Source organism: Pseudorhizobium marinum, assembly GCF_000705355.1.
Classification (GTDB): domain Bacteria; phylum Pseudomonadota; class Alphaproteobacteria; order Rhizobiales; family Rhizobiaceae; genus Neorhizobium; species Neorhizobium pelagicum.
Genome location: NZ_JMQK01000017.1, coordinates 1 through 56,335, shown reverse-complemented (window position 1 = coordinate 56,335; position 56,335 = coordinate 1). Strand labels below are relative to the sequence as shown.

The following is a 56,335-nucleotide window of genomic DNA, read 5'->3' as shown; positions in this document are numbered from 1 at the left end:
AATCGACCAGCCTCCAAGCCCGTCGTGGTGATAACAGGTGCATCAGCAGGTGTCGGCCGTGCCGTGGCGCAGGTCTTTGCTCGAAAAGGGTGGCGCGTGGCTCTGGTGGCGCGGGGCCTGGCGCGTCTGGAGGCTACGGCCGAGGACGTGCGCAGACTGGGCGGCGAGGCGCTCGTCTTCCCTGCGGATGTCGCGGATGCCGGCGCCGTCAATGACGTCTCCGACAAGGTGCAGGCCGCCTGGGGCGGTATCGATGTCTGGATCAACAACGCCATGGTGACGGTCTTCGGGCCGGTATCCTCGATCAACCCGGATGAGTTCAGGCGGGTGACGGATGTTACCTATCTCGGGCAGGTGCATGGCACGCAGGCTGCGTTGCGGCACATGCGGAGGCAAGGGCACGGCACGATCGTCTGCGTCGGTTCGGCTCTCAGCTACCGCTCGATCCCCTTGCAGTCTGCCTATTGCGGGGCGAAGGCGGCTGTCCGTGGCTTCGTGGATGCGCTCCGCTCCGAACTGATCCACGACGGTTCCCCGATCCGGCTGTCGATGGTCCACCTGCCGGCGGTCAACACGCCACAGTTCGACTGGGCGCGCTGCAAGGTCGAACGGCAACCGCGGCCCGTGGCGCCGGTGTTCGAGCCCGAAGCCGTAGCGGCACAGATCTACAAGGGCTGCTTGACCGCACCCCGCGAACTCTGGATCGGCAGGCCGACGGTGAAGACGATCATCGGTGGCCTTCTCGTGCCGGCACTGGCGGATCGTTTGGCCGCATCCCAGGCCTACGAGGGGCAGATGGACCGTATCCCGCACAATCCCTCTCGCAAGGATAACCTCTTCGAGCCGGTGGACCTCGACGTGGCCGCCCGCGGACGATTTGCCGGTGAGTCCCTGCCTGCGGTCGGCGCCATCTCGGGTACAGCGGCCCGCGTGCTGATCGCAGGAGTCGGCATCGCGGCAGTGACGGCCCTGGCTGTGGCGCGGCGGCAGTTGCGCCGATAGCACGGCCGGCGATCGAAACGGATCCAGTGGCGGTGATCGGCAGATAGTTGCACATTCTTAACCGCTTAAGCCGCTTTTTGGGTACGTTGTTTTGGCAATTGGCCCCTTGTAGGACGAATTTTCCATGGACATCGTAGTTCTCCTGGGTTAGGTAGACAACACAGTCGCTGCTGGCCGCCTCTGACCCATTCGTCGTGGCGGCAACAGTTTCGTGGCTTATACTCAGCCTCGTCGCTCTCGGGACATCTTTCGAGGGCGTCCTTGTTGTTGTTGCCTATGCCGCAAAACTCCGGGGAGCTGACCATCTTCTTGGTGCAATACTGCGCCAATGATCACCGTCGATGGAGGTTTGCCTTGCCGTGGCGCAAGGCAGAAAAAAATATGGAAGCCAATACTTCTGTTCCGGTGTCCGAAGAGGACCGCCGGCTCAAGATCAGCCTGAAGAATGTTTTCAAGGTCTTCGGCGAACGGCCCGACAAGGCGCTTGCCATGGTCAAATCCGGCAAGAGCAAGACCGAGATCCACGCCGAGACCGGCTGTGCGATCGGTGTCAACGATGCCAGCTTCGACGTCAAGGATGGCGAGATCTTCGTCATCATGGGACTCTCCGGCTCGGGCAAATCAACCCTCCTTCGCCTTCTCAACCGACTGATCGAGCCCACTGCCGGCTCGATCGAGATCGACGGTCGCGACATTACCAAGATGTCCCGCAAGGAACTCATCGACGTTCGCCGCCGCGATATCAGCATGGTGTTCCAGTCGTTTGCGCTGCTGCCGAACCGTACCGTCCTCAACAATGCCGCCTTCGGGCTGGAGGTTGCCGGTGTGGGCGAGGCGGAGCGGACGGAGAAGGCGATGGTTGCGCTGAGGGCCGTCGGGCTCGAAGGCTACGCCGACAGTCGCCCAAACCAGCTTTCGGGCGGCATGAAGCAGCGCGTCGGGCTTGCCCGGGCGCTTGCCAGCGAACCGACGATCCTGCTGATGGACGAAGCCTTCTCGGCGCTCGACCCCCTGATCCGTACCGAGATGCAGGATGAACTGGTGCGCCTGCAGGCGGAACACAGCCGCACGATCGTCTTCGTCAGCCACGACCTCGATGAGGCGATGCGGATCGGCGACCGGATCTGCATCATGCAGAACGGCAGCGTCATCCAGGTGGGTACGCCGGACGAGATCGTGACGCAGCCCGCCAATGATTATGTCCGATCCTTCTTCCGCAATGTCGATGTCACTCAGGTCTTCAAGGCCGGCGACATCGCGCGCCAGACGCAGGTGACGATCATCGACCGCCAGGGCGTTTCGGTCGCGGCGGCGCTTGAGCGGATGCAGAACTTCGACCGGGAGTACGCCATCGTTCTCGGCCGCGACAAGAAATACCACGGCATGGTCAGTCAGACGTCACTGGTGGAGAAAGTCCGGACCGGTTCCACCGATCCCTACCGCAACGCCTTCCTGGCCGACATCGAGCCGATTGCCGCGAGCGAGCCTCTCGCCACCGTCCTCGGGCGGGTTGCCGGGAGCACCTGGCCGCTGCCGGTCGTCGACGAGCAGGGTCGTTACGTCGGATCGATCAGCAAGTCGGTTCTTCTTGAGACGCTTGATCGCGCCAGCTGACATCAAAGATTGGATGCAATCATGAACTTCGACATTGGTGACGGCGTCGACACGATCGTCAACTACATTCTCGACAACTTTTCTCCCGCCCTCGAAGGCATCGCGGCCACCATCGGCTTCGTTACCGACGGTATTCAGGACACCTTGGCAGCAATGCCGATGCTGGTGGGACTGGCGATCTTCGTCCTCCTGTCGCTCTGGCGGGTCGGGACGGGGTTTGCCGTCTTCACGGGCGTTGCCCTCTGGCTGGTGGACACCATGGGCCTCTGGCCGGCGATGATGGAGACGCTGTCCCTCGTCATCGCCTCGACGGTCATCGCTATGCTCATCGGCCTGCCGCTCGGCATTGCCATGGCCGCCAAGGATTCCGTCGCCTCCAGCATTCGGCCTGTGCTCGACCTGATGCAGACGATGCCGGCCTTCGTCTATCTCATTCCGGCGGCGATGTTCTTCGGGCTCGGCGCCGTACCGGGGACGATTGCCACCGTGATTTTTTCCATGCCGCCGGTGGTGCGTCTTACCAATCTCGGTATCCGTCAGGTCGACGTCGAATTCGTCGAGGCGGGCCAGGCCTTCGGTTGCACCGCGTCGCAGTTGCTCTTCAAGGTCCAGCTGCCGAACGCCCTGCCGTCGATCATGGCCGGCATCAACCAGACGATCATGCTGTCGCTGTCCATGGTGGTGATCGCCTCCATGATCGGTGCCGGTGGTCTTGGAAACACCGTGCTGACGGGCATCCAGCGCTTGGATGTCGGTACCGGTTTCGAAGGCGGCCTTGCGGTCGTCATTCTCGCGGTCGTTCTCGACCGCATCACCCAGAGTTTTGGGAAGGAGCGGCCGGTCTTCTGGCGCACCTTCTTCCCGAAGGCAGCGCGGCAACAGACCGAACAGGCACCAGCCTGATCGTCGCGATGCGTCAAAGCGGGCAGAACGCCCGATGCGAACCTTCCAAAAAGGAGCAGATATGATCAAGAAAATTCTTTCCATGGGCCTCGCCGCAGCGATGGCAAGCAGTGTTGCAACGACCGCGCTGGCACAGGACGGCACACCCGTGAAGATCGGCTGGTCGGCATGGTCCGACGCTGAATTCGCAACGAAACTTGCCGCAAAGCTGATCGAGGATGAACTCGGCCAGGACGTCGAGCTGGTCCAGACCGATGTCGCGCCTCTCTATCAGGGCGTCAGCCGCGGTGATCTCGACCTCATGATGATGGCATGGCTGCCGCAGACGCATGCCGACTACTACGCCAGGGTCAAGGACGACGTCGAAACGATCGGTACCGTCTACGACGGCGCAAAGCTCGGCTGGATCGTCCCGAACTACATTCCGGAAGACATGATCAGCTCGATCGAGGACCTGTCCAAGGACGAGGTCAAGGAGAAGCTGGACAGCACCATCCAGGGCATCGATCCGGGCGCTGGCCTGACACGGCTTTCGCAGCAGGCCGTCAAGGATTACGGCCTCGACGACTACAACCTGCAGATCTCCAGTGAGGCCGGCATGCTGACGACCGTCGACCGTGCCATGCGCTCGGAAGACTGGTTCGTGGCCACGTCCTGGAGCCCGCACTGGATGTTCGGCAAATACGATGTCCGTTACATCGAGGACCCGAAGAAGTCACTCGGTGAAGCCGAGCATGTCGATATCCTGGCCCGCAAGGGTTTCCAGGAAGACCGTCCTGAAGTTGCTGCCTTCCTGTCGCGGATGAAGATGCCGATCGCCGATCTTGAGGCCGGGATGTTCAATGCCCAGGAAACCTCTTACGAGGAAGCCGTTGCACAATACATCGAAGACCATCCGGACCAGGTCGATGCCTGGGTAGGCAAGGACTGATTGACGACCGGCCGGTCGGGCTTTGCCCGGCCGGCCATTTCTTTTTCCAAGGCAGGTGGAGGCTCTGATGGACCACGCACAGACCGAACTCTCCGTTTGTGACGACGACACGTTGGGTGGACGCATTTCCCTTGCTCGCGACGCCGCGGCACTATCCGTGACGGAGACTGCTTTGATCCTAGGGGTCGAAACAGCAACCTGGTCCAACTGGGAAAACGACCGGGCCGAGCCCCGCGCCAACCGTCTGGGCATGCTCGCCGGCGTGCTGCAGGTCAGTGTCGGCTGGCTCCTGGCCGGCCAGGGTCGTGGACCCGGCTATAGCGCCTGAGCTTTGTCCGCAAATGCGGCTAACGCCTTGTCATCGCGGATGACGGGGCTACCTTATCTCCGAACCAGGCCAAATCGAAAGGATCTTCCCCATGAAGAGGCTGTTTCAACGGGCGGCTGTTGCAGCCGCATTTGCGCTGGTCGGTTTCACCGCTGCCGCGCAGACACCCCCGAATGTCCTGATCGTCGGTCAGATTGCCGAGCCGCAGTCGCTTGATCCGCATGCCGTGACCGCCACCAACGATTTCCGCATCCTCGTGAACCTGTACGACGGTCTGGTCCGGTACAAGGACGGGACCCTCGAAGTGGAGCCGGCGCTTGCGGAAAGCTGGACGATCTCCGACGACGGGAAGACCTATACCTTCACGCTTCGGCAGGGCGTCAAATTCCATGATGGCTCGGCCTTCGATGCGACGGCGGTCAAGTTCAACTTCGACCGGATGCTGAAGGAGGATCACCCCTTCCACGACACCGGCCCGTTTCCGCTGTCCTTCAACTTCGCCTCCATCGATGCGGTGAATGTCATCGACGACAACACGGTCGAATTCCAGCTGAAGGAAGCATTCGCGCCGTTCCTGTCCAATCTCGCCTATCCCACCGGCCTGATCGTCTCGCCCGCAGCGGTCGAGGAGCATGGCCAGGAATTCGGGCGCCATCCGTCCGGCACCGGCCCGTTCAAGTTCGCGGAATGGCAGTCCAACCAGCTGGTTGCCGCCGAGCGGAACGAAGACTATTGGGACGGGGCGCCCGCGCTCGAAGCCGTCGTCTTCCGTCCGATCACCGATTCCAACACACGCGTTGCCGAAATGCTCGCCGGCGGTATCGACGTCATGGTCGAAGTGCCGCCAGACAACCTCGCCTCCTTCAAGTCGGACGCCAACTTCTCCGTTGCAGAGCAGGCTGGCCCGCACGTCTGGTTCTCGATCCTCAACACGAAGGAAGGGCCGTTTGCCGACAAGCGGGTTCGCCAGGCGGCCAACTATGCCGTCAACAAGGAGACGCTGGTCAACGATGTGCTGCAGGGCACCGCGACCGTTGCCGCCGGCCCCATCCCGCCGGCGTTCAACTGGGTCGAAAGCTCGGTGGAGCCTTATCCATACGATCCGGAGAAGGCGAAGGCGCTGCTGGCCGAGGCCGGTGTCGAGAACCCGGAGCTGACTTTCTACGTGACCGAGGGTGGTTCGGGCATGCTCAATCCTGTCGTCATGGGAGCCGCGATCCAGGCGGATCTCCAGGCCGTCGGCTTCGACGTCTCCATCGAGAGCTACGAGTGGAATACCTTCCTCGGCCGCGTCAACGCCGGTCTCGAGGGGCAGGCCGATATGGCCGAGATGGCCTGGATGACCAATGATCCAGACACCGTGCCCTATCTGACGCTGCGCACCGATGCGCAGCCGGAGAACGGCGGCTTCAACTCCGGCTACTACTCGAACCCGGAGGTCGACAAGCTCCTCGACCAGGCGCGCACCTCCACGGATCAGGCGGAACGCGGCAGGCTCTACGGTGAAGTCCAGCAGATCGTGCACGACGACGCGCCGTGGCTCTTCGTGGCCAACTGGAAGCAGAACGCCGTGACGACCGCGGCCGTTCAGGGCTTCAAGCTGCAGCCGTCCTTCCTGCTGCATCTCAAAGACGTCAGCAAGTAACCCAACGCTGCCGGTCCGGCCGCTGCGGCGGCGGGCCGGCATGCGTCTGCGGAGGCAGTGCATGCCGTCCTACATCCTGAAGCGGCTCCTTTCGATGATTCCCGTCCTCTTCGGGCTGTCGGTCATCGTGTTTCTCGTCATGGCCATGATCCCGGGCGATCCGGCGATCGCCATCCTCGGCGCCTATGCGACGCCGGAGAATGTCGCGCGGATCAACAGCGATCTCGGCCTCGACAAGCCGCTCGTGCAGCAATACTTCATCTGGATCGGCAACGTCCTGCAGGGTGATTTCGGCCGCTCCTTTGCACTCAACCGCCCGGTTCTGGACGAGGTGCTGGAGCGCTTCCAGGCGACGCTGGTGCTGGCGGGCGTTGCGCTCGTGCTGTGCTCGGTGATCGGGTTGGTGGCCGGCGTGGTGTCCGCTGTCCGGCAGTTCGGCTGGGTCGACAAGGTGATCACCTTCGTCGTGCTTGCCGGCATCTCCGTTCCGTCCTTCTGGCTCGGCCTGATCCTGATCCTGCTCTTTGCCGTGAAGTGGCGGCTGCTGCCGGCAAGCGGCATGTATGCCGTCTACGGTGGCGGCGACCTGAAGGACCTCCTGCTTCATCTGATCCTGCCCGCCTCCACCCTTGCCGTGGTCGCAGCCGGCGTCATCGCCAGGCTGACACGCGCCGCCATGCTCGAGGTGCTGCGCCAGGACTTCATCCGCACGGCCAGAGCAAAAGGTCTGCCGGAACGCCGCGTCATCTACCGTCATGCCTTCCGGGCCGCGCTCGTCAGCGTCATTCCGGTGATCGGCATCCAGGCCGGTTTCGTTCTCGGAGGCGCCGTCTACATCGAGACCGTCTTCCAGTGGCCGGGCGTCGGCGCCATGCTGGTCAAGGCGATTTCCACCCGTGACATCCTCCTGGTGCAGGGCGGGGTGCTGGTCGTGGCGGGCAGCTATGTGCTTTTCAACCTCATCGCCGACGTGGTCCAGACGATGCTCGATCCGAGGATCCGCACATGAGCGATGCTCTCGCAACCCCATCGCTGCCGGCGGCAGGTTCCGGCCGCGTCTCCTCCTGGACGCTGCTTTTCAACAACCGGCTGGCGACTGTCGGCCTCTGCATGCTCTCAGGCCTGGTCCTGCTGACGCTGCTGGCGCCGATCCTGCCGCTGCCGGATCCGGATGCCACGGCGCCTGCGCAGCGTCTGCAGCCCGTGTTTTCGGCAGGCCATGTCCTCGGGACCGACCAGCTGGGCCGCGACATCCTCAGCCGGTTGATCTGGGGTAGCCGTGTCTCCATGATCGTCGGCTTCTCCGCCACCCTGGTTGCCGCTTTAATCGGGTCCACGATCGGCATCGTTTCGGGCTATGCCGGGGGCCGCACGGACAACCTGATGATGCGCGGCATCGACATGCTGATGGCCTTCCCCTACATCCTGCTGGCGCTCGCCATCGTCGCCGTGCTGGGGCCGGGGCTGATGAACGCCCTCTACGCCATTGCCGTCGTCAACATTCCCTTCTTCGCGCGCAACGTGCGCGGCGTGACGCTCGGGCTCTCGCATCGCGAGTTCGTCGATGCCGCACGGCTGTCGGGCAAGGGGCATCTGTCGATCGTGCTGACGGAGATCCTGCCCAATGTCCTGCCGGTCATCGTCATCACCATGTCGACGACCGCCGGATGGATGATCCTCGAAACGGCCGGTCTCAGCTTTCTCGGCCTCGGGGCGCAACCGCCGCAGGCCGACCTCGGCTCGATGCTGGGTGAGGGGCGGGCACAGCTCTTCACGGCACCGCATGTCTCGGTGGTGCCAGGGGTGATGATCTTCCTGATCGTCATCAGCCTGAACTTGCTCGGTGACGGCATCCGCGACGTGCTCGATCCGCGCCTCAGGTCCGGTGCACTCCTTCGTCCCGGTCCGGTGACGGCGGTCGATCCCGAACGCTCCCGGCCGAAGAACGGCAGGCCGAGTGCCATCCTCACCGTCGAGGGGCTGGAAACCGGCTTTACGCGCAATGGTCACTATTCTGCGGCCGTCAGGGATGTCTCCCTGCATCTCCATCCGGGCGAATGCCTGGGACTGATCGGCGAAAGCGGTTCGGGAAAGAGCGTGACCGCCTTGTCCATCATGGGACTGGTCAGTTCACCGCCGGGGATCATCCGCAACGGGGCGATCTACCTGCATGGCGAGGACGTGCTGTCGATGCCGCAGACCCAGCTGATCTCCGCCCGGGGAAGCCGTGTCGCCTATATCTTCCAGGACCCGCTGACGACCCTGCATCCGATGCATTCCATCGGTCGGCAGGTGGAGGAGGCGATCTCCGCGCACCAGACACTGAGCCGGCAGGCTCTGCGGGAGAGAAGCATCGCGCTGCTCGATCGCGTCGGGATCCCGGACGCTGAGAAGCGGGTAGGTCACTTCCCGCACCAGCTCTCCGGGGGGCAGCGGCAGCGGGTGGGGATTGCCATGGCGCTCGCCAACGATCCCGATGTCATCATTGCCGACGAGCCGACGACGGCGCTCGACGTCACCGTGCAGGCTCAGATCCTGGCGCTGCTGCGCGAGCTGCAACGGGAGCGCGGCATGGCCCTGCTCTTCATCACGCATGATTTCGGCGTGGTGACGGAGATCTGCGATCGCGTCGCGGTCATGAGGGACGGCCGCATTGTGGAGACAGGCAAGACGCAGGCCGTGCTCGGCGACCCCCAGCACGAATACACGAAACGCCTGATTGCCTGCGTGCCGGAGATCGGAACCGGCAAAAGCTTTCTCGACAGGGTGGCGCCGCTCTTTGCTGCCGATCCGGAGGAACGACCATGAGCGGCAGCGCCATCGAGGTCCGCAATCTGAGCAAGACGTTCGGCGGCGGGCGGTCACTGTTGGGAACAGAGCGGCATGCGGTGAAAGCCGTCGACCAGGTGTCGCTCGTGCTGCAGCGGGGCGAAACGCTGGCGGTGGTGGGAGAGAGCGGATCGGGCAAGAGCACGCTTGCGCGCATGCTGGTCGGGCTCGAAGAGCCGACGTCCGGGGACATGCAAATTGCCGGCCGCGATGCTGCTGCGCTTCGTCGCGACGGCCCAAGAGCCTTCGGGAAGATGGTTCAATATGTGTTTCAGGATCCGGTCGCCTCTCTCAATCCGCGCAAGACGATCCGGCAAGCCCTGGAGGCGCCGCTGAAACTGCTGAATGGCTATGACGCCGGGAAGCGGCGGGTGCGGATGACGGAACTGCTCGATGCGGTGCAGATGCCGAAGGACACGCTGGATCGCTACCCGCACGAGTTTTCCGGCGGCCAGGCGCAGCGTATCGCGATCGCACGGGCGCTGGCGGCCGAGGCCGAAATCCTCATTCTCGACGAGCCGGTGAGCGCGCTCGATGTGTCCGTCCAGGCTCAGGTGCTCCTGCTCCTGCGGGACCTGAAGCGGCAGTTCGGCCTCTCGTATCTGTTCATCAGCCACGATCTCGCCGTCGTCGAGGCGATCTCCGACCGTGTTGCGGTGATGCACTACGGTCGGCTCGTCGAAGAGGCGCCGACGGACCAGTTGTTCAAGGCCCCGCAAGATCCATATACCCGTCAACTGCTTGACAGCGCGCCGAGGCTGAGGACCAGCTGAGGCCGACCAGTTGCTTCGGCGCAGGATCACGATAAACAGGATCGAGATGACGATCTTTCGCCGATCCGGCATCAGGCGCCTTGCCGGCTGCGGCGAGCGCCCAATGTCACTCTAGGCGCAAGATCAGACGAGGAGAGGCCAGGTCGTGAACGCGTTCTATTCCCTTTACAGCCATGAGTTCCTGCGCGTGGCGACATGTGTCCCGGCCACCGAGGTGGCGGATCCCGACTTCGCCGTCACCGAAACGCTGCGGCTGGCGGAGCTCGGACACGCCGACGGCGCGGGCGTCATGCTGTTTCCGGAACTCGGCCTTTCGTCCTACGCCATCGACGACCTGCTGCTCCAGGATGCGCTGCTCGATGCCGTCGAGCGGGCGATCGGCAAGATCGTCGAGGCCAGCAAGGATCTCTACCCGGTGCTGGCGGTCGGCGCGCCGCTGCGGGGCGACGGGCGGCTGTACAACACTGGCGTGATCATCCACCGCGGCAAGATCCTCGGCGTCGTTCCCAAGGCCTATCTGCCGAACTACCGGGAGTTCTACGAGCGGCGCCACTTCTCCCCGGGCGCCGGCGTCACGGACGCCACCATCTCGGTCGCGGGACACCGCGTCCCCTTCGGCGTCGATCTGCTGTTCCGGTCCGAGGGTTCGGTGCCCTTTACCTTCCATGTCGAGGTCTGCGAGGACTTCTGGGTGCCCCTGCCGCCATCGACACGCGCGGCCATGGCGGGTGCGGAATTGCTGCTCAACCTGTCGGCGAGCAATATCACCATCGGCAAGGCGGAGACCCGCCGGATGCTCTGCGCCAGCCAGTCCGCCCGTGCGGTGGCGGCTTACGCCTATTCGGCCGCCGGTCCGGGCGAATCCACCACGGATCTTGCCTGGGATGGTCACGCGGCCGTCTACGAATACGGCCACCTGCTGGCCGAGACGGAACGCTTTCCGACCGGTGGCACCTTCGTGACCGCCGACATCGATCTCGGGCGGCTGCGCCAGGAGCGGATGCGGCTCAACAGCTTTGCCGATTGCGCGCGGCAGGAGCTTCCGCAGGGTCACGGCTACCGCAAGGTCGGCTTCACGCTCGACAAGCCTGCCGATGTCGTGCCGCTCCGCCGCCGGATCGAGCGGTTTCCCTATGTGCCGTCGAACCCGGCACGCCTGCGCGAAGACTGCTACGAGGCCTACAACATCCAGGTCCAGGGCCTCGCCAAGCGACTGGCCGCAACCGGCATCAAGCATCCGGTGATCGGCGTCTCGGGAGGGCTCGATTCGACCCAGGCGCTGATCGTCGCCGCCCGCGCGATGGACCTGATCGGCGAGGACCGGAAGAACATCCGCGCCTATACGCTGCCGGGCTTTGCCACCTCCGATTCAACCAAGAGCAATGCCTGGACGCTGATCAACAGCCTCGGCGTGACCGGCGAGGAAATCGACATCCGCCCGGCCGCGCGGCAGATGCTGGCCGACCTCGGTCATCCCTTCGGCGCCGGCGAGCCGGTCTACGACGTGACCTTCGAGAACGTGCAGGCCGGCCTGCGCACCGACTACCTGTTCCGGCTGGCCAACCAGGTCGGCGGCCTGGTGGTCGGCACGGGAGACCTTTCCGAGCTCGGGCTTGGCTGGTGCACCTATGGCGTCGGCGATCACATGTCGCACTACAACGTCAATGCGTCGGTCTCCAAGACGCTGATCCAGCATCTCATCCGCTTCGTTGCCCGTTCGGGTGACGTCACCCCGGAGACTACGGCGGTGCTGGAGGCGATCCTCGCCACCGAAATCTCACCCGAACTCGTGCCGCCGGGCGAAGAGGGCGTCCTGCAGTCGACGCAGGATATCGTCGGGCCCTATGCGCTGCAGGACTTCAACCTCTTCTATCTCACCCGCTATGGCTACCGCCCGTCGAAGATCGCCTTCCTGTCGTACAACGCCTGGAGCGACGCGGAGAGCGGCGGGTGGCCACAGGATATTCCGGAAGACCAGAAGCGGGCCTATGCGATGGCCGACATCCGGCACTGGATGGAAGTCTTCCTGCGGCGCTTCTTCAACAACCAGTTCAAGCGCTCGGCTGCGCCGAACGGCCCGAAGATCTCCTCCGGCGGTTCGCTGTCGCCAAGAGGGGACTGGCGTGCACCCTCGGATGCCAGCGCGAAGGTCTGGCTTGCGGAACTTCGCGACAACGTCCCGACCGAATAGGCGCAGGGCCGTAGGTCTCTTATGCCGTCAGCCTCCGCAGTCCGACGGACTGCCGCTCGATGATGTGGCAGGCGAGCTCTATCCGGCGCGGAAGGGCGGGCATTCCCGAGCAGATGTCGCGGAGCAGATCGACCCCGGTCATGCCGATCTCGCGCGCCGGAATGTGCACGGTGGTCAAGGGAGGGTTGAGGAAAGCGGCCTGCGGCAGGTCGTCCATGCCCATCACCGAGACGTCACCCGGCACCGAATAGCCGGCGCTCTGGAGTGCCGCCATGGTGCCGACGGCCAGGCTCTCGCCGGCGGCAAGCACGGCGGTGAAATCGAGACCCCGCGCCGCGATGCGGTCCGCAATCGCCTGCTGCGCCAGCTCCGGCAGCCAGTCGTTGACGGCCATGACCAGATCTTCCGGGTGCGGCAGGCCGCGATGCACGAGGGCATCCTGCCACCCCTCCTGTCGCCGCACGATCGTCCGTCGCCCAGGGCGCATCAGGAACAGGATGCGCTCGTGTCCCTGATCGATCAGGTAGTCCGTCGCCACCTGCGCCGCCGAGCGGTTGCAGGGCGTGACGCTGGAGAGGCGCATGAAGGGATCATCGCCGTTGACGAGGACGACCGGCTTGCCGACATCGCGGGTGGCCGCGAGCATCCGTTCGTCATCGACGGTCAGGAACAACAGACCCGCCACCTCCGGATCCGTGCGCGCTTCGTCCAGCACCCTTCTCTCCTCCGCTTCGTTGGCGATCGGCCGGGTGACGATGTCGATGCCAAGCGTCTGGGCGCGCTCCCGGATGCCCTCCAGCACGTAAAGGGTGAACTGGTTGCGGACGTAGTCGATCATCGCGGCACTGGATGCGGCGAGAATCACCTTGGTGCCCGGGGTGGGATTGGGAAGCGCATAATTGGCCGTCTTGGCGGCCTCGAGAATGCGGATGCGCACGTCGTCGCGCACACCCTTCTCTCCGGAGAGAGCCCGCGAGACGGTGCTCAGCGACACGCCGACCTTCTTGGCGATGTCCTCGAGACGCACGCGACGCGGCTTTTTCCCCCGCTTGCCGGATCCGGTGTCCATGGCTTTGCCCTCCAGTTTTGACAAACTGCAAAAAATTTTCAGATTGCGCAAGAATTTTTCAAGTGCTTACATTCCCTCGCCGCCTGGAGAGCGGTCTGTTCGGATAGCCTGAACAGTCTGGGAGGAAATGGCATGCATGAACCGGCGGGGGACATCCGTCGCAAGCTGGACCTGCTGGTGGCAGGGATGACGGGCTTGCGCCACGACGGACGTTTCGACGAGCCCAATCTCGACGGCACCGCCGGCGACTACATCTCCTTCGACAGCTGGGAGTGGCCGCAGGGCGTCGGCCTCTACGGGCTGATCCGCCTCTGGCTGTTCACCGGTCGGGAAGATCTGAAGCAGCTTGTCGAGGACTGGTATTCCGCACGACTGTCGGCTGGCCTTCCCTCCCTCAACGTCAACACGACCGCACCGATGCTGGGACTGTCGGTCCTCTGGCGGGAAACCCGCGACCCCCGCTGGCAGAAGCCGCTGGACGACTGGGCTAACCACGTGATGGCCGATATGTCTCGCACGGAGGAAGGTGCCTTCGAGCATCACGTGTCGGACAAGATCAACCATCACGAACTCTGGGACGACACGCTCTACATGATGGCGCTGTTCCTGGCCTCCTACGGGCAGGCAAGCGGACGCCGGGAGCTGGTGGATGAGGCCGCGCGCCAGTTCCTGGTGCATTCCCGCTATCTCGCCGATACCAGAAGCGGGCTCTGGTTTCACGGCTGGACCTTCGAAGGTCGCCACAATTTTGCCGAGGCACGCTGGGCTCGCGGCAATGCCTGGATCACGGCGGGAATGCTGGACCTATTCGATCTCGCCGAGATGCCGAAGCCCGTCGAGGATTTCCTGCGGGGCGTGCTGGTGGCGCAGGTCAACGCACTGCTGCCCTTGCAGACGAGTTCCGGCGCCTGGCGCACATTGCTCGACGATCCGACCTCCTACGAGGAAATTTCTGCCACCGCCGGGATCGGCTACGGCCTGCTGAAAGGCCACCGGCTGGGGCTTGGTGGACAGGCTTGGCAGGCCGCAGGTCTGAAAGCGGCACAGGCCGTCATGCGCAATATCGACGAGACCGGCACCGTGCTGAACGTCTCCTACGGCACGCGCATGGGCCATGACCTGCAGTTCTACAGGGACATCCCGATCCAGCCGACCGGTTACGGCCAGGCCCTTTCGATCCTCTGCCTCTCGGAGGCCCTTCGCCACGCAGACGCAGGAGAACAAGCCGCATGACGATGAAGGTTCTTTATGGGGCCGGTCCCCAGGACATCAAAGGCTATGACACCGAACGGCTGCGGGCGGAGTTCCTGGTCGAAGGCATGTTCCAGCCGGACGAGGTTCGCCTCGTCTATACACATGTGGATCGCCTCATCCTCGGCGGTGCCATGCCTTCCACCAAGGCTCTGACCTTCGGCGGCGGGGAGGAGATCGGCACGCCCTTCCTTCTGTCCGCGCGCGAGATGGGGATCGCCAACCTCGGCGGCACCGGCACGATCACTGTCGATGGGCAGAGCTTCACGCTCGAGAACCGCGACGTGCTCTACGTCGGCCGCGGCGCGCAGGAGCTTTCCGCATCGAGCGCGTCTTCGGACACGCCGGCGCGCTTCTACATGAACTCGGTTCCGGCCGGCGCCGACATCCCGCACCGCCTCATCACGCAGGCGGAATCGAAGCCGCTCGATCTTGGCGAGGCGCGGCGGTCGAACAAGCGCAGGCTGCGCATGTATATCCATCCGCAGGTCGCTCCGTCCTGCCTGCTCCTGATGGGCATCACGGATCTTGCTGAAGGCAGCATCTGGAACACCATGCCGCCGCATCTGCACGAGCGCCGGATGGAAGCCTACTGCTATTTCGATCTCTCGCCCGAGGATCGGGTCATCCATCTGATGGGGCGGCCGGAAGAAACCCGACACCTGGTCGTTGCCGATGGCGATGGCGTCCTGTCTCCGGCCTGGTCGATCCACATGGGAGCCGGCACCGGTCCCTACGCCTTCGTCTGGGGCATGACCGGCGAAAACCAGGAATACAATGACGTCGCCCCGGTGGCGCTTTCCGAACTGAGATGAGCAGATTGCGATGAACGCACAGACCCATTGGATGCAGAAGACGCTGAACGCCGGCGACCCGATCCGCTACTGGCAGATCGGAGCCGTCGCCGAAGAGCGCTTCGACGTGCCGGACGCGCCGATGAAGGGGGAGATGGATCCGTTCTTCTTCCTGACCAAAGTCAAGAACTTCATTCCGCACGAATATCCGTGCCGGACGATCTTTGCGGAGACCTATCGCGGCAAGCGACCCGATGTCCGGGGCGATTTCGACGCGCAGCGCTGGTGGCTGCCGTTCGGCTCTCCACGGCTCGATCTCTCCGGCTTCTGGTTCCGCCCGACGCGCCTTTCCACCTGGGTCCGCACCTATATCGACGCCGAGGCCCCCGGTGCTGCCAAGATCCGCCTTGGAACCTGCGGTGGCGCGGTGATCTGGGTGAATGGCAGCGAGATCGGCTGGATGGCGCCCTACAGCCGCAATCTCGAAGTGAAGCAGGAGTTCGATCTGCCGCTGGTGGCGGGGCTGAACGAGATCACCATCTTCTTCGATGATCTGGCGGAACGCGATGCGCGCTATTTCTTCCAGCTCGACTATCTGTCCGGTCCGAAGGCCCGGCTGTCGTTGCCCGTGCCCGTTGCAGGCTCGGTGGCGGAAAGCCTGGAGACGGCGCTCGACGGCATGCATTTCGACCGCCCGCATTACTTCGGCGGCGACATCATCTTGCACCTTCCAACGCCGCTGCCGGTGGAGGTTCACGCAAATGTCGCGATCGAAGGCGACTTCATGTCGAGGGAGCGCTTCGACGACGACTTCACGCTGCCGGCTGGTGCCAGGACGCTTGCCATCGGGCCGTCCGACCGAGCTCCCGCCGACTTCCGGCATTTCCGGATCACCCTGAGCACGGGTGGGTTCGTCGCCTCCCGCTCGCTCGGCGTGGAGATCTGCCATACGGAACGGCAGGGCCAGGCTGCAGCGACGCTTTCCGACCGGATCGTGGAAACGCTGGACGAGGTGTCGGAGCATTCCGAGCGCGACACCGTCCGGGCCTTCGCCCGTCTGGCGAGCGGTCGCGGCGGTGCTGATACGGACGCGATGATAGAAGAGATCCTGCCGTCGATCGAGGATTGCCACGACTGCGCGGATTTCTCCCTGGTGCCGCTGATCTGGTCGCGCACCGTCTGGGGCGATGACATCGGTTCGTCGACGCGGGATCGGATCGACGCCGCCATCCTCCACTACCGCTACTGGATGGATGAACCGGGCAACGACGTGCAGTGGTATTTCTCCGAAAACCACGCGCTGCTCTTCCACACCTCCGCCTATCTGGCCGGCCAACTGCTTCCCGAGGCGACCTTCGTGCGCTCCGGACGCACTGGGGCCGAGCAGAGCAAGGTGGGTGCCGCCCGCGTGCGGGCATGGCTCGATCACTTCGAGAAGTGGGAGATGGCGGAGTTCAATTCGGCACCCTATTTCCCGATCGACCTGAAGGGCCTGACGGCACTTGCTGCTCTTTCGCCGGATCAAGACATCGCCGAGCGGGCGAAGGCCGGGATCGTGCGCCTGTGCGAGATCATCGCGCGGTCGGCCCATCACGGCATGGTCACCGCGGCCCAGGGGCGGTCCTACGAGCATACGCTTTGCGCCGGGAGTTCACTGGAGCTTTCCGGGGTGGCGCGGCTGCTCTGGGGCAAGGGCTGGTACGGACGCCGCGTGCATGCCCTGCCGCAGCTGGCCGTCTGCCTGCGCGACCACGGGCTCGAGATCCCGCCGGCGCTGGAAGCCATCGCCGATCATCGCAGCGATAAACATCAGGAGTGGCGGTTCGCGCAGGGCGACGGCAGCTTTGCGGCGCTCTATCACTACAAGAGCGAACATTTCGCCATGGGATCCACCGTCCACTACCGGTGGGACGAATGGGGCTACCAGGAAACGGTGCTCCATCTGCGGCTTGGTGAGAAGCCCGAGGCGGCCGTCTGGATCAACCATCCGGGCGAGAGCATTCAGTTCGGCTACGGGCGTCCTTCCTATTGGGGCGGATGCGGAACCGTGCCGCGGGTGCAGCAGTATCGTGGCCTCGCAGTCGTCGAGTTTACCCTGAAGCCGGAACAGCCGGATTTCACGCACGCCTGGTTTCCACAGGGTGACTTTGACGACGTGCGCGTTTCCGGCGATACGGCGCTCGCGAGAAGCGGCCGCGGTGCGGTGCTCCTCAAGGGAAGCGGAGATCTTGTGGCGATGGAGGAGGGGCCATCCGCCGGCAACGAACTGCGCCAATACGGGATGACGAGCCGCTGGATCGTCCGCATCTGCGAGTCCGACGACCTGTCATCCGTCGAACATCGCTTCTCAACGCTCGCCGTCAGCCGAGAGGCCGATGGCATCCTGGCGATCGACGATCCCGAATACGGCGCCGTGCGCTTCCATCCGGACGGCTCGGTCGATGCCGAAGGGCGCCGGATTTTGCGAAGTGATTATACCGTCGTGGGTGAAGCAATTATGCTTTAATCCGCAGCAACCGGACGGGAGGAGGCCCTGTCCACCAAAGGGAGGAACTAGCATGCAGACCAAATCCATCATTGCGGGACTTGCGCTCGCACTTCTGACGTCCACGGTCGCCAGCGCCGGCGACGTCAGGGTCATGTGGTATTCCGACGGCGTCGAGGGCGAAGTCATGAAGGATCTCGTCGATCGCTTCATGAAGGAAAATCCGGGCATCAACGTGATCCTGGACAATGTCGCCTACAGCGTCATCAAGGAACAGCTGCCGGTCCAGCTCGAAGCCGGAAACGGCCCCGACGTTGCGCGCGTGACGGCGATTAAGGACCTTGCCAAGCACTGGCTGGACCTTCGTCCGCTCGTCAAGGATCCCGCCTATTGGGACGAGAACTTCGGCGACAAGGCCGACTGGATGCGTCCGGACGGCTCAGACCAGATTTCCGGTTTCATGACGCAGCTGACGCTCACCGGTGGTTTTGCCAACAAGACGCTGTTTGAGCAGGCAGGTGTCGAAATGCCGGGTCCAGAGGCGACCTGGGAAGAATGGGCAGCGGCTTCCAAGCAGGTCGCCGACAGCCAGCAGGTGCCGTTCGCCATGGCCATCGACCGCTCCGGCCATCGCATCACCGCACCGATGCTGTCCTACGGCGTCAACTATATCGGCGAAGACGGCAAGCCGGCACCTCTCGACCAGGGCGCCAAGGACTTCCTGACGCAGTTCGTCAGCTGGACCGAGGAAGGCGTCTTTGCCAAGGACGTCTGGGTTTCGGCTGCCGGCAACACCTATCGTGCCGCTGCCGAGGACTTCATCAACGGCCAGCTCGCCTTCTACTACTCCGGTTCCTGGCAGGTGGCGAACCTGACCACCAAGATCGGCAACAACTTCGACTGGGTCGCCACCGGCAGCCCCTGCGGCCCTGCTGCCTGCACCGGCATGCCGGGTGGGGCCGCCCTCGTGGCGGTGAAATACACCAAGAACCCGGAAGAAGTGGCCACCTTCATGGACTGGATGGCGCGGGAGGAGATCGTTCGCGAGTTCTCCGAGCGGACGCTGTTCCTGCCGGCCCACAAGGGGGTCGTCGAGAAGGGCGGGTTGAACTTCCAGACGGACAACGAGCAGGCCAAGGCGGCGCTCGGGACCTTCGTGGAGGCCTCCAAGGCCACCTCGGAGACGGCGCTGAAGCTGCCGGCATGGCGCTGGGCCGATACGGTCTACGCAGCCATCGTCACGCGTGTGGGCCAGACGCTGGCCGGCGAGCTTTCGCTGGAGGATACGTTTGCCCGGATCGACGCCGACATCGCGCAGAAGGTCAAGGACGCCGGTCTCTGATGACCATCGTGCCTGATCTGCCAAGACTGGCTCTCCCCTGCGGGGGAGAGCTTCAACTCTGGAATCACGACTGCCTGCCCACTGGAGGAGCCGTATGACACCGCCCGCTGCCGGCAGCCCCGCGCCCTCGCGATCGTTTGGCTCAATCCTTCTCGCGCCCGTGAAGCTCGTCATGGGGATCATCGATGTGCCCTTGCGGGCGCTGCAGAAGGCCACCGGTATTTCCGGCATGGCGATCTTCTTCCTGGCGCCGAACATGCTGATCTTCGGCATTTTCGTGCTGCTGCCGCTGGCGATCAACTTCGTCTACTCGATGACAGGCGGCACGGCCTTCTTCCTGGCCGACCGCACGTTCATCGGGCTCGACCAGTACGACCGGCTCTTCGAATGCTCGAATTACCTCGACCCGATGTCCTGCCAGGAGGATGCCTTCTGGACCGCCGTCGGCAATACCGGCTGGTTCGTCGTGCTGCAGGTGACGCTGATGATCCTGGTCGCGCTCGGCACGGCCCTGATCCTCAACCGCAAGCTCAGGGCCCGCTCCTTCTGGCGCGCCGTCTTCTTCTTTCCCGTCCTGTTGTCGCCCGTCGTTGTCGGCCTGATCTGGAAATGGATCCTGCAGCGACAGGGGCTGTTGAATTTCGCACTGTTTGAAATGGGCATCGAGCCGCACAACTGGCTGACGGACCGGACCTGGGCCTTCGTCGCCGCGGTCGGGGTCTCGATCTGGGCCCACATGGGCTTCTATGCACTGATCCTGCTGGCCGGCCTGCAGGCGATCCCCAAGGATCTCTACGAGGCGGCCGAGATGGACGGAACGAAAGCCTCTCGCGTCTTCTGGCGCATCACGCTGCCACTGCTGGCGCCGAACCTGCTCGTGGTCGTCGTGCTGGCCCTGATCAAGGCCGTGCAGGTCTTCGACGAGGTCTACGTCCTGACCGGCGGCGGGCCGGGCACCAGCACGATGTTCCTGACGCAATACATCTACGAGACGGGCTTTGCCTCGCAGTTGCGCAACCCAGGACTGGCTGCCGCGGCGTCCATCCTGATGGGGCTCGTTCTCGTGGTCCTGACGCTGTTCCAGCTCGGGATCGGCCGCAAGACCGAACCCAAGAAGGGGAAGACATAATGGGCGCGGCTTCACGCTTCATCTTCCGTCGCCGCGGCGGCAAGGGCTGGCACTGGACGGACATTGTCACCTGGGTCTGGCTCGTCGGCGGGCTGCTGATCATGTTCGGTCCGGCCGTCTGGCTCGGCTTCTCCTCGTTCAAGTCGCCCGCGGCGCTTGCCGAATTCCCGCCCACCATCCTGCCCTATGTGACGCAGCAGGTGAATGTCGAAGGCTACGATCAGCCGCTGGCGCTCTACGAGGCGACCTTGCCGGACGGAAGCACGCAGGTGCTGGCCGAGGTGCGGCGGATCGGGATCGTCAGCCAGATGATCGACCCGAATGCGCCGGGCGAAATCATCCGGGTCAACATCGGGGACCGCACGCCGGTCCGCACGATGTCGTTTGCCACCGAGAATTACACCGAACCCTTCGTGCAGTTCGATTTTGTCCAGTATCTCTGGAATTCGGTCTTCGTGACCGTGACGGCGACGCTGATCACCCTCGTCGTCAACTCGATGGCCGCCTTCGCTCTCTCGAAGTACGAGTTCAAGGGCCGGTCGGTGGCCATGCTGATCATCCTGGCGACGCTCATGGTGCCGCTGTCGGTGATCATGGTGCCGCTCTACTCGATCATCTCGGCGATCGGGCTGTTCAACAACCTCTGGGGCGTGATCCTGCCGACGGTCGCGACGCCGACGGGGGTCTTCATCCTGCGCCAGTACATGCTGACGATCCCGGACGAGCTCATCGATGCCGCCCGGATGGACAAGGCCTCCGAGTGGCAGATCTACTGGCGCATCGTGCTGCCGCTGGCGGCGCCGGCGCTTGCGGTGCTCGCCATCTTCTCGGTGGTCTGGCGGTGGAACGACTTCCTGTGGCCACTGATCGTGCTCTCGCGCCGCGAACTCTACACGCTGCAGGTGGGCTTGAGCATCTACGCCGGCGAGCTGAACGTGCAGTGGCACTTCATCCTGGCCATGACGGTCGTCACCATGATTCCGGTCGTCCTCGTCTTCATCTTCCTGCAGCGCTTCATCACCACCGGCATTGCCGGTACCGGACTGAAATGAGGATCCGCAAATGGGCCAGATAACGCTCACCGACATCAAGAAGTCCTTCGGCGCCATCGACGTGCTTCACGACGTCAATCTCCACATCGATGACGGCGAGCTTGTTGTCTTCGTCGGGCCATCGGGCTGCGGGAAATCGACGCTGCTCAGGGTGATCGCCGGCCTGGAGAAGGTCACCGGCGGCAGCATCGACATCGACGGTCGGCGCGTCAACGACGTCACGGCGGCGGAACGGGGGCTGGCCATGGTCTTTCAGTCCTATGCCCTCTACCCGCACATGACGGTGCGCCAGAACCTCGCCTTCGGCCTGGAAAACTCCAAGATGCCGAAGGCCGAGATCACTGAGCGCGTCGGCGAGGCGGCCCGCATGCTGGAGATCGATGCCTATCTGGACCGGCGGCCCGGGCAGCTCTCCGGCGGTCAGCGCCAGCGCGTGGCGATCGGCCGTGCGATCGTGCGCCGTCCTGTCGCCTTCCTGCTCGACGAGCCGCTCTCCAACCTCGACGCCGAGCTTCGGGTCTCGACCCGGGCCGAGCTTGCCGCGCTCCATGCGCGGCTGTCGTCGACGATGATCTATGTGACCCACGACCAGGTGGAGGCCATGACGCTCGCCGACCGGATCGTGGTGATGCGCGCCGGTCGCATCGAGCAGGTCGGAACGCCGCTCGATCTCTACAACACGCCCGCAAACCGCTTCGTCGCCGGCTTCATCGGCGCGCCGCACATGAATTTCCTGCAGGGAGAGGTCGCCGAGCGCACCGGAGATTCCGCCATTGTTACGGTCGCGGGCGGCGTCAGGGTCCATCTCCACCCGGTGGAAGGTTCGATGGAAAAAGGGCAGAAACTGACGGTGGGCGTGCGACCTCAGCACCTGGTCATCAGCGCCGATCCGACAAGTCCGAAGGTCAAGCTCCGGCTTGTCGAAGCGCTGGGCTCGGAGACGGTGATCCACGGCGAGATCAACGGCGAGCGGTTGATGGCGGTCCTGCCCGGGCAACAGCGCTATCGCGCGGGCGACGAGGTTCCTCTCGATCTCGAGGCGGCTCCGCTGCATCTTTTCGACGAGAACGGCATGCGGATCTTCTCGACCCCCGGCACGCAACGCCGTCTCTCCGCCTGAGCGCACCGGCGGCGCGATCGCCGCCGGATGCAGTCCAAAGAGACGAGGTGCGCGATCAGCCCGCGGGTGGGGCTTATCCGACTGGTGCACTCGGAAATTTAAACCGAAAAATCAGCGCCGTTCGGCAAAACGACCGAACATGCCTCTCGAAAAACAAAGAGGCTCGCCGTCGCGAAGGGCCACCCTCAGCACTCTGCCGAGGATGATCGTGTGGTCCCCGGCGTCGTGGGCGTCGGCGCGGCGGCATTCGAACCGGGCAATCGTGCCGGGCAGGATGGGCGTGCCTTCCGTGTTCAGCGTCCATGGCAAGTCCGCGAAAGCGGAGCCGCCGCGCGAGAATGCACGGCACAGCTCGTCCTGCTCGGCGCCGAGAACATGGACGGCAAAATGGGTCGCTGCGGTGAACAGCGCGTGTTTCGTCGAGCTCTTGGCGGGCGACCAGAGCACCAGGGGCGGGTCGAGGGATACGGAGGCGAAACTGTTGACGGTCATGCCGATCGGTCCCTGGTCCGCCATGGCGGTGACGACCGTGACACCGGTCGTGAAACTCCCGAGCGCATTCCGGTAGGCCCGCTGGTCGCCCTGTTCCGGGACGATCAGCATTTCCGGGGAGACGGTGCTATCGGTGGTGCTCGCCATCAGGGGACCTCCTTGCCGATCGCCAGGGTGTAGAGGTCGAACCAGGTCTGCCGGTCCAGCGTCACCTTGGCCGCGTCCGACAGGCTGCGGATGCGATCGAGATTGTTGGTACCCATGACGGGGAGGATCTGCGCGGGGTGGCGCAGCAGCCAGGCGATGGCAACGGCGCTGGGTTCGACGCCCTGGTCGGCCGCAAGCTCCTGTAGCCTGACCTGCAGCGCCGGGTGATCGCCCGAGAACAGGGCGCCGCCGCCGAGCGGAGACCAGGCCATCGGCGGGATCATCCGCTCCTGGAGATAGGCGAGGTCGCCGTTGATGAAGGCATCCGTGGCGAGAAGGCTCATCTCGATCTGGTTGGTGACGAGGGTCGTCTCCATGGAGGACTGCAGCAGCGAGAAATCCCAGGGGCGGAAGTTCGAGACGCCGACGGCGCGGACTTTGCCGGATGCCACCAGGGCATCGAGCGCCGTTCCCGTCTCGTCGGGGTCGATCAGGGGATCGGGGCGATGAATGAGGAGCAGGTCGACGTAGTCGGTCGCCATGTCGCGCAGCGAAGCTTCCACCGAGGCGGTGATGTGGGCGGCGCTGGTGTCATAATGCTTGACCCGTGACGCGGCATGACGGCCGGCTGGTGCGACGATGCCGCATTTGGTGATAATCTCGATCTTTTCGCGCAGATGCGGTGCCGCCTTCAGGGCTCCGCCGAAGACGGCTTCCGCCGTATAGCCGCCGTAGATGTCGGCCTGGTCCATGGTGGTGATGCCCTGCTCCAGGCATGCCTCCACCTTTGCCTGCACGTGGGCAGGGGAGGTGTCTGCGGCGTCGCCCAGCCGCCACATGCCGTAGATGATGCGGCTGCCGGTGAGGTCTGGCGAAAGGGAAATGCGGTCCATCAATGACGTTCTCCAGTGCCCAGCGGTGTCGCCGGGATTTCATTCGGGACGCGGCCGTAGGCATGCGGCAGCGAACAGGTTTTCAGATGTGGCAGCACTTTCGAGCCGAAGTGTTCTGCCTCGTCGAGATGTGGATAGCCGGAGAAGATGAAGGCGCGAATACCCATCTTCCGATAGGCCTCGATTTCCGTCAGCACCTGATCCACGGAGCCGACCAGGGCGGCACCGCAGCCGGAGCGGGCGCGACCGATGCCGGTCCAGAGGTGTGGCTCCACGTAGCCGAACTGATCGGCCAGTTCGCGGGCCCGCGCCTGATGCGCGACGCCGAGCGAGATGCTGTCATGAGCCCTGGAGCGAATCAGCTTGCCGTATTCGTCATCCAGCTTCGAGACCAGATGCTCGGCATACTCGCGCGCCTCCTGCTCGGTGTCGCGAACGATCATGTGAACACGCAGGCCGTAGTCCAGCATGCGTCCATGCGCTTCTGCTCGCGCATGGACCGCGCGCATGCGCTCCGCCAGTTGGTCCTTCGGCTCGGGCCACATCAGGTAGACATCGCACTGCGCGCCGCATAGCTCCAGCGCATCGGGCGAATAGCCGCCGAAGTAGAGGAGCGGGCCGCCGTTCTGCTGGTAGGGTCTGGCCGGCTCCGTCGACACGCCGCTGAACTGGTAGACTTCGCCGTCGTGGTCGATCGTGTCGCGGGTCCAAGCCTGGCGCAGGATCTGCACAACCTCGTGGCTGCGCTTGTAGCGATAGGCGCTGTCGGCCACTTCGCCCGGAAAGTCCGAACTGATGACGTTGAGCGTCAGGCGCCCCTTCAGCATGTGGTCGAGGGTGGCCACGGTGCGCGCCAGCATGATGGGCTGCATCTCGCCGCAGCGGATCGCCGCAAGCATGTTGATCCGATCGGTGATCGGTGCGCATCCGGCAACGAAGCTCAGGGTATCCTGGCCGACCTGGTAGGAGGAGGGGCAGAGGATGTTGCGGAAGCCGAGGTTTTCCGCCTTGCGGACGATGCCGGAGCAGTGCTCCCAGCTCGATCGCAGCTTCCCGTCCGGGACGCCGAGATATTCGTAGTCATCGGAACAGAGGGCGGCGAACCATGACACTTCCGCGGCATCAAGGTCGGCAGAACGAACCGGCACGACTGTCATGAAAATCTCTCCCGATCGCATTTTCCTCTTGCGTAGCATCCGCCTTGATGTAAATCAATAGTGTATCAATTTTTGATGGCCCGACAACCAACCCTGACAAGCCTCATGAACCAGTCCGCCGGCAGTCTTCCGATCTATCTCCAGATCACCGAGCTTCTGATCCGCGACATCGCCGCAGGACGGCTGATCGATGGGGAGAAGCTGCCACCGGAAAGGGAGATGGCGGAGCGGCTGGGGATCGCCATCGGCACCCTCCGGAAAGCGCTGTCGGAACTGCAGTCGCGGGGGATGCTGGAGCGGGTACAGGGATCGGGCAATTATGTCCGCGCCATCAGCGATCCGAAAAGCGTCTACGCCATGTTCCGCCTGGAACTGCTGGAGGGCGGCGGGCTTCCGACCGCGGAGGTGCTGAGCGTGGAGCGCCTTTCTAAGCCTCCGGAGCTTCCGGAGTTCGGGACAAGTCTCGAAGGCCACCGGATCCGCCGCCTCCGCCGCCTTTCTGGAAAGGTGGCGGCCATCGAGGAGATCTGGCTGGATGGCGGCTACGTCGACCGCATCGCCTTGGAAGACCTCTCTGAATCCCTCTACCTCTACTATCGTACCCGGATCGGGCTCTGGATCGCGCGGGCGGAGGACCGGATCGGGCTCGATACCGTTCCAGACTGGAGACCGGATGGCTTCGGGCCGGAGCGGGGGGCTCCGGTCGTCCATATTCTCAGAATCAGCGAGGCGCAGGACGGCAGGCGTGCGGAGGTTTCCCGCACCTGGCTCGATCATGCTGTCGCCCGCTACGTGTCGCGGCTCAAATAGGGTGTCTGGAAGATGAAGTTGAACTACGGTGTCATCGGTTGCGGCATGATGGGGCAGGAGCATCTGCGCAACATCGCTCTGCTGCCGGATGCGGAGGTCGCGGTCATCCTGGAGCCGGATGCCACCATGCGGGCGCGGGCCGCGGAAGCCGCACCCGGGGCGATCTTCGTCAGGACCATCGAGGAGCTTCTGGCTGTCGATGCCGTCAACTGCCTGCTGATCGCCAGTCCCAACCAGTATCATCTGGGCCAGTTGGAGACGGTCGCGTCGATCCGGCCGCTTCCCGTGCTCGTGGAAAAGCCACTCTTTACCCATGCGGAAGAGATGCGGCGGGTGGAGGCCCTTCGCAGCGTCTATCCCGCACCCATCTGGGTGGCCATGGAGTATCGGTACATGCCCCCAGTGGCGCGGCTGATCGGCGAGGCGGATGCAGCGACCGGCGGCATTCGCATGCTCACCATTCGCGAGCACCGCTTTCCCTTCCTTCAGAAGGTGGGCGATTGGAACCGCTTCAACAACCAGACGGGCGGCACGCTGGTGGAAAAATGCTGCCATTTCTTCGATCTGATGCGCCACATCCTGAAGTCGGATCCCGTGCGGGTGATGGCCTCGGGCGGGCAGGCGGTCAACCATCTGGACGAGGTGCATGAGGGTCGCACGCCGGACATCTGGGACCATGCCTATGTGATCGTCGACTTCGCATCCGGTGCGCGGGCCATGCTGGAGCTCTGCATGTTTGCCGAAGGCGCACGCTACCAGGAGGAAATTTCGGCGATCGGCCCGACGGGCAAGATCGAGTGCAAGGTTCCGGGGCCTGGACGGTTCTGGCCGGAGCACCTGGGCGAGCCGCCGGTGGCGCAGGTCATCATTTCGCCGCGCGAGCCCAGGGGGTCGCGAAAGGTGGAGATCCCCGTCGACCCGGAACTGCTGGAGGCCGGCGACCACAATGGATCGACCTTCTATCAGCACCTGCGGTTTTCGAAGAGTGTCCGCGGCGACGGTCCGGTCGAGGTATCACTCGAGGATGGATGCTGGGCCGTGAAGATGGGGCTTGCGGCGCAGCAGTCGGCCATGACCGGCAAGGCGGTGGAGTTCTCGACGACGAAGCTTGCCGCCGCAGGATAGGCAATGCCTTTGCCTGCGGGTGCCGAAGCTCAGTCTGGCTGCAGGGCCAGATGCGCGAATTCCGCCACCACCTGGTCGTAGACCGTCCGCTTGAAGGGAACGATCAGGCCTGGCAGATCCGCCATCGGCTTCCATTCCCAGGCGTCGAACTCCGCCGAGTGGCCGCCCGGCGGCGGGTTGATCTGGATCTCGTCCTCGCTGCCTTCGAACCGGAAGGCGAACCAGCGCTGCGTCTGGCCGCGGTACTTGCCCTTGAGGCCGATGCCGATGAGATGCGCCGGCAGGTCGTAGTTGATCCAGTCGCGCGACTGGCCGATCAGCTTGACCGTGCGCATCCCGGTTTCCTCGTAAAGCTCCCGGTAGGCGGCCGCGAGCGGATCCTCGCCCTTGTCGATGCCGCCCTGCGGCATCTGCCAGAGTTGCGGCGAGCCGTCGTACTCGCTGTTGCCCTCTGCAATCCGCCTGCCGGCCCAGACCAGGCCCTTTTCGTTCAGGATCATCACCCCGACGCAGGGGCGATAGGGAAGGTCTTCGGCTTTCAACGGCTGTTTGCTCATCATTCGATCTCGATCAATGGTCTGCAGGGTCTTCGACCAGTGCCGAGACCCCGACGATTTCTATGCCGCGATTGCCGGCCTCCTCAACCCACTGGCGGATCGCTTCGACGCTTTCGTCGAAGGCGGATGCAACGCCGATGGCGCTCCCCTTGCGCAGGGCAAGCCGCTCCAGGTCGTCCAGTTTCTTCAGGATCGCCGATTTTTCCAGCTGGGCATCGAGCGTCATGTCGGCGAAGCCATGGGGAAGTTCGATGGCCTTGGCAAGGGTGCCGCTGGTGGATTGCGCCGAGGTTCCGTCGTCTAGGAAGAGCAGGCCACGTTGGGCCACGTCCCGGAGCAAGGGCTCCAGCGTGTCGGGATCCGACAGAAGCCGTCCACCAAGGTAGTTCATGATCCCGGTGTAGCCGCTGATCTTGCCCAGCGCCTCATGTAGCCGCCCCAGGTTCTCCTCGGCCGGGAGACCTGTGAGGAGCGTTGCCGGATCGGCATTGGCGTCGGGCGCGCCGAAGGGTTCCATCGGAACCTGGATCAGGATTTCGTGGCCATCGCGGCGCGAGACCTGCATCCAGCGCTGCAGGCTGTTGCCGCTTGCAGCAAAGGCGAGGGTGACCTCCGCAGGCAGGTCCTCGATTGCCTTCTGCGTCCCTGTCTGGCTGAGACCGAGGCCGCCGACGACGATGGCGATGCGTGTTCCGCGCGCACCCGACCACGGACGGGCATACTGGTCCATGGGACGCAGGCCGTCTTCGCCGACAACGGGAAGCTGGCCGTAGGGCGATTCTTCGAGAAGATCTTCGTTGGGAGTGCCCGCGAGCCGCGGATCCTGGCCGATGCGCGGTGTCCCGACGATCACCGGGCCCTCTCCGGCGCGCGACCGTGGCGAGTAGGTCGTCACGACATTGCCGTCGTCGGTCAGCGTCCGCTCGACGTTGGCACCGGACTGCGGGTTGGCTCTGCGAAGGCTTTCGGCCGCTTCGGGGGCTGCCGTCGCGGGCGCAGCCTCCGCAGTTTCGGCGGGCACATCGACGGCTGCCATTTTCGGCGCCTTGAGAGCTGCCTCGCCCATCATGGAATAGGCTGACAGGCCGACGATCGCCGCGACGGACACTACGGAGAAGAGGAAAAGCGGAGACAGCCGCAGGCGTCGCCGTTTGCCGGCCGGCCTCTCTTGTCCGAGCGGTGCATGAAGATCGGTGCCCAAGAGGAAATTGTCCGCGGGTGGAATGCGATAAAGAAAGGGAGCCGGCTAGGCGGCTCCCTTTCAGGTTCTTTACTGCTTGGCAGCAGCCTTGTCCGGGCTCGGCGGGAAGCTTGGATCGGACTTGTTGCCGCGCAGCAGGTCGAGCGCGTAGTTCAACTGGATGTCGTCCTTGGCTTCCGGCGGAACATAGGCGACGGAGCCGGAGCCCTCGTCGGTCTCGTTCTGACCCGGAATGTGGCCACGCAGGCTGGATTCGCCTTCGGCGCGGACCTTGCCCTGCAGCTCTTCCGGAAGCGGCTGTTCCACCGCGATGTCCGGCTTGATCCCAGTGCCCTGGATCGAGGTGCCCGACGGCGTGTAGTAGAGCGCCGTCGTCAGGCGCAGCGCACCGCTTTCGCCAAGCGGGATGATCGTCTGGACCGATCCCTTGCCGAAGGAGCGGGTGCCGAGAACGGTGGCCCGCTTCAGATCTTGCAGGGCGCCGGCGACGATTTCCGAAGCCGAGGCCGAACCACCGTTGATCAGCACAACCACAGGCTTGCCGTCGGTTAGATCTCCCGGGCCGGCGTTGAAGCGGCGGGTTTCGTCCGCATTGCGACCGCGGGTCGATACGACCTCGCCACGCTCCAGGAAGGCGTCCGAAACGTTGATCGCCTGATCCAGAAGACCGCCCGGGTTCAGGCGCAGGTCGAGCACGTAGCCCTTAAGCTGGTCGGCAGGGACTTCTTCCTTGATCTTCTCGATTGCCTTTTCGAGGTCGTCATAGGTCTTCTCGGTGAAGGAAATCACCCGCAGATAGCCGACGTCGCCTTCCACACGCGACTTGACCGCCCGCACGGCGATGATGTCGCGCACAACGGTGATCTCGAGCGGCTTGTCGGCGCCTTCGCGGATGACGGTCAGCTTGATCGGCGTGTTGACCGCGCCGCGCATCTTCTCGACCGCTTCCTCGAGCTTCAGGCCGCGAACCGCGGTGCCGTCGATCTCGGCAATCAGGTCGCCTGAGAGAATGCCGGCACGGGATGCCGGCGTATCGTCGATCGGCGCGATGACCTTGACAAGTTCGTCTTCCATGGTGACTTCGATGCCAAGACCACCAAACTCGCCGCGGGTCTGCGTGCGCATGTCTTCGGCGTCTCTGGCATTCAGGAAGCTCGAATGCGGGTCCAGCGAGGTCAGCATGCCGTTGATGGCATTCTCGACCAGCTTTTCCTCATCCGGCGGCGTCACGTACTGCGCGCGGACGCGCTCGAAGACGTCGCCGAAGATCGACAGTTCCTTATAGGTTGAAGGGCCTGCAGCCTGCGCAGGCACTCCGGCCGAATAGATGACGCTCATGGCCGTAGCACCCATCAGCGCACCGACGATCACAAGAGAAGCCTTACGAATCATTTCGTGCCCTTCCGCTTTCCTTGGCAGTCCACCATGGTTTCGAATCTACCGGTGAACCGTCCTTCCTGAATTCAATGTAAAGGGTTGGTCGATCGGTTTCCAGCGTCAATGCTGCAGCGCTCGCCACCTTTTTCGCACCCATCACGGCAATCGGTTCGCCCGACAGAACGAATTTGCCTTGCCGTGTCCTCACGTCGTCCATGCCAGCAAGGACGACATGATAACCGTCTCCAGCGTTCAGGATGATCATCTGCCCGTAGCTTCGGAAAGCGCCGGCAAAGACGACCAGACCATCGGCCGGTGCCGTCACCACGGAGCCGGGGCTCGCAGCCACTGTCATTCCCACGGCAGTATGTCCCGTCCCGTCCGCATCCCCGAATTCCCGGAGAATGTCGCCGGTCACGGGTAGCTCAAGCGTCTGCCTGAGGCTTGAAAACGCGTATGCCGGTGCAATGCGGTTTTTGTCAGGCAATGCGTTCTGGGCCCGCTCCCTGGCCTGCTCCCGCTCGGCTTGCGACAGTTGGCGCAGGCGCTCTTCTTCCAGTCTGGCCTGCTCCACAGCTTCCCGCACCGAGGCGATCTCGCCCTCCAGCGACTGGACCAGCCCTTCCAGGCTGGTGGCCTGTTCGGCCAGCTCTTCCGAGCGCCGCCGTTCGGCCTCCAGTTCGGCAGTGCTTTGCAGACTGAGCTTCACGTTCTCGGCCAGCAGCATGTCCATGCGCTTTTCTTCCTCAAGGCTCGCGGCGATGGTCGCCGATACCGAGGTTCTTTCCACGGAAGCCTGTGCCTGGAGCGTGGTCAGCGCCTGGAGATCGGCGTGCAGCCTTTCAGCCTGAGCCCGCATGCCGGGAACCACTGCTCCGAGAAGGATCGCGCTTCTGACGGAGGCAAGTGCATCCTCCGGCGTGACGAGGAGCGCGGGAGGCGGATTGCGCCCCATCCGCTGCAGGGCGGCGAGAACTTCAGCCAGAACGTCGCGACGACCGCGCAGGGACGTTCGGATCTCGGCTTCTCTGAGCCGAAGTCTCGCAAGCGTTTCCTCGCTGTCGCGGATCTTCTCTTCCAGGTCCTTGCGGCGTGCGGCGGAGTCAATCAGCGCCTGGCGCAGATTGCTCGTCGTCTTTTCCAGTTCGGCAATGTCCTGCTCGATGGATTCGGCCTTGCCGACCGACAGGCTGATCGTATCGCTGAGCTCTTCCAGTTCCTGTCTCGCCTCATCGCGCTTGCGTTCGAGGTCGAGCGCCGGATCGGCAGGCGTGGCGGGCTGTTCGACAAGCTGGGCGTAGGCCGCTGTCCGATCGAACGTCATCGGCGGAAGAAGGGCAAGCGCCGACGCAGCGGCCCAGACAGGCAGCCTCGAAGACAGGAAATTGCGTGAAGCCAAGCTCATAAGCGTTCCGGTTGCCGCGTCGTGCAAACCTAAGCTGATTTGCGCTCCATGGCCATAAACATCCACGTGTATCTGACCGATGGGTCAGATACGATGGTAGGGATGGCCGGACAGGATGGTGACAGCGCGGTAGAGCTGTTCGGCGATCAGGATGCGCACCAGCTGGTGCGGCCAGGTCATGCTGCCGAGATTGAGAACCATGTCGGCCCTGGCGTAGAGGGCAGGGTCCAATCCATCTGCCCCTCCCACGGCGACCATCAGGTCGCGCTTGCCGCTGTCGCGGAAGCGAACCAGAGTGTCTGCGAAGGCTTCGCTGTCGAGGGATTTGCCGCGTTCGTCCAGAAGCACGAGCATGGCGCCGTCGGGCAAGGCCTTCTCCAGTGCCGCAGCCTCGTCGCGCTTGCGCGTCTCCGCGTTGGACGCCTTGCTTTCCGGGACCTCCGTCACGCGGACCAGTTCCAGCCCGATCGCCGGACCCGCCTTGGCAAACCGGTCGAGGTAGCGAGACGCAAGATCCTTCTCCGGTCCCGCTTTCAGCCGACCGACGGCAAAGAGGCTGATGCGCATGTCTGTCCCGCCGGCGTCCGGCCCGTCATCTGCTGGTCGACGTGCGCGCAAGGCGCAGCCGCTTCCATACTGTTGCTACCGGCAGCAGGACATGGCCTGCCGCGGATCAGTGCCGTGTTTCTTCCTCAAGGTCGGGAGCGGACCACATCTTTTCGATGTTGTAGAACTCCCGGACTTCGGGGCGGAACACATGGATGATGATGTCACCACTGTCAATCAGCACCCAGTCTCCCGCTTCGAGACCTTCGACGCGGGCTGTTCCCAGGCCTTCGTCCTTGAGGTCTGAAATCAGGTGATCCGAAATGGCTGCGACGTGACGGTTCGAGCGCCCGGACACTACGACCATGTAGTCTCCCAGTGCGGACTTGCCGGCGATGTTGATGGTGACGATATCTTCTGCTTTGGAGTCCTCAAGGCTGGCGAGGACCAGTTCGAGAGCACGGGCAGCAGCATCGGCGCCACGTTCTGTGCTCTGCGGGAGGATGGCGTGCATCTTTCCCTTGGTGTGTACTGTTGTCAGGGTTCGTCCTTTCTTGGAGGTAACAGCTACAGCACTGTCAGCGAATCCGGCTTTCCGGCCACTGATCAAAGGTGGCATTGAAATGTAAATCTTTCAAGATATCTGCGGAAATCGTGATTGAAGCTCGGAACCGGCTTCAGGACACGCCGAGGCGCAGATTCGTCGAGCTGAGGGCCGATCGGGGGCCATGGATGAACGTCCAGGCAGGCGCCTGCTTCCGCCACAGGATGCCGGCGTCGTCCTCGTCGATGCGGGCATGGTCGAAGGTGCGCGTCATCTTCGACGAGAGGAAGGAGAGGGTCGAACCGGGGCGGTCGATCACGGCAATGGGGAAGGTGCAGACGATGGACTGCCATTTCTGCCAGCGATGGAACGATCGAAGGCTGTCGGCCCCCATGATCCAGACGAAATGCACGCCGCGATTGCGGGCAGCAATATGCGACAGTGTATGGGCCGTATAGGGACTGCCCAGCGCCTGCTCGAATGCCGTGATCTTGACGCGTGGATCCTGCACCAGCTTTGCGCTCATGGCGATCCGATCGCCGAGGGAGGCGAGCTCGGACCGGCTCTTCAACGGGTTTCCCGGCGTCACCATCCACCAGAGCTGATCCAGTCCCAGGCGCCGAAGAGCAATCTCGGCAACCAGGAGATGGCCTTCATGGGGCGGGTTGAAGGAGCCGCCGAACAGGCCGACCACCATGCCGGGCTGGACGTGCGGCATCGAAAGGTACTGCCGATCCACGCGCTCTTCTGTCACAGCGGCTAGGGCCGAATCTGGCCGGTGCCATGCACGCGGTATTTGAACGATGTCAGCTGCTCGACGCCCACCGGCCCGCGCGCATGCATCTTGCCAGTCGCTATGCCGATTTCGCCACCCATTCCGAACTCACCGCCGTCGGCGAACTGGGTCGAGGCGTTGTGCAGAAGGATCGCGGAGTCGATCTCGTTGAAGAAGCGCTCCACGACCTTCGGGTCTTCCGCAATCACGGCTTCGGTATGGTTGGAGGAATAGGTGTTGATATGGGCGATCGCACCCGAGATGCCATCGACGATCGCAACCGAGATGACGGCGTCGAGATACTCGGTGCGCCAGTCCTCTTCGGATGCGGGTTTCAGGCCCGGAACCACCTTGAGGACAGCTGCGGACGCGCGCACCTCGCAGCCGGCCTCGGTCAACGCCTCCAGGATCGGCGTCAGGTGGCTGCCGATGGCGGCGCTGTCGATGAGGAGTGTTTCGGCCGCTCCGCAGACGCCGGTCCGGCGCATCTTGGCGTTGACGACGATCCGCCTGGCCATCTCGAGGTCCGCCGATGCGTCCACATAGATGTGGCAGAGGCCCTCGAGGTGAGCAAAGACCGGGACCCGTGCCTCGCTCTGGACGCGGGCGACAAGGCTCTTGCCCCCGCGCGGGACGATCACGTCGATCGCGCCGTTGAGGCCGCCCAGCATGGCGCCGACGGCCGCGCGGTCGCCGGTCGGGACGATCTGGATGGCATGCTCCGGCAAGCCGGCGGCCGTCAATCCCGTGACGAGGCAGCGGTGAATGGCGCGCGACGAGTTGAGCGAATCCGAGCCGCCGCGCAGGATCACGGCATTGCCGGCCTTCAGGCACAGGGCGCCGGCATCGGCGGTCACATTGGGGCGGCTTTCATAGATGACGCCGATGACGCCGAGCGGCGTGCGAACCCGTTCGATCTTCAGCCCGTTGGGACGGTCCCAGGCGGCAATCACATCGCCGACCGGGTCCTTCAGCGCCGCGATCTCGCAAAGCGCCTGCGCCATGCCCTCGATCGACGCTTCCGTCAGCGTCAGCCGGTCTATGAAGGACGGCTGCAGGCCCTTTCCCTCGACCTGCTTCAGGTCTTCGGCATTGGCGGCCAGGATGTCATCCTTTGCGTCCAGGATGGCTTTGGCCATGGCCTCAAGAGCTTGGTTCTTGGCATCCGGAGAGGCCGTCGCAAGGGCGCGCGCCGCGGACTTCGCCTGGCGACCGATCCGGTCCATCAGCACGGTGACGTCCTCTGCCGCATTGGTCACCAGATCAAGCATGGGCGGCTTCCTCTTTCGAACCCTGTTCGTCTTCGTCCTGTCGTCCGGACGACCTCGTCACCACGAGATCATCGCGATGCACCATGGCGGCCCGACCGGCGTAGCCAAGAACGGCCTCGATATCCGCCGATTTGCGTCCGGTGATCCGGCGCGCTTCATCGGCGTCGTATCCTGCCAGCCCGCGGGCGATCTCGCGGCCGTCGGGGCCGATGATGGCGATGGTATCGCCGCGGTGGAAATGGCCGGTAACCGAGATGACACCGGCCGGCAGCAGGCTCTTGCCGTCGGTCAGCGCCTTTTCGGCCCCGGCATCGACGACCAGCTCGCCGGCCGGCTGCAGCTGTCCGGCAATCCAGGTCTTGCGGGCCGTGACCGGCGTGGCGGAGGGGGCAAACCAGGAAAACCGGGCACCATCCTCGATGGCCTTCAGCGGATGATCCGTCTTGCCGGAGGCGATGATCATGGCGCAACCGGCGCTGGTGGCGATCTTGCCCGCATCGATCTTGGTGCGCATGCCTCCGCGCGACAGTTCCGATGCAGCGCCGCCGGCCATCGCCTCGATCTCCGGCGTGATCGCGGGGATCGTATCGAGGAACCGTGCGTCGGGATCAAGGTGCGGGGGGGCGGTGTAGAGGCCGTCGATATCCGACAGGAGCACCAGAAGGTTGGCTCCTGTCATGGTCGCCACGCGTGCCGCGAGGCGATCGTTGTCGCCGTAGCGGATTTCCGAGGTCGCGACCGTGTCGTTTTCGTTGATGATCGGAATGGCACCGATCTTCAGGAGCTGGTTGATGGTGGCGCGGGCATTGAGATAGCGGCGTCGCTCTTCGGTGTCGCCCAGCGTCAGCAGGATCTGCCCGGCGACGATGGCGTCCCGCGACAGGCTGCCCGACCAGGCGCGTGCCAGCGCAATCTGGCCGACGGCCGCGGCCGCCTGGCTTTCTTCCAGCTTGAGGGCGCCGGAGGGCAGGTCGAGGACGGTGCGGCCCAGTGCGATGGCGCCCGATGAGACGACCAGCACATCGACGCCGCTGGCTTTCAGCTGTGCAATGTCGGTGCAGATCGCGTCCAGCCATTCCGTCCTGAGGCCGCTTTTGCGGTCCACAAGCAGAGCCGATCCGATCTTGATGACGATCCGGCGGTGGCTGGCAAGCGATCTGCGCGATCCGCTCATCCGGCATCATCCTCAGAGGCGTCGTCGTCCTGGTCAAACCGCGAACTGCGATCCGGCAGCGCCGTCTCGCCACCGCCGGCATTGACGATGACGTCACGCAGCGCCCGCAGCACGTCGGTCATGCCCTTGCCGGTCGCAGCCGAGATGAGAAACGGCTTGTGGCCGCAGGCCTTCTCCAGTTCCTTGGCCTTCTTCTTCAGCTCCGTCTCGTCCAGCACGTCGATCTGCGACAAGGCGACGATCTCCGGCTTGTCGATCAGGCCGCCGCCGTAGGCTTCGAGCTCATGCTTCACGGTCGTATAGGCCTTGCCCACATGCTCCTCGACGCCCGAGACCAGATGTAGGAGGACGCGGGTCCGCTCGACGTGGCCGAGGAAGCGGTCGCCGATGCCGACGCCTTCATGAGCGCCCTCGATCAGGCCCGGAATGTCGGCCAGGACGAATTCGCGCCCGTCGATGGTCGCCACCCCGAGGTTCGGGTGCAGCGTCGTGAAAGGATAGTTGGCGATCTTCGGTCGCGCGCGGGTGACGGTTGCGAGGAACGTCGACTTGCCGGCATTGGGAAGCCCGACGAGGCCGGCATCGGCGATCAGCTTCAGCCGTAGCCAGATGGTCTTTTCTTCGCCTTCGAGGCCCGGGTTCGCCCAGTTCGGTGCCTGGTTGGTCGACGACTTGAAATGGGTATTGCCGAAACCGCCGTTGCCGCCCTTGGCGAGCCGGAAGCGCTGGCCTTCCTTGGTCAGGTCGACGATCAGCGTCTCGTTGTCTTCCTCGAAGATCTGCGTGCCGACCGGGACCTTCAGTGTCACGTGCTCGCCGTTGGCGCCGGTCCGGTTGCGGCCCATGCCGTGAGTGCCGATCTGCGCCTTGAAATGCTGCTGGAAGCGGAAGTCGATCAGTGTGTTCAGGCCGTTGACGGCCTCGACCCAGACATCGCCGCCGCGGCCGCCGTCGCCGCCATCGGGGCCGCCGAACTCGATGAACTTCTCCCGCCGGAACGAGACGGCGCCTGCGCCGCCATCGCCGGAGCGTATGTAAACTTTCGCTTCGTCGAGAAACTTCATCTTACTGCCATCAGTCTTGTGTTAGCGGCAACGCCATTGTCATAGACATTGTCCGGGTTCGATATAGGCCGTGCAGGCGGAGGTCAAAGATTATCATGAAATTGGCGAGCTATAATATCCAGTACGGCATCGGCCTCGACGGTCGTTATGACCTTAAACGGATCGCGGACAGCATCGCCGACGCCGACATCATCCTGCTGCAGGAGGTGACCCGCGGTTTCTCCCGCAACGGTGCGGTCGACATGGTGGCGGAGCTCGATGCCCTGTTTCCGCACCACTTCTCCAGCTTTGCCGCACCCTGCGACGTGCTGCTCGGCGTCGACGAGGCGGAGGGGCGCGCCGTGGAGCGCCGCCTGCAGTTCGGCAACATGGTCCTGTCGCGCTGGCCGATGCAGGCGATCCGCCATCTGCTTCTGCCGCGCAGCCGCACGTTCGAGAAGCTGAACCTGCAGCGCGGCGCCGTCGAGGCGGTGATCGCAACGCCCTCGGGTCCGCTGCGCGTCTATTCCGTGCATCTCGATCATGTCTCGCCGGACGAGCGGATCGAGCAGATCCGCTTCCTCAAGGCACGCGCCCTGAACTATGTCGCCGAGGGCGGGGCCCTGACGGGGGCCGAGGAATTCGGATTTGCCAATCCCCCGCTTCCGGAAGACTTCGTGATGATGGGCGACTTCAACATGACGCCGGAATCGCCCGAGTACGTGGAGATGGTGGGCAGGACCGACAGCTATGGCGAGCGGGTGTCTCGCGCCAACCAGATGGTCGATGCCTGCGCGCGACTGGGCGTCGTGACGCCGGACAGCTACACTTGGGTCAAATCGCCGGGCGACGGCACGGAGCGGATGCATCTCGATCATTGTTTCGTCAATGCGCAACTGGCGGCGCGGCTGAAATCGGCACGGGTGGATCATCAGGCGCTCGGCTCCGACCATTTCCCCGTCTGGCTGGAACTGGCCTGACAAGCCGGGGGATCGCGCCACCGGCTTGTCAGTTCTTCAGGGGCGACGAAAGTCCTCCGGGCGAAGCTTCGTCTCCACATGCGGCACCATGGCATTGCGCGACAGATTGAAGAGGTCGCCGCAGCCGGTGATGGTGAAGCCCAGCTTCTGCTGGATGCGCAGGGACGCCGGATTGTCGACGAAGACGCCGGAGTGGATCTCGATGCCCGGCATGCGCCGCAGGAACCGATCGACGGCGGCGCCGACCGCCTCCGTCATGATGCCCTTGCCCCAGTAGAACCGGTTCAGCCAGTAGCCGAGGTTCCAATCGGACCCGCTCTGCTCCAGCCCGACGACGCCGATGTGAACGTCGTCGCCGGTGGTGATGGCCAGCGCCCATTCCGTGGACGCGCCGGACAGATGCAGTTGCAGCCAGTCAAGCGCGTCTTCCCGGTGATAGGGCTGTGGGATGCGCGCCAGCATGCCGGCAACGGCGTAGTCAGACAGCGATTGCGCCACCGCATCGGCATCCTCCAGCCGGTGAGGCCGCAGCACCAGACGTCGGCTGGTGATAACCGGGCAGGGGCCGGGCGTGCCGGTTGCTGCCCGGTCACGGGCATCGAGCAGGGTGCTCATCTAAGCTCTCCCCAGCTGCGCAGCGACATCCAGGTCTTGCGGTCCAGCCGGAACCATTCGACCGCCACCATGCCGCCCATGGCCAGCGATCCGAACATGCCGGAGCCCTGGAACTGGAAACCGCACTTCTGGATCACCCGCCTTGAGGCGACATTGGTCACCCGGCAGCGGGCATCGATGTAGTCGATTTCCCGGGTGCGGAAGGCCATGTCGATGAGGACATGCGCCGCTTCCGTCGCATAGCCCTGGTTCCAGTGGGGTTCGCCCAGCCAGTAGCCGATCTCCACCGTCTGGTTGTCTTCCTGCGGTTCCAGGCCGCAGCAACCGAGAAAGGCGCCGTTGTCGCCGCGGGTAATGGCATAGACGCACTTGCCAATCTCGCCGGTTTTCGCGCGTCGCACGAAATCGGCGGCGTCTTTTGCCGAGTAGGGGTACGGCATGCGCGACACCATGGTGGCGATGTTCGCGTTATTGGCGAGATGGGCAAGGGCGTCGATGTCTTCTTCGTGGGGTGCACGCAGAACAAGTCTCTGCGACAGTAAGACGGGGCAATCGCTCCTCGGCCTCTCGGGCCTCAGCCGTTCCTTGGGCAGCCGTGATTGGCTTGCCCTCAACAATTCGCCTTGCATGGTTCAGTCCTCCGTGTGGAACAAAAGAAAAAGGGAAGATGGGCGGCGCCCCATCTTCCCTTTCTTTTGACTGAACCTGGTGGTGCCAGCCGGGTCGATGAGACGCCGGCTGTTTTAGAGCGCTACCGGCTTATTCCGCTGCTTCTGCTTTCGGCATAACAGATACGTACACGCGGCCATTGGCCTTCGTACGGTAGTTCACGTTGCCGGCGGTCAGCGCAAAAATCGTATGATCCTTGCCGAGGCCGACATTGCTGCCCGGATGCCACTGCGTGCCGCGCTGACGCACGATGATGTTGCCCGGAATGACGACCTCGCCACCGAACTTCTTCACGCCAAGGCGCTTGGACTCAGAATCGCGACCGTTGCGCGACGAGCCGCCAGCTTTTTTATGTGCCATTGGTGTTCTCCTTAAACCTTACAAAATCCCGATCGACTTAAGCCAAGATGTCCGTGATTCGGACAACCGTGTGATGCTGGCGATGGCCGCGAATCCGCTTGGAATTCTGACGGCGACGCTTCTTGAAGGACAGAACCTTCTTGCCACGGTTATGTTCGACCACTTCGGCCTTGACCGTCGCACCCGAGACGAAGGGGGCGCCGAACTTGGCATCCGCACCGACGCCGATGACGAGGATTTCGTTGAATTCGATCGTCGTGCCGGCTTCAGCGTCGAGCTTCTCGATGGTAACCACATCGTTGGCCGCAACGCGGTACTGCTTACCGCCGGTCTTGATGACTGCGAACATTTGTTATCCTTTCATGTTCGTTCCGGCTCTGCCCGAAGGCGGCCGTCTTTTTGTCAGTCGTTGAGCAGGTCGTCCTTCGTGGACTTGATCCCGCCGGTGAATTGCGTGCCGCATGACACGTCGCGCAACAGAGAAAGAGGCATGGAGACTTTTCCACGCCTGATCGCAAGCGGGCATACGCGAGGCCTCAAAATCTGTCAAGATGAAAGCATCCCGAACCGCCATTTGCCGCTTGCCAGCCCCTCCAACCTTCGCTATGAGACAGCCCGCGCCAAACAGCGCCGACCAGACCCGCGGAGAGGTGGCTGAGTGGTCGAAAGCACCGCACTCGAAATGCGGCATACGGGCAACCGTATCGTGGGTTCGAATCCCACCCTCTCCGCCATGGTCTCGTGTGCCTGACCCGAACACCCAGCTACATTTCTTCCCAAAGACATAGGCGGAAGCCTCGTGCCGGACGGGTTGGCGGTGTTCTTCTTGGCTCCTCTGACAACGCCTTCATTTGCCGAAATCTTCCGGGAGCCCAGCCTCGACACGCCGTGCTGATGGCGCCGACTTATCGTGTAGTCTCACCATGTGATGCTGAGGTCGAGTCGCCTCGACTGGTGACGCGAGCATCAACGAAGTGCTGAGGTGTTCTTGCTGCGCTCCGCCGTCCTCGCCACGGGCCGGATACTTCTTTGTTGTTCGCGAGAGGTCACATCTTGCTGTCCGTTCAAGGAACCTTAAGGCAGTCTTTCTAGTCCATGCTTCACCTATTTACGGGGCGCGGTGAAGTCGACATACTCGCGGCATCAGTGAGGTTGGACATGCATTCTCAGTTCGTGGCACGACGCTCTACGGCGAAGATGAGCGACGACAGCCCCCCAACGTCGGAGCAGTTCAATCGCCTTCAGGAGCTGTTCGAGAGGACGTTCAAGGCCGCCCGCGTCGGCATCTGGGAGTGCAGCCTGCCGGACGAGACGTTGACATGGACAGACACCGTCTTTGAGCTTTTCGATCTGGATCCCCGGTCGCCGCTGCGCCGCGACGATATCGTCGCACTCTATACACCGGCATCACGCAAGGATCTTGGCCGCATCCGCAGCGCCGCGATCAATGAAGGGGACGGGTTTACGCTCGACGCCGAGATCGTCACGGCCAAGGGGAACCGCCGCTGGATCCGGATTACCGCGCTCGTGGAGCGTGCCGATGGCCGCGCGAAACGCATCTTCGGCATGAAACAGGACATAACAGCCGAGAAGGCGATGTTCGACCATATCCGTCGGCTGACGGAAATCGATCCGATGACCGGCCTTGCGTCTCGCGCCAAGTTTGAATCCGTCTTCAGCGACGTGTGTGCTTGCTCCACCGGAGCGGTCCACGGGTTGCTGCTGGTCGATCTGGATGGTTTCAAGGCGGTCAACGATGCACTGGGGCATCAGGCCGGCGACGCGTGCCTGACGACCGCCGCGCGCAGGCTTGCGGATGTTGTCCCGGAGGCGGTCCTCGTTGCCCGACTTGGCGGCGATGAATTTGCGGTCATTCACGCTTGCCCGTCCGCGCAGCGTCTCGAGGAGACCGGGCACCGGATCGTCAATGCGCTGGCATTCGGTTGGGGTTCGTTTCCGAACCAGCTCAGGATCAGCGCCTCGGTTGGGGGCGCCATCATCGCGAACGGAGCGGCGCCGAAGGATGTTTTCGCACAGGCCGATGGTGCCCTGTACAGGGTCAAGGCCGAAGGCAAATGCGGCTTCAGACGATCGGCCGACAGCCAGATCGTGGCTGAACGCCGCGCAGGATGAGTGACGCGATCTGCCGGGCGTGATCCCGGGCAGCCCTCTGCACGATCCGGGAAAGCCGGGTCAGGCGCGGCGGACCGGTCCGGCGAGCCTCCTCACGGCACCAGGCTCCAGAAGCCGTGCTTCTTGCCATGTCGGCGCTTCAGCTCCGCGGTATAGGTCTGGTGGGATCCGATGTCGGCGAAGTCGTCGATATGCGGGGCGAGGGCGCCGCATTCGCCCAGATGCCGCGCCGCATGCCTGTAGCGGCCGGATTTCCCGCTCTCGAGCGTGAAGTCGATCATGGATCGCAGGGCAAGGGTGGCCGCAAGCGGGTACCTTGCAGACAATGCTTCAGCGGCCGGCGTCATCAACTCGTAGAGATTGCCGTCAAGGTCCGCCTTTCGCGTGACGATAAGCTTGGCGGCCTCGGCCAGGGCCGGCCAGCGCAGCAGAAAAGCAAGCGCGCTGTGGACGTCTGGATAGGCCTGAGCATGGGCGAAGGCCTTCTCCTCCGCCTCCAGGTCGTCGAAGTCCGGCAACCGCTTGAGGAAGGCACGCAGGTGCACATCGGTCAGCGATTGCTCGAACCAGGTCCATCGATCGGCCTGGGCTTCGTCGGCGCGTCCGAGGGCTTCGAGCGCCTGAAGCCGGGCGAGCTGCCATTCGACGGGAATGCCGATGCGGCCCGTCGTATCGGCCCGCTCCAGGGTCTCGAGCGCTTCGAGAGCTCTCCCCGAGGACAGCAGGCGGTCGGCGATGTCCGCCGCCACCAGAGGCGCCCTGCGGGTTTTCTCCGGCTGCTGGACGATGTAGGCATCGACGTCGCCCTGAGCGTCGGCAATCTCCTGCAGCGCAATACGTACCGTCAGCTCCCGATGGCTCCCATCCATATCGTTCTCGTAGATCGGTTTCCTGCTGCGCCAGCCGATCACCCGGCGGTTGCCACCCGCGGGCTTTTCCTCGAGCTCTTTCGACCATTGGAGGAGCAAGGCCTTCAGATGCTCAAGCCCATCCTTGCCGAGCGCCGGAACCATGGCTGAAATCAGACGATCATACTGGCCGTATCCATTGTCCTGGAGGGCTGAGAAAATCCTTTCCGCAAGGACGTCGTGACCGATCGCTGCCGCCTGGGCGATGCCCCCGGCATCAATGCAGGCCTGGTGAAAGCTCTCGACAAGCGAGCCGCTGCCGTCGTCGGATCTCTCGAAGATCGAAACGGCGATGGCGAGGAACTGCCAGATCAGCTCGAAGCCTTCGTTCGGGTCGTCGGCGGCGACGACATCGACGGTCGTCCTGCGCTGCGTTTCCAGATCGGCCTTGAGGGCCTTCACCTTGCGCCCGTTGATGAAGGTTCTGGCGCGCGCAATGCTGGAGAGGCGTTTTCTGACCTCGCGCGCCACCTCGGCGCTGCTGTGACTGCCGGCAAGCTCCATGCGGAGCCGTCGTTTGTGGGCGGCGCTGCCGGTGCTGATCTCGATGAGAAGCTCCGCGAGGCGCTGCACGCCAAGGGCTTCCAGGTTCTTTGCGTTGAGTGTCGTCTTCGCTGCCATTGGTCTTCGTACCTTGCCGGCCTCGGAAGTCCAAGATTGGATAAGCCTTAGCCTCCGTTCTTGACGTCGATACTTCCGAGATCACAGCGCATGAGCCGACGAGTCGAATAGGTCGTCGGCTTCCCGGCCCGGTGAGACAGACCAGGCCGGGTCCAAAGTCCTCCCGGCCTATGCCCGCGCCTCGCGGATCGCCTCCTTCAGTCCCTTCTCGTCGAGCACGCCGGCGAAGGTTGTGCGTCCGATCACGAAGGAAGGCGTGCCCGCGAAGTTGAAGGCCAGCGCCTGGCTGTAATTGCGGTCAAGCAGGCCGGAGATCTTGGCGGTGTGCTCGTTCACGGCGGCCGCGATTTCCTTCATGGCGAGGCCTGCTCCCGTCAGAGCCTTTTCCACGTCCTCTTCCGTCAGCTTTCCGGTGGTCTTCATCAGCGCTTCCATGGCGGGCTCGTACTTGCCGATCTGCGCCGCGCCCAGAACGGCCTGGGCGGCGAAGATGGATGCGCCACCGAAGACCGGCCAGTCCTTGAGCACGAGTCGAACATTGCCGTCCTCCCGGACCACCCTCTCGACCATCGGATGGATCTTCTTGCAGTAGGGGCACTGGTAGTCGAAGAATTCGACCACCGTAACGTCGCCCTTGGGATTGCCGAGAACCGGCGCGTCCGGATCGAAGAAGACCGTCTTCTCGGTGATGTCCTGGCTGAGGGCGAGGAGTGGCATTCCGGCCACAAGGGCGGCTCCGCCGGCGGTGACTGCAAGCAGGTTTCTGCGGGTGATCATTCAAACTTCTCCTTTTCCAGATTCGTCCGGTCCGAGCACCACCACCTTCGATCCCTTCGGGACGCGGCGATGGAGGTCGATGATGTCGTGGTTCAACAGTCTGATGCAGCCGGAGGACACGGACTTGCCGATCGTCCAGGGCTCATTGGTCCCGTGGATGCGGTAGAGCGTGTCCTTCCCTCCCTGGTAGAGGTAGAGGGCACGCGCTCCCAGAGGATTCTTGATGCCACCCTCCAGGCCTGCCGCCAAAGGGCCATAGCGGTCCGGCTCGCGCTTGATCATGTTCTGCGTCGGTACCCAGCCGGGCCACTGTGCCTTGCGCGAGATGTCGGCCTCGCCGACGAACTCCATGCCGGCCTTGGCGACGCCAACGCCGTAGCGCATCGCCTTGCCGTTCTCCATCACGAGATAGAGAAACCTGGCATAGGGATCCACGACGATGGTGCCCGGCGGATATCCGGTCGTGTAGTCCACCACCTGACGGACGTTCTTCGGGTCCATCTTGGCGGCGTCGACGCCGGGAACCGTCTCGTCCCCGTCCTGGATCGGCGCATACATGCTGACCACGGACGGGTCGACCGTCGGGGTTTCGATCGTCGGAGGTTCAGGGGCCGTCTGGGCACAGGCCGACAATCCCATGACCAGAAGCAGGGCGGCCAGCGGGCGCCGCGAAGCTGTCGCTCGGGCAGGTATCATTCCGATATTCCTTCTAGGGTTTCGAGTTCTTGGATCTTCTGCGCGAGAACCTCGCGGGATATTTCGCCGACGTGGGACCCCGCGAGCGTGCCGTCGGCTGCGAGGAAGAGCGTGGCGGGCAGCCCGACGGCCGAATAGTGGCGGCTGAGGAGAAGCTGGGGATCGAGCACGACGTTCGACAGCTCAAGGTTCTCGCCCAGGAGGTAGGCGGCCACCGTTTCCGATGGCTCCCCCTGGTTGGCGAAGACAAAGTCGACGTTTGACGTGGTCGCGGCGAGTTGTGCCATCATCGGCAGTTCGCGGCGGCAAGGCGGACACCAGGTCGCCCACAGGTTCAGGACCGCCGGGCGGCCTGTGCCACCAATCGGACTTTCGGTGCCCGCCAGAGTGCGGAAGGTGGAGGTGACGGGCGCAATCTGCGTGCTGGAATAGGTAAATGCCACCGCCGCGGTCGCCGCCACGACACCCGCCGTCACGCTGGCCGCCCCCCATCCGATCAGCCTTCTGCTCCTCAGCAACAGCACGACCATCATCAGGGTCACGCCTGCGGCGCCTCCGACCCACGAGAAGCCGCCCTGCCATAGCGCAAGGATCCGCCAGGGCTCGGAGGCGAAGCTTTCAAGGTGCCGCAGAACATGCGCCAGACGCGCCGCCATGAGCCCCACGAGCGCCGTCCACGTCGACCACCGGCCGAGCCGGTCGTCCACTCGACTGGCGAGGACTGTCGCAACAGCGAGGAAGACGACCATCCCCGCGATTGCGGCGAAACGCTCGGCGTCGAAGGCGAAGGGTCCGATGGACACGGCATTCATGGCAGGCTTTTCCTGGCTGCCGCGGCAGAGGCGGCAACGGTTTGCGCCGTGATCTCGCCCACGAGCCGGCTGGTGGCGGCTTCATTGTTGCCGGCGTCGAGAAACAGCATGGTCGGCGGGCCGACGACCTGTAGTTGCTTCATCAGCGCCCGGTTTGCGTCGGTGATCTCGCTGAGATCGACGGAGATCAGGCGCATGCCGTCCAGTGCGCTCGCCACTCTCGCGTCGGGAAGGACAGACCGCTCGATCACCCGACAGGTGACGCACCAGTCGGCCGTAAAATAGACGAGGGACGGGGGCCCGGTCGGACCGTCTGCGAGCAGCGAGGACAGTTCGGCGGACGATGCGACGGATCGGAAGGAGGTCTTGTCGATCTTTTCCGTCGATGCCGTGTCGCCGGATCGGGTGGCGGCCATGGCGGCGAGGGGTCTCAAGGGATCGGTGGCGCCTGAAAGCGCGCCAATTCCCAGCATGACCCCATAGAGGCCTGCAAGAACGCCTGCCGACTTGGCAAGCCGCGCAAGGATGCCCGCTTCGGGTTGGATCGCATCGAAGGCGCCGATGACCACCGCGAAGGTGATCGCCAGGACGGACCACAGGAGCAGGCCCGTGCCGGCGGGCAGGAGGCGATCTGCGAGCCAGACGGCAGTGGCGAGGAAAAGGAAGCCGAAGACATGCCGCACCCGCTCCATCCATTGCCCGGCGCGGGGAAGCAGGCCCGAACCGAAGGTTCCCATCAGGATCAACGGGATCCCTTTGCCGACGCCGAGCGCAAAGAGTGCCGCTGCGCCGAGAACGACGTCTCCGGTCTGCGCGATGTAGAGGAGCGCGCCCGCCAGCGGTGCCGTCACGCAGGGGCCGATGACGAGGGCGGAGGAAAAGCCGAGTGCCGCCGAGGAGGCCAGCGACCCGTCGGAAACGCGGCGTCGCGCGAGCCGGTTCCGCAGAAAGGACGGAAGCTGCAGCTCGAAAAGCCCGAAGCTGGACAGTGCGAGCGCCACGAAGATGGCGACCACGACAATCGTCGCCGTGCTCGATTGCAGTGCCACCTGGAAGCCCTGGCCCCACCACGCGGCGACGACGCCGAAGAGACTGAAGGCCGCCGCCAGGGACAGGACATAGGCCAGCGACAGGACAAATCCGCGCTTGGCGGAAAGCGTCTCACCCTCTCTCGAGAGCGCCGCCGCGAGGATCGGGTACATTGGAAACACGCAGGGCGTGAAGGCCAGCAGCAGGCCGAGGCTCATGAAGCCGGCGATCAGCAACGCCACGCCGCCGCGGTCGAGGAGCGAACCGACCACCCCGTTTTCCGACTGGTCCGATATGCGGATGCCCGACCCGTCAAGGGGCGCCGGTGCCGCCTTCGACAGGAGAGGAAAGGCGGCCGGTGACTCCCGCGCCGGTGGGGCTGCCTCGTTGGCGGTCCAACCCGGCGCCTGTGCCAGTGTCGCGGGATCGATCTCCACCGTGGCCGGCGGATAGCAGAGCCCGCCGTCCTGGCAGCCCTGGTAGGTCACCTTCACCGTGCCCGTGGTCGGTGCAGCAACGCTTGCCGTGGCGGTACCGTAATAGACCTCGGTACTGCCAAAGCCGGGATCATCCTTGATCACACCCGGTGGAGTGGCCATCTCCACGGACAGGCCGTCGCTGCCGATGGCGCTCAGATACTCCCGGTACAGATAGTAGCCGTCCTCAAGCTGCCATCTTAGGGCGATGTCGGGACCGTCCCGGTGGGCCTCCAGACGGAAGGCCTGATCCATGGGCAGCGGCGCCTTAAGGGCAGGCGTCGCCACCGCTGCTGCGGCGAATGTGAGGATGAACCATGAGGTCGACAGGAAGAAACGCAAGGCTCCACTCCGTTGCTGTGTATGGAGCGGCGGTCTCTCCTCCCAAGCTTAAGGCAGCCTTAAGGTGACGGGAGCAGGGAGATGACGAACGCGACGAGGATGTGATGCGCCTGCTGGTGGTTGAAGATGACGAGATCCTGCTCGACGGCCTGAAGGTCGGGCTGCAGATGTGCGGCTTCACGGTCGATACCGTGACCTCGGTTGCCGATGCGCAGGCGGCCGTACACGCCGACACCTTCGACGCCATCATCCTCGACCTCATGCTCCCCGACGGATCGGGGCTCGACGTCCTGGCGACAATGCGCCGGTCCGGCGACCGCACGCCGGTTCTTCTCCTGACGGCAAAGGACGAGGTGGCCGACCGGATTGCCGGGCTCGATTGCGGTGCCGACGATTATCTCGGCAAGCCTTTCGATCTCGACGAGGTCGCTGCCCGGCTGCGTGCCATCGTGCGCCGCGCCCATGGCAGGGCGATCGGACATCTGGAATGGAACGACATGGTTCTCGATCCGGCACGCATGTCGGCATTGCGCGACGGCACGGCGGTTGCCTTGTCACGACGGGAGTTTGCCATTCTGCAGGCGTTGATGGAGGCGCCCGGGGTCATCCAGTCCAAGACGAGCCTGGAGCAGAAACTCTACGGGTGGCAGGAGGAGGTGGAAAGCAACACCGTCGAGGTTCACATCCACAAGCTTCGATCCAAGCTCGGTGCGTCCTTCATCGAAACCGTGCGAGGCGCCGGCTACCGTCTGAGGGCGGTGCCATGAATTCGATCCGGACAAGGCTGTTTGTCATCCTGCTCGCCACAACCGGCGCCGTCTGGCTCTTCGCTGCTGCATGGATCTATGCCAGCACCCAGGCGGAGGTCGAGCGTGTTCTCGACGCCCGGTTGATGGAAGCGGCTCGCATGGTGAGCTCCTTGATCACGGATCATCGCATTGATCCTGCGGTGGCGGCGGACGCGGCGACCGTGAGCGCACCGCCCCCACCGTTCGAGGAAGCCGGCGACAGCTACAGCCGGCAGCTCTCCTGCCAGATCTGGTCGCTGCAGGGCAGTCTCGTCAGCCGGTCCGAAAGCGCGCCGGCAGCCTCGCTGGCCAGCCACATGAGTGGCTTCGAGGAGACGGAGATAGACGGGGAACGATGGCGGGTCTACGCAGTCGTCAACCCGACGCTCGGCGTTCGCGTGCTGGTCGGAGACAGTCTCGAGATCCGCGACCGACTGATCGGCGACGTCATCAAGGGGCTTCTTCTTCCGGGGATCGTCATTCTCCCCATCCTCGCAGCTCTGATCTGGCTGAGCGTCGGTCGCGGCCTTGCGCCCTTGACGCGCATCGCCGAAGGCCTGGCGGGCCGTTCCGCCTCGGAACTGCATCCGGTCGACGACGGCTCCGTCCCGCGGGAAGTGCGCCCGGTCATCCGGGCGCTGAACAGCCTGTTCGGCCGTGTGGCCGAAGCCCGGGATCGCGAGCGGAGCTTCACGGCCTATGCCGCGCACGAACTGAAGACGCCGCTTGCAGGGCTGAAGACCCAGGCGCAGATCGCTTTGCGAACCGACGACCTGAAGGTCCAGCGCGATGCGCTTTCTCGCATCTCCACCAGCGTTGATCGAACCAGCCGAATGGTCCGGCAGCTCATCGATCTGGCCACCGTCGATGCGGCACAAGGCGTTGCGACGGACGAACCAGTCGATGTCGCGGCGCTGCTGGGAGAGATCGCATCGGAGCTTGAGGCGCAACTTGCGGCCAACGACGCCCGTGTCGCGGTGGAACTTGGCGATCGGACACAGCAACCGGCTATCCTGCGAAGTGACAGGGTCCTGGTGCGTCTGGCCATCCGGAACCTCTTGGAAAATGCTATCCAGCATTCACCGCAAGGCGGCGACGTCCGGTGTCGCGTCGCCGTGCTGGGTAACACGGTTGTCGTCGAGATCCTGGACGAGGGACCGGGAATTGCAGCAGCGGACGAAACGCGCGCGACGGAACGCTTCTACAGAGGAACGAAGGCTCATGGCCATGGGAGCGGTCTCGGACTGTCGATCGTCCAGATGGCACTTGACCGCCTCGGCGGCAGCCTGGCGTTCGACAGAGGCGGCCGGTGGTTCACGGCAAGGGTATCGTTCCCTCTCCTGTAGTGGGATCCGCCTCTGCGGGAAGCATGCAGAGGCAGGATCGACAGGGCCGCTCCGACTAATGCGCGCCCTGTGAACTCTTCCGTGATCGCAGAGCTTTCAGCGATCGCCATGCAGGGGAGATCACATAGCCGGCAACCGGTATCAGCGCGCCGCCGATCATCAATCCCGCCACTCCGTAGCCGGTCGATTCGACGACCCACGAAACCATACCCGACAGACCCGGCAGGGCATGTGCTGCCGCTTCGGCCCCATGATGTATGATGCTTCCAGGCTGGGGCAGGCCGAACCCCTCGAGCCCATGCACGATGATGCCGCCGCCGACCCATATCATCGCGGCAGTGCCGACAACGCTGAGAATGGACATCAGGACCGGCATGCCCTTGACGAGTCCACGGCCAAAAGTGCGGGCCATGCCTGTCCTGTTGGTGGCGAGCGAGAGGCCCACGTCGTCCGCCTTCACGAGCAATGCCACGGCGCCATAGACGGCCAGCGTCATGCCGAAGGCCACAAGTATAAGGATGATCGCCTGCGACAGAAGGTTTTCGTCCGGCAGCTCGGCGAGGGCGATCGCCATGATCTCGGCAGACAGGATGAAGTCGGTCTTGATCGCTCCGGCGACTTTCTGGTCCTCCAGCGTCTTGGGGGCCACGGCAACGGAATCCAGATGCGCTTCGTGCTCGTGCGCCTGGCTCGGAGCCAGGAGGTGATAGACCTTCTCGGCACCCTCGTAACACAGATACGCACCGCCGATCATCAGCAACGGCGTTATCGCCCACGGCAGGAGGTAACCCAAGGCAAGCGCGGCCGGCAGCAGGAACAGGAGCTTGTTCTTGATCGAACCCCTGGCGATCTTGAAGACGATGGGCAGTTCGCGGTCAGCAGCAAAGCCCTGAACATAGCGGGGCGTCACGGCCGCATCGTCGATGACGGCGCCCGTGGCCTTGATGCCGGCCTTCATGGCCATTCCGGTCACGTCATCGAGGGAGGCGGCGGCGACTTTTGCCAAGCCGGCGACGTCGTCCAACAGACCAAGCAGTCCTATGCTCAAGGCAGTTTCTCCTGAATTTCTGTCCCGCTCAGCCTGAACGGCCTGCCGCCACTGCTGTTCCGCATGATCTGCCACACACGCCTGATGACGGCCTGATCGTTCTGCAATCGCCTCATCCATAAATGAGCCGGTCGCTGGTGTCGCGTGCGATCTCCAGCGATCCCATCCACTTGCGGCCTGGCCTGCAGCCACTAGATAGGTCGCAGTACGACAGGAGCATGAATGACACATAAAGCATTGATCGTGGGCGCGAGCGGCATCGTCGGCAGCGCGACAGCGAAGGTTCTGGGCGATGAGGGCTGGCAGGTCTGGGGCCTGGCCCGAACGCCGGCGCAGCAGGCGAACGTGACGCCGGTGGCCGCCGATCTTCTCGATCCTGCCGCGCTCGCTTCGGCGCTATCGGGTCTCGACCCGTCGCATGTCTTCATCTCGAGCTGGCTGCGGCAGGCGACGGAAGCGGACAACATCCGCGTCAATTCCGCCATGGTGCGCAATCTTCTCACCGCGCTGTCGCCGGCCAAATCGGTGAAGCATGTCGCGCTGGTGACGGGCCTCAAGCATTATTTGGGGCCATTCGAGAATTACGGAAAAGGGGTGCTGCCGCAGACCCCGTTCCGCGAGGAGCAGGGCCGCCTCGACGTCGACAACTTCTATTATGCCCAGGAAGACGAGGTCTTTGCTGCCGCCGATCGAGACGGCTTCACCTGGAGTGTCCATCGTCCCCACACGATCGTCGGCAAGGCGGTCGGCAACGCCATGAACATGGGCACGACGCTGGCCGTCTATGCGACGATCTGCAAGCACACCGGACGGCCGTTCCGCTTCCCCGGCGTCGGGATGCAGTGGGAGGGTCTGACCGACATGACCGATGCCGCGCTGCTGGCCAGGCATCTCCTCTGGGCCTCCACCACCCCGGCTGCAGCCAACCAGGACTTCAATGTCGTCAACGGCGATGTCTTCCGCTGGAAGTGGATGTGGGGGCGTATCGCCGACTGGTTCGGCATCGAAGCTGCGCCCTTCGATGGCACCATGCGACCGCTCGAAGAGCAGATGGCGGACGACGCAGCGACATGGAGCGAGATCGCCAGACAATACGATCTGGCGGAACCGGACATGAACCGGCTGGTGTCGCCCTGGCACACTGATGCGGATCTCGGACGACCGATCGAGGTCATTACCGACATGTCTAAGAGCCGTCGCCTCGGCTTCCTCGATTACCAGCCGACCGACGATGCCTTCTTGGCGCTCTTTGAGGAACTGCGCGCCGACCGGCTGATCCCATAAAGGACGCCGCCGACCGGACAGCAAACGCGTTGTTCTCAGGAAGAAACTCGCTTGCCACCATGACTGCACGCGCTTCCGGCGGGTGGGCCCTTCTGATCCGGCATGACCGGGGGAGCGTATAGAGGCCATCACACACAGCCAGGGTCGACGTGCTCGACCCTGTCCCATGGCCAGAGGCGCAGCATGATTGAGACGAAGCAGGTCACTGTCTGGTTTGACAGCAGTTGTCCGCTCTGCCGGCGGGAGATCGCGCTGATGCGACGGCTTGACCGGCGTAGCGCGATCCGTTTCGTCGATGCGGGCGATCCGAATGCGACCTGCCCGGTGGACAGGGACGCAATACTGGCACGCTTCCATGCAGAGGAAGGCGGCAAGCTGCTGTCGGGTGCTGCCGCGTTTGCCGCGATGTGGCGCGCAATCCCGCTTCTGCGGCCGCTCGGGCTGCTGGCTGGCTGGCCTCCCCTGACGCCCATTTTTGAGGCAGGCTATCGCCGCTTCCTGCGGGTGCGGCCACGCCTGCAGGGGCTGATGCGATGAGCAAGGATCGCTATCGCCCGGTTCCCCAGAGCCGTCTGGGACGGCTTGCAGCCTTCGGACAGCTTGCCGGCGGGGTCGCTTCCGGTGTTCTGTCGGAGGGTCTGACCCGGCTGGCGCAGGGCGAACGGCCGCATCTTCGCGACGTGCTGCTGACACCCACGAATGCGCGCCGTGTCACCGACCAGCTGTCGCGCCTGCGCGGAGCGGCCATGAAGCTTGGTCAGATGCTCTCGCTCGATCCCGGCGACGTCCTGCCGGCCGAACTGACCGCCATTCTCGGACAGTTGCGCGATACCGCCCACTTCATGCCGGACAGCCAGCTTCAGGCAGCCCTGGCATCGGCCTGGGGGCCCAACTGGCGAAGCCATTTTTCCCGGTTCGACATGGTGCCGATCGCCGCAGCCTCCATTGGTCAGGTCCACCGGGCCGTGCTGGTGTCTGGCCAGGAGCTCGCCGTGAAGGTGCAGTATCCCGGTGTGGTCGCCAGCATCGACGCCGATATCGACAATGTCGCGACACTTCTGAAGATGTCCGGTCTCTTGCCCTCCAACCTGGATATCAAGGCGCATCTGGCAGAGGCGAAGCGGCAGCTTCACGAGGAAGCGGACTATCTGCGCGAAGCCGAACAGATGCGCCGCTACCGTGCGCTTCTTGCCGATGATCCAAGCTTTGTTCTTCCAGAACCCGTCGACGCGCTTTTGCGTCCGACCATCCTGCCAATGGACTTTCTGCCCGGTTCTGCCATCGAAACGCTGGCGGCAGCACCGGAGCCGCAACGGAATGCTGCGCTGTCGGCCATCTTAGGACTGGTACTGCGGGAGCTGTTCGAATTCGGCCTGATGCAGACGGACCCGAATTTCGCGAACTTCCTGTGGCAGGGGCACAGCGGACGGATCGTGCTTCTCGACTTCGGAGCAACACGTGCCGTTGCGCCGGACAGCGCATCGGACTATCGCCGCCTCCTGCGCGCGGGATTGCACGGCAACGTCCAGGAGGTCAGGGATGCATTGCTGGCGATGGATTATCTGTCGCGCACGCAGGTGCAGCGGCACGGCGCGGAAATCGACGCGATAATCGGCATCGTGCTCGATCACGTTCACGCGGATGCCGACGGTATGGTCGATTTCTCCGATCGCGGACCGCTGGCGCATGTCCGCGATCGGGCAGCCCCGATCCTTGCCGACCGGACCGGCTGGAGCCTGCCATCCCCCGACAAGATGTTCCTGCAGCGCAACATCAGCGGCACCGCGCTGATGTGCATGAACACGCGCGTCAGGCTGCCGCTGATGCCGATGCTGAAGCGCTACGCCTGATCGCAGGGCGCGGCGTTCACGATCAGCGGGGAGCCGCCGTGGCGGCCAATCCGGTCGAGCAGGTGAGGGGTGGCTCCCAGGAAAGTGTTTCGCGTGTCGCGCTCATGTCCACCTCGAGACTGTCCAGGAGCCGCTCAACCGCGGGCCTGCGGCCGGCCAGCGAGCCCAGCAGTCTCAACGCCGCAGGAGACACCGGAATGCTTCTCGGCTTGCGGCCGAAGGCCGAGGTAAGCGTGGACAGAAGCTCGTGGGTGGAGAGTGCGTCTCCATCGCTGACCAGGAACGTCCGGATGCCGTTCAGATGCTCCCGCCAATCGCAGTCTGGCCCATAGGAGGGAACGTGGATCATGCCGGGCATGGCCTGCCGGCTCACGCCGCGCGCCGGCAGGCCGCGTCGCTTAAGCTTGCGCATCAGGTGCGAGCCGATGAACCCCGAAGCGCCGGTGACCAGTGTTGTGTCCATGGAGCCCGCCTTGCGCTTTTAGCCTCAGCCGAGGGATGCCTGTGGTGCCTCTATGGTTTCGGCCACGATCAGGCTGAACAGCAGCTGCCGTGCCCGCTCCTCGTCCTGGGCGACAAGGGCTTCCTTCAGCCGATCCAGCCAGCCGGCCATGTCATAGCCGGTGATCGCTGCGGAATCGGCGCGCTGGATCTTCGGATGTCGGGTGGGCTCGGCGTTGTTGCGGTCGTAGAACAGCTCCTCGAAGAGCTTTTCGCCCGGTCGCTTGCCGATCACCTCGATGGCGATGCCGCTTTCCGGGTTGCGGCTGTCGCGCACCTGAAAGCCGGCAAGCCGGATCATGTTTTCCACCAGGTCGCCGATGCGCACCGGTTCGCCCATGTCGAGGAGGAAGACATCGCCACCGCCGGAGAGGGCTCCGGCCTGGACGATCAGCTCGGCCGCCTCCGGGATCGACATGAAATAGCGCGTCATGTCGGGATCGGTCACGGTGACGGGGCCGCCCTTGGCGATCTGCTGCTTGAAGAGCGGCACGACCGAGCCGTTCGAGCCGATCACATTGCCGAAGCGGACGGCGCAGAACACCTGGCCGTCGGTCCGGCAGCGCGCTTCCATGGCCTTCTGCCGCACGATGAGCTCCGCCCAGCGTTTCGTGGCGCCCATCACGTTGGTCGGCCTGACCGCCTTGTCGGAGGAGATCAGCACGAAGCTCTCGACGCCTTCTTCCCCGGCGACCGTCGCAATGGTCATGGTGCCGAAGACGTTGTTGCGGATGCCCTCCAGAACATTTGCCTCGACGAGCGGCACGTGCTTGTGGGCGGCCGCATGGTAGACAACCTGCACCCCGTGGGTACGCAGGGCCCGGCGTACGGTTGCTTCCTCGGTCACCGAACCCAGCACCGGAACGATCTGGTGATCTCCCGTGGAGCGCAGTTCCTGCTCGATCTGGTAGAGCGCATATTCGCTCGCCTCCAGAAGAACGAGCTTCTTCGGATTCCAGCGGGTGATCAGCCGACAGAGTTCGGAGCCGATGGAGCCGCCGGCTCCCGTCACCATGACAACCTTGTCGGTGAGCGCCTGGCCCAGGAGCTCCCTGTCCGGCGGAACGAAGGATCGGCCGAGCAGTTCGTCGATGTCGATCTCGCGGATCTGGTTAACGATGTACCTGCCGTCGACCAGGTCGGAAATGTCCGGCAGGGTGCGCACCCGCACGCCGAGGCCGGTGACCGTGGCAATCACGCTCTGGCGCTTGTCGGCGCGGATGGACGACATGCTGAGCACAATTTCCTTGATCCCGTAACGGTCGATCAAGGTGGGCAGCTCGCTGGCGGGAAAGACCCGGTAGCCGGCGATGTCGCGTCCCTGATTGGCGGGATCGTCATCGATCACGCCCATGACGTAGCGATTGCCGTGTCCCCTCAGGGCGTGCGCAAGCTGGGCGGCGGAGGGTCCGGCGCCATAGATGAAGATCGGCTCCTCGTCGCGGCGCAGGCCGGTGCCGGTGTTCAGGATCCACTTCGCCCCGAAGCGCATGCCGCCGATCAGGAGTGTTCCGAGGATGAAATAGAAGAAGGGTACCGAGCGCGGCACGATGCCCTGGCCGGCCATTTCCATCAGGAAGATGATGATGACCCAGCTCATGGTGGCGATCAGCATGGCCCTGATGATGGTCCAGATGGCCGCCTCGGGCAGATAGCGGATCACGGAGCGATAGAGGCCGAGACGAATGAAGACCGGAATGGCGACCACGGGGGCGAAGGCTGCCAGGATCAGGCGTTCCGCGGTGATGTCCGGCGTCCATTCCGACAGCCGGATCGCGTAGCTGCCCCACAGGGCGACCATCAGCGCCAGGGTGTCCAGGCCGATCATGATGGTCCGCTTCCAGACCCGTGGTGTGCGGACGATCTGGTCCCTGATGCGCCGAACCAGGGGATGGTCTGTCATAGTCGTCGAAGACATCATGTGTGCGTACGCATGCCCAAGGTTGTCGTTGTCGTCGCTGCCAAGGCAGTCATTGAACCTATCAGTGTTTTACGCCTGCCGCGCGGGCGACCTTTATGGCCGTCATGAAAAGGATGCGCAAATCGAAAAGCATGCCCTGTCTTCTCAGATACTCCGCGTCCAGCGCAACTTTTTCAGGTATGGCCAGTTCGTCTCGACCATTCA

51 protein-coding genes, 1 tRNA gene and 2 pseudogenes (1 of these 54 cut by a window edge) are annotated in these 56,335 nt (G+C 63.9%); 27 read left to right on the top strand and 27 right to left on the bottom strand.

The window, feature by feature from the left end; genetic code table 11:
* The 10 genes and pseudogenes from EO99_RS0118490 to EO99_RS0118445 form a co-directional block, all read left to right on the top strand.
* Window positions 1-1,002, top strand: partial view of an SDR family oxidoreductase gene (locus tag EO99_RS0118490; RefSeq protein ID WP_037112399.1) — the 3' portion only. It extends 3 nt beyond the left edge of the window; the window shows 1,002 of its 1,005 coding nt (coding positions 4-1,005); its start codon lies off the left edge, out of view; its stop codon occupies window positions 1,000-1,002.
* Between the two features lie 381 nt (window positions 1,003-1,383).
* On the top strand, window positions 1,384-2,616 hold the full coding sequence (gene proV, locus EO99_RS0118485) for a glycine betaine/L-proline ABC transporter ATP-binding protein ProV (protein ID WP_051679952.1): 1,233 nt from the start codon (window positions 1,384-1,386) through the stop codon (window positions 2,614-2,616).
* A gap of 21 nt (window positions 2,617-2,637) precedes the next feature.
* Window positions 2,638-3,519, top strand: coding sequence for an ABC transporter permease (locus EO99_RS0118480; RefSeq protein WP_029620082.1), 882 nt, complete (start codon window positions 2,638-2,640; stop codon window positions 3,517-3,519).
* A gap of 61 nt (window positions 3,520-3,580) precedes the next feature.
* Complete coding sequence (locus EO99_RS0118475; RefSeq protein WP_029620081.1) at window positions 3,581-4,450, top strand: glycine betaine ABC transporter substrate-binding protein; 870 nt, start codon at window positions 3,581-3,583, stop codon at window positions 4,448-4,450.
* A gap of 67 nt (window positions 4,451-4,517) precedes the next feature.
* Window positions 4,518-4,775: pseudogene (locus EO99_RS0118470) on the top strand (helix-turn-helix domain-containing protein); the annotation flags it as partial.
* A 94-nt stretch (window positions 4,776-4,869) separates the two neighbouring features.
* Window positions 4,870-6,423 carry an ABC transporter substrate-binding protein gene (locus tag EO99_RS0118465; protein ID WP_029620079.1) on the top strand — a complete coding sequence of 518 codons (1,554 nt, stop codon included), beginning with the start codon at window positions 4,870-4,872 and terminating at the stop codon, window positions 6,421-6,423.
* Window positions 6,424-6,484: 61 nt separating this feature from the next.
* Complete coding sequence (locus EO99_RS0118460; RefSeq protein WP_029620078.1) at window positions 6,485-7,432, top strand: ABC transporter permease; 948 nt, start codon at window positions 6,485-6,487, stop codon at window positions 7,430-7,432.
* The gene (locus EO99_RS0118455) at window positions 7,429-9,231 is read left to right on the top strand and encodes a dipeptide/oligopeptide/nickel ABC transporter permease/ATP-binding protein (RefSeq protein WP_029620077.1); all 1,803 of its coding nucleotides are present in this window, start codon (window positions 7,429-7,431) and stop codon (window positions 9,229-9,231) included. The genes EO99_RS0118460 and EO99_RS0118455 overlap by 4 nt, the downstream gene beginning before the upstream one ends.
* Window positions 9,228-10,025, top strand: coding sequence for an ATP-binding cassette domain-containing protein (locus tag EO99_RS0118450; protein WP_029620076.1), 798 nt, complete (start codon window positions 9,228-9,230; stop codon window positions 10,023-10,025). Before EO99_RS0118455 ends, EO99_RS0118450 begins: the two co-directional genes overlap by 4 nt.
* 145 nt (window positions 10,026-10,170) lie before the next feature.
* A complete protein-coding gene (locus EO99_RS0118445; RefSeq protein ID WP_029620075.1) occupies window positions 10,171-12,216 on the top strand; it encodes an NAD(+) synthase in 2,046 nt (681 codons plus the stop codon).
* A gap of 19 nt (window positions 12,217-12,235) precedes the next feature.
* Here the strand turns inward: EO99_RS0118445 and EO99_RS0118440 are convergent, their stop codons facing one another.
* Complete coding sequence (locus EO99_RS0118440) at window positions 12,236-13,285, bottom strand: LacI family DNA-binding transcriptional regulator (protein ID WP_029620074.1); 1,050 nt, start codon at window positions 13,283-13,285, stop codon at window positions 12,236-12,238.
* Between the two features lie 132 nt (window positions 13,286-13,417).
* On the opposite strand from EO99_RS0118440, the gene bglB reads away from it, so the two are divergent.
* From bglB to EO99_RS0118405, 7 genes are all read left to right on the top strand, one after another.
* Window positions 13,418-14,518 carry a beta-galactosidase BglB gene (gene bglB, locus EO99_RS0118435; protein ID WP_029620073.1) on the top strand — a complete coding sequence of 367 codons (1,101 nt, stop codon included), beginning with the start codon at window positions 13,418-13,420 and terminating at the stop codon, window positions 14,516-14,518.
* Entirely contained in the window at window positions 14,515-15,351 is an 837-nt protein-coding gene (kduI, locus tag EO99_RS0118430; protein ID WP_029620072.1) for a 5-dehydro-4-deoxy-D-glucuronate isomerase, read from the top strand. Before bglB ends, kduI begins: the two co-directional genes overlap by 4 nt.
* Before the next feature lie 10 nt (window positions 15,352-15,361).
* The gene (locus tag EO99_RS0118425; RefSeq protein ID WP_029620071.1) at window positions 15,362-17,836 is read left to right on the top strand and encodes a hypothetical protein; all 2,475 of its coding nucleotides are present in this window, start codon (window positions 15,362-15,364) and stop codon (window positions 17,834-17,836) included.
* A gap of 52 nt (window positions 17,837-17,888) precedes the next feature.
* A complete protein-coding gene (locus EO99_RS0118420) occupies window positions 17,889-19,157 on the top strand; it encodes an ABC transporter substrate-binding protein (RefSeq protein ID WP_029620070.1) in 1,269 nt (422 codons plus the stop codon).
* Between the two features lie 94 nt (window positions 19,158-19,251).
* Window positions 19,252-20,286, top strand: a complete 1,035-nt coding sequence (locus tag EO99_RS0118415) for a carbohydrate ABC transporter permease (protein ID WP_029620069.1) — start codon at window positions 19,252-19,254, stop codon at window positions 20,284-20,286.
* A complete protein-coding gene (locus EO99_RS0118410) occupies window positions 20,286-21,338 on the top strand; it encodes a carbohydrate ABC transporter permease (protein ID WP_029620068.1) in 1,053 nt (350 codons plus the stop codon). Before EO99_RS0118415 ends, EO99_RS0118410 begins: the two co-directional genes overlap by 1 nt.
* Before the next feature lie 10 nt (window positions 21,339-21,348).
* The gene (locus tag EO99_RS0118405; protein WP_051679951.1) at window positions 21,349-22,458 is read left to right on the top strand and encodes an ABC transporter ATP-binding protein; all 1,110 of its coding nucleotides are present in this window, start codon (window positions 21,349-21,351) and stop codon (window positions 22,456-22,458) included.
* Between the two features lie 111 nt (window positions 22,459-22,569).
* On the opposite strand, the gene EO99_RS0118400 is transcribed toward EO99_RS0118405, so the two are convergent.
* Genes EO99_RS0118400 through EO99_RS0118390 form a run of 3 tightly spaced genes read right to left on the bottom strand, consistent with a single transcriptional unit; the run spans window position 22,570 to window position 25,147 of the window.
* Entirely contained in the window at window positions 22,570-23,097 is a 528-nt protein-coding gene (locus EO99_RS0118400) for a flavin reductase family protein (protein ID WP_029620066.1), read from the bottom strand.
* Window positions 23,097-23,990: an aldo/keto reductase gene (locus EO99_RS0118395; protein WP_029620065.1), complete on the bottom strand. Its 894-nt coding sequence runs from the start codon at window positions 23,988-23,990 to the stop codon at window positions 23,097-23,099. Before EO99_RS0118395 ends, EO99_RS0118400 begins: the two co-directional genes overlap by 1 nt.
* Window positions 23,990-25,147, bottom strand: a complete 1,158-nt coding sequence (locus tag EO99_RS0118390) for an LLM class flavin-dependent oxidoreductase (RefSeq protein ID WP_029620064.1) — start codon at window positions 25,145-25,147, stop codon at window positions 23,990-23,992. The genes EO99_RS0118395 and EO99_RS0118390 overlap by 1 nt, the downstream gene beginning before the upstream one ends.
* A gap of 105 nt (window positions 25,148-25,252) precedes the next feature.
* Between EO99_RS0118390 and EO99_RS0118385 the strand changes: the two genes are divergently transcribed.
* Both EO99_RS0118385 and EO99_RS0118380 read left to right on the top strand, forming a co-directional pair.
* The gene (locus EO99_RS0118385; RefSeq protein ID WP_029620063.1) at window positions 25,253-25,957 is read left to right on the top strand and encodes a GntR family transcriptional regulator; all 705 of its coding nucleotides are present in this window, start codon (window positions 25,253-25,255) and stop codon (window positions 25,955-25,957) included.
* A 12-nt stretch (window positions 25,958-25,969) separates the two neighbouring features.
* The gene (locus EO99_RS0118380; protein WP_029620062.1) at window positions 25,970-27,082 is read left to right on the top strand and encodes a Gfo/Idh/MocA family protein; all 1,113 of its coding nucleotides are present in this window, start codon (window positions 25,970-25,972) and stop codon (window positions 27,080-27,082) included.
* A gap of 29 nt (window positions 27,083-27,111) precedes the next feature.
* Here the strand turns inward: EO99_RS0118380 and EO99_RS0118375 are convergent, their stop codons facing one another.
* The 10 genes from EO99_RS0118375 to obgE form a co-directional block, all read right to left on the bottom strand.
* On the bottom strand, window positions 27,112-27,639 hold the full coding sequence (locus EO99_RS0118375) for an RNA pyrophosphohydrolase (RefSeq protein WP_029620061.1): 528 nt from the start codon (window positions 27,637-27,639) through the stop codon (window positions 27,112-27,114).
* Between the two features lie 13 nt (window positions 27,640-27,652).
* Window positions 27,653-28,840, bottom strand: a complete 1,188-nt coding sequence (locus tag EO99_RS0118370; protein WP_029620060.1) for a divergent polysaccharide deacetylase family protein — start codon at window positions 28,838-28,840, stop codon at window positions 27,653-27,655.
* Between the two features lie 69 nt (window positions 28,841-28,909).
* Window positions 28,910-30,232 (bottom strand): S41 family peptidase, encoded by a 1,323-nt coding sequence (locus EO99_RS0118365; RefSeq protein ID WP_029620059.1) that lies wholly within the window; start codon window positions 30,230-30,232, stop codon window positions 28,910-28,912.
* Window positions 30,222-31,622 carry a murein hydrolase activator EnvC family protein gene (locus EO99_RS0118360; protein ID WP_029620058.1) on the bottom strand — a complete coding sequence of 467 codons (1,401 nt, stop codon included), beginning with the start codon at window positions 31,620-31,622 and terminating at the stop codon, window positions 30,222-30,224. Before EO99_RS0118360 ends, EO99_RS0118365 begins: the two co-directional genes overlap by 11 nt.
* Window positions 31,623-31,706: 84 nt before the next feature.
* The gene (gene rlmH / locus EO99_RS0118355; protein ID WP_029620057.1) at window positions 31,707-32,189 is read right to left on the bottom strand and encodes a 23S rRNA (pseudouridine(1915)-N(3))-methyltransferase RlmH; all 483 of its coding nucleotides are present in this window, start codon (window positions 32,187-32,189) and stop codon (window positions 31,707-31,709) included.
* Between the two features lie 106 nt (window positions 32,190-32,295).
* Window positions 32,296-32,787, bottom strand: a complete 492-nt coding sequence (rsfS, locus tag EO99_RS0118350; protein WP_051679950.1) for a ribosome silencing factor — start codon at window positions 32,785-32,787, stop codon at window positions 32,296-32,298.
* Between the two features lie 58 nt (window positions 32,788-32,845).
* A complete protein-coding gene (locus EO99_RS0118345; protein WP_173425152.1) occupies window positions 32,846-33,430 on the bottom strand; it encodes a nicotinate-nucleotide adenylyltransferase in 585 nt (194 codons plus the stop codon).
* A gap of 41 nt (window positions 33,431-33,471) precedes the next feature.
* On the bottom strand, window positions 33,472-34,758 hold the full coding sequence (locus tag EO99_RS0118340; protein WP_029620054.1) for a glutamate-5-semialdehyde dehydrogenase: 1,287 nt from the start codon (window positions 34,756-34,758) through the stop codon (window positions 33,472-33,474).
* The gene (gene proB, locus EO99_RS0118335) at window positions 34,751-35,932 is read right to left on the bottom strand and encodes a glutamate 5-kinase (RefSeq protein ID WP_029620053.1); all 1,182 of its coding nucleotides are present in this window, start codon (window positions 35,930-35,932) and stop codon (window positions 34,751-34,753) included. The genes EO99_RS0118340 and proB overlap by 8 nt, the downstream gene beginning before the upstream one ends.
* Entirely contained in the window at window positions 35,929-36,996 is a 1,068-nt protein-coding gene (obgE, locus tag EO99_RS0118330; protein WP_029620052.1) for a GTPase ObgE, read from the bottom strand. The genes proB and obgE overlap by 4 nt, the downstream gene beginning before the upstream one ends.
* 95 nt (window positions 36,997-37,091) lie before the next feature.
* Between obgE and EO99_RS0118325 the strand changes: the two genes are divergently transcribed.
* A complete protein-coding gene (locus EO99_RS0118325; protein ID WP_029620051.1) occupies window positions 37,092-37,955 on the top strand; it encodes an endonuclease/exonuclease/phosphatase family protein in 864 nt (287 codons plus the stop codon).
* Window positions 37,956-37,991: 36 nt separating this feature from the next.
* Here the strand turns inward: EO99_RS0118325 and EO99_RS0118320 are convergent, their stop codons facing one another.
* From EO99_RS0118320 to rplU, 4 genes are all read right to left on the bottom strand, one after another.
* Window positions 37,992-38,570 carry a GNAT family N-acetyltransferase gene (locus EO99_RS0118320; protein ID WP_029620050.1) on the bottom strand — a complete coding sequence of 193 codons (579 nt, stop codon included), beginning with the start codon at window positions 38,568-38,570 and terminating at the stop codon, window positions 37,992-37,994.
* Window positions 38,567-39,199: a GNAT family N-acetyltransferase gene (locus tag EO99_RS0118315; protein ID WP_029620049.1), complete on the bottom strand. Its 633-nt coding sequence runs from the start codon at window positions 39,197-39,199 to the stop codon at window positions 38,567-38,569. The genes EO99_RS0118320 and EO99_RS0118315 overlap by 4 nt, the downstream gene beginning before the upstream one ends.
* Window positions 39,200-39,329: 130 nt before the next feature.
* Window positions 39,330-39,599 carry a 50S ribosomal protein L27 gene (gene rpmA / locus EO99_RS0118310; RefSeq protein WP_029620048.1) on the bottom strand — a complete coding sequence of 90 codons (270 nt, stop codon included), beginning with the start codon at window positions 39,597-39,599 and terminating at the stop codon, window positions 39,330-39,332.
* A gap of 37 nt (window positions 39,600-39,636) precedes the next feature.
* Window positions 39,637-39,948, bottom strand: a complete 312-nt coding sequence (rplU, locus tag EO99_RS0118305; RefSeq protein ID WP_029620047.1) for a 50S ribosomal protein L21 — start codon at window positions 39,946-39,948, stop codon at window positions 39,637-39,639.
* 295 nt (window positions 39,949-40,243) lie between these two features.
* On the opposite strand from rplU, the gene EO99_RS0118295 reads away from it, so the two are divergent.
* Window positions 40,244-40,333 (top strand) — tRNA-Ser (locus tag EO99_RS0118295).
* Window positions 40,334-40,757: 424 nt separating this feature from the next.
* On the top strand, window positions 40,758-41,732 hold the full coding sequence (locus tag EO99_RS0118290) for a diguanylate cyclase domain-containing protein (protein ID WP_235776868.1): 975 nt from the start codon (window positions 40,758-40,760) through the stop codon (window positions 41,730-41,732).
* Window positions 41,733-41,824: 92 nt separating this feature from the next.
* Here the strand turns inward: EO99_RS0118290 and EO99_RS0118285 are convergent, their stop codons facing one another.
* The 5 genes from EO99_RS0118285 to dsbD form a co-directional block, all read right to left on the bottom strand.
* The gene (locus tag EO99_RS0118285) at window positions 41,825-43,261 is read right to left on the bottom strand and encodes a DUF6880 family protein (RefSeq protein ID WP_029620045.1); all 1,437 of its coding nucleotides are present in this window, start codon (window positions 43,259-43,261) and stop codon (window positions 41,825-41,827) included.
* A 168-nt stretch (window positions 43,262-43,429) separates the two neighbouring features.
* Window positions 43,430-44,038, bottom strand: coding sequence for a DsbA family protein (locus tag EO99_RS0118280; RefSeq protein ID WP_029620044.1), 609 nt, complete (start codon window positions 44,036-44,038; stop codon window positions 43,430-43,432).
* On the bottom strand, window positions 44,039-44,734 hold the full coding sequence (locus EO99_RS0118275) for a L,D-transpeptidase (RefSeq protein WP_029620043.1): 696 nt from the start codon (window positions 44,732-44,734) through the stop codon (window positions 44,039-44,041).
* Window positions 44,731-45,546 (bottom strand): TlpA disulfide reductase family protein, encoded by an 816-nt coding sequence (locus tag EO99_RS0118270; protein ID WP_029620042.1) that lies wholly within the window; start codon window positions 45,544-45,546, stop codon window positions 44,731-44,733. The genes EO99_RS0118275 and EO99_RS0118270 overlap by 4 nt, the downstream gene beginning before the upstream one ends.
* The gene (gene dsbD, locus EO99_RS0118265) at window positions 45,543-47,393 is read right to left on the bottom strand and encodes a protein-disulfide reductase DsbD (RefSeq protein WP_029620041.1); all 1,851 of its coding nucleotides are present in this window, start codon (window positions 47,391-47,393) and stop codon (window positions 45,543-45,545) included. The genes EO99_RS0118270 and dsbD overlap by 4 nt, the downstream gene beginning before the upstream one ends.
* A 104-nt stretch (window positions 47,394-47,497) precedes the next feature.
* On the opposite strand from dsbD, the gene EO99_RS0118260 reads away from it, so the two are divergent.
* Complete coding sequence (locus EO99_RS0118260) at window positions 47,498-48,160, top strand: response regulator (RefSeq protein ID WP_029620040.1); 663 nt, start codon at window positions 47,498-47,500, stop codon at window positions 48,158-48,160.
* On the top strand, window positions 48,157-49,527 hold the full coding sequence (locus tag EO99_RS0118255; RefSeq protein WP_029620039.1) for an ATP-binding protein: 1,371 nt from the start codon (window positions 48,157-48,159) through the stop codon (window positions 49,525-49,527). Before EO99_RS0118260 ends, EO99_RS0118255 begins: the two co-directional genes overlap by 4 nt.
* 55 nt (window positions 49,528-49,582) lie before the next feature.
* Here EO99_RS0118255 and EO99_RS0118250 read toward each other — a convergent pair whose 3' ends face one another.
* Entirely contained in the window at window positions 49,583-50,575 is a 993-nt protein-coding gene (locus tag EO99_RS0118250; protein WP_029620038.1) for a DUF808 domain-containing protein, read from the bottom strand.
* 222 nt (window positions 50,576-50,797) lie between these two features.
* Here EO99_RS0118250 and EO99_RS0118240 point away from each other — a divergent pair, with 222 nt between their 5' ends.
* The 3 genes from EO99_RS0118240 to EO99_RS0118230 all read left to right on the top strand — a co-directional run bounded on the left by EO99_RS0118240 (window position 50,798) and on the right by EO99_RS0118230 (window position 53,709).
* Window positions 50,798-51,859, top strand: coding sequence for an SDR family oxidoreductase (locus EO99_RS0118240; RefSeq protein ID WP_029620037.1), 1,062 nt, complete (start codon window positions 50,798-50,800; stop codon window positions 51,857-51,859).
* 183 nt (window positions 51,860-52,042) lie between these two features.
* Window positions 52,043-52,396: a thiol-disulfide oxidoreductase DCC family protein gene (locus EO99_RS0118235; RefSeq protein WP_029620036.1), complete on the top strand. Its 354-nt coding sequence runs from the start codon at window positions 52,043-52,045 to the stop codon at window positions 52,394-52,396.
* Complete coding sequence (locus EO99_RS0118230) at window positions 52,393-53,709, top strand: ABC1 kinase family protein (protein WP_029620035.1); 1,317 nt, start codon at window positions 52,393-52,395, stop codon at window positions 53,707-53,709. The genes EO99_RS0118235 and EO99_RS0118230 overlap by 4 nt, the downstream gene beginning before the upstream one ends.
* A gap of 22 nt (window positions 53,710-53,731) precedes the next feature.
* Here EO99_RS0118230 and EO99_RS0118225 read toward each other — a convergent pair whose 3' ends face one another.
* The 3 genes and pseudogenes from EO99_RS0118225 to EO99_RS28300 form a co-directional block, all read right to left on the bottom strand.
* Complete coding sequence (locus tag EO99_RS0118225; RefSeq protein WP_029620034.1) at window positions 53,732-54,172, bottom strand: NAD-dependent epimerase/dehydratase family protein; 441 nt, start codon at window positions 54,170-54,172, stop codon at window positions 53,732-53,734.
* A 24-nt stretch (window positions 54,173-54,196) separates the two neighbouring features.
* Window positions 54,197-56,113 carry a polysaccharide biosynthesis protein gene (locus tag EO99_RS0118220; protein ID WP_051679949.1) on the bottom strand — a complete coding sequence of 639 codons (1,917 nt, stop codon included), beginning with the start codon at window positions 56,111-56,113 and terminating at the stop codon, window positions 54,197-54,199.
* A 79-nt stretch (window positions 56,114-56,192) separates the two neighbouring features.
* Window positions 56,193-56,335: pseudogene (locus EO99_RS28300) on the bottom strand (sugar transferase); the annotation flags it as partial.

Excerpts from the sequence above, each read along its gene's own strand:
- EO99_RS0118425 (WP_029620071.1), top strand. The coding sequence starts at position 15,362 with ATGAACGCACAGACCCATTGGATGCAGAAGACGCTGAACGCCGGCGAC.
- proB (WP_029620053.1), bottom strand. The coding sequence starts at position 35,932 with ATGAGCGGATCGCGCAGATCGCTTGCCAGCCACCGCCGGATCGTCATC.
- EO99_RS0118380 (WP_029620062.1), top strand. The coding sequence starts at position 25,970 with ATGAAGTTGAACTACGGTGTCATCGGTTGCGGCATGATGGGGCAGGAG.
- EO99_RS0118285 (WP_029620045.1), bottom strand. The coding sequence starts at position 43,261 with ATGGCAGCGAAGACGACACTCAACGCAAAGAACCTGGAAGCCCTTGGC.
- EO99_RS0118405 (WP_051679951.1), top strand. The coding sequence starts at position 21,349 with ATGGGCCAGATAACGCTCACCGACATCAAGAAGTCCTTCGGCGCCATC.
- EO99_RS0118280 (WP_029620044.1), bottom strand. The coding sequence starts at position 44,038 with ATGATCACCCGCAGAAACCTGCTTGCAGTCACCGCCGGCGGAGCCGCC.
- EO99_RS0118475 (WP_029620081.1), top strand. The coding sequence starts at position 3,581 with ATGATCAAGAAAATTCTTTCCATGGGCCTCGCCGCAGCGATGGCAAGC.
- rplU (WP_029620047.1), bottom strand. The coding sequence starts at position 39,948 with ATGTTCGCAGTCATCAAGACCGGCGGTAAGCAGTACCGCGTTGCGGCC.
- rlmH (WP_029620057.1), bottom strand. The coding sequence starts at position 32,189 with ATGCGCATCAGCCTCTTTGCCGTCGGTCGGCTGAAAGCGGGACCGGAG.
- EO99_RS0118390 (WP_029620064.1), bottom strand. The coding sequence starts at position 25,147 with ATGACAGTCGTGCCGGTTCGTTCTGCCGACCTTGATGCCGCGGAAGTG.
- rsfS (WP_051679950.1), bottom strand. The coding sequence starts at position 32,787 with ATGCCACCTTTGATCAGTGGCCGGAAAGCCGGATTCGCTGACAGTGCT.
- EO99_RS0118255 (WP_029620039.1), top strand. The coding sequence starts at position 48,157 with ATGAATTCGATCCGGACAAGGCTGTTTGTCATCCTGCTCGCCACAACC.
- EO99_RS0118320 (WP_029620050.1), bottom strand. The coding sequence starts at position 38,570 with ATGAGCACCCTGCTCGATGCCCGTGACCGGGCAGCAACCGGCACGCCC.
- EO99_RS0118240 (WP_029620037.1), top strand. The coding sequence starts at position 50,798 with ATGACACATAAAGCATTGATCGTGGGCGCGAGCGGCATCGTCGGCAGC.
- rpmA (WP_029620048.1), bottom strand. The coding sequence starts at position 39,599 with ATGGCACATAAAAAAGCTGGCGGCTCGTCGCGCAACGGTCGCGATTCT.
- EO99_RS0118455 (WP_029620077.1), top strand. The coding sequence starts at position 7,429 with ATGAGCGATGCTCTCGCAACCCCATCGCTGCCGGCGGCAGGTTCCGGC.
- EO99_RS0118275 (WP_029620043.1), bottom strand. The coding sequence starts at position 44,734 with ATGATACCTGCCCGAGCGACAGCTTCGCGGCGCCCGCTGGCCGCCCTG.
- EO99_RS0118340 (WP_029620054.1), bottom strand. The coding sequence starts at position 34,758 with ATGCTTGATCTGGTGACCAATGCGGCAGAGGACGTCACCGTGCTGATG.
- kduI (WP_029620072.1), top strand. The coding sequence starts at position 14,515 with ATGACGATGAAGGTTCTTTATGGGGCCGGTCCCCAGGACATCAAAGGC.
- EO99_RS0118225 (WP_029620034.1), bottom strand. The coding sequence starts at position 54,172 with ATGGACACAACACTGGTCACCGGCGCTTCGGGGTTCATCGGCTCGCAC.
- obgE (WP_029620052.1), bottom strand. The coding sequence starts at position 36,996 with ATGAAGTTTCTCGACGAAGCGAAAGTTTACATACGCTCCGGCGATGGC.
- EO99_RS0118345 (WP_173425152.1), bottom strand. The coding sequence starts at position 33,430 with ATGCCGCACGTCCAGCCCGGCATGGTGGTCGGCCTGTTCGGCGGCTCC.
- EO99_RS0118420 (WP_029620070.1), top strand. The coding sequence starts at position 17,889 with ATGCAGACCAAATCCATCATTGCGGGACTTGCGCTCGCACTTCTGACG.
- EO99_RS0118375 (WP_029620061.1), bottom strand. The coding sequence starts at position 27,639 with ATGAGCAAACAGCCGTTGAAAGCCGAAGACCTTCCCTATCGCCCCTGC.
- EO99_RS0118400 (WP_029620066.1), bottom strand. The coding sequence starts at position 23,097 with ATGGCGAGCACCACCGATAGCACCGTCTCCCCGGAAATGCTGATCGTC.
- EO99_RS0118235 (WP_029620036.1), top strand. The coding sequence starts at position 52,043 with ATGATTGAGACGAAGCAGGTCACTGTCTGGTTTGACAGCAGTTGTCCG.
- EO99_RS0118385 (WP_029620063.1), top strand. The coding sequence starts at position 25,253 with ATGAACCAGTCCGCCGGCAGTCTTCCGATCTATCTCCAGATCACCGAG.
- EO99_RS0118395 (WP_029620065.1), bottom strand. The coding sequence starts at position 23,990 with ATGGACCGCATTTCCCTTTCGCCAGACCTCACCGGCAGCCGCATCATC.
- EO99_RS0118410 (WP_029620068.1), top strand. The coding sequence starts at position 20,286 with ATGGGCGCGGCTTCACGCTTCATCTTCCGTCGCCGCGGCGGCAAGGGC.
- EO99_RS0118230 (WP_029620035.1), top strand. The coding sequence starts at position 52,393 with ATGAGCAAGGATCGCTATCGCCCGGTTCCCCAGAGCCGTCTGGGACGG.
- EO99_RS0118460 (WP_029620078.1), top strand. The coding sequence starts at position 6,485 with ATGCCGTCCTACATCCTGAAGCGGCTCCTTTCGATGATTCCCGTCCTC.
- proV (WP_051679952.1), top strand. The coding sequence starts at position 1,384 with ATGGAAGCCAATACTTCTGTTCCGGTGTCCGAAGAGGACCGCCGGCTC.
- EO99_RS0118365 (WP_029620059.1), bottom strand. The coding sequence starts at position 30,232 with ATGATTCGTAAGGCTTCTCTTGTGATCGTCGGTGCGCTGATGGGTGCT.
- EO99_RS0118480 (WP_029620082.1), top strand. The coding sequence starts at position 2,638 with ATGAACTTCGACATTGGTGACGGCGTCGACACGATCGTCAACTACATT.
- EO99_RS0118440 (WP_029620074.1), bottom strand. The coding sequence starts at position 13,285 with ATGGACACCGGATCCGGCAAGCGGGGGAAAAAGCCGCGTCGCGTGCGT.
- EO99_RS0118270 (WP_029620042.1), bottom strand. The coding sequence starts at position 45,546 with ATGAATGCCGTGTCCATCGGACCCTTCGCCTTCGACGCCGAGCGTTTC.
- EO99_RS0118360 (WP_029620058.1), bottom strand. The coding sequence starts at position 31,622 with ATGAGCTTGGCTTCACGCAATTTCCTGTCTTCGAGGCTGCCTGTCTGG.
- EO99_RS0118415 (WP_029620069.1), top strand. The coding sequence starts at position 19,252 with ATGACACCGCCCGCTGCCGGCAGCCCCGCGCCCTCGCGATCGTTTGGC.
- EO99_RS0118315 (WP_029620049.1), bottom strand. The coding sequence starts at position 39,199 with ATGCAAGGCGAATTGTTGAGGGCAAGCCAATCACGGCTGCCCAAGGAA.
- EO99_RS0118260 (WP_029620040.1), top strand. The coding sequence starts at position 47,498 with ATGCGCCTGCTGGTGGTTGAAGATGACGAGATCCTGCTCGACGGCCTG.
- EO99_RS0118450 (WP_029620076.1), top strand. The coding sequence starts at position 9,228 with ATGAGCGGCAGCGCCATCGAGGTCCGCAATCTGAGCAAGACGTTCGGC.
- EO99_RS0118325 (WP_029620051.1), top strand. The coding sequence starts at position 37,092 with ATGAAATTGGCGAGCTATAATATCCAGTACGGCATCGGCCTCGACGGT.
- bglB (WP_029620073.1), top strand. The coding sequence starts at position 13,418 with ATGCATGAACCGGCGGGGGACATCCGTCGCAAGCTGGACCTGCTGGTG.
- EO99_RS0118290 (WP_235776868.1), top strand. The coding sequence starts at position 40,758 with ATGCATTCTCAGTTCGTGGCACGACGCTCTACGGCGAAGATGAGCGAC.
- EO99_RS0118465 (WP_029620079.1), top strand. The coding sequence starts at position 4,870 with ATGAAGAGGCTGTTTCAACGGGCGGCTGTTGCAGCCGCATTTGCGCTG.
- EO99_RS0118220 (WP_051679949.1), bottom strand. The coding sequence starts at position 56,113 with ATGACAGACCATCCCCTGGTTCGGCGCATCAGGGACCAGATCGTCCGC.